Genomic DNA, 57,671 nt, shown 5'->3' on the forward strand with positions numbered 1-57,671 from the left:
TATTAACCGACAGAGGCGTCCACTGTTTATCCCGCAGCATCTGGCGTACCTGACGCCCACTGTCTGCTTCCAGTGTCCCTTTATGCTGTTTACCCTGATGATCCAGGGCAATATATTCAAACGCGGCCATAGTCGTGAGCCTTTTTCGTGCAAGAGAGCCTTCTCTCCAGCGCCAATCAGTCTTTCTGGGTAACCCGAAGCACTTCTTCCAGAGTCGTTACCCCTTCAAGTACTTTTCTGCTTCCATCCTCACGTATGCCGGGGCTGTACTCACGAACATAGTCCGTAATCTCTTGCTCACCCTTGAGAGCATGAATCATCCGCCTGACCTGTTCATCAATAACAACCACTTCATAAATTCCAGTACGACCACGATAACCGCTAAAATTACAGGCTTTACACCCTTCAGCGTGATAAAGCGTCACGCCCTCAGGAGAGCGGATACCCAACTGCTGACACTCTGCATCATCAGGACTGTAGGGAGACTTACACTCACTACACAGCACCCTGACCAGACGCTGAGCAACCACCCCGAGTAGACTGGAAGACATCAGAAAAGGTTCAATGCCCATGTCCTGCAGACGGGTCAGCGCCCCCACTGCTGTATTGGTATGCAGTGTTGAAAGCACCAGATGTCCGGTCAAACTTGCCTGAACCGCAATTTCAGCAGTTTCACGATCCCGGATCTCACCCACCATCACCACATCAGGGTCCTGTCGCAGGATAGCCCTAAGCCCTCGGGCAAAGGTCATATCAACTTTAGTATTGACCTGAGTCTGACCAATACCTTCCATGTGATATTCAATAGGATCTTCAACCGTGAGAATATTGCGGGTCTTGTCATTCAGAAGAGTAAGGCTGGCATAGAGAGAAGTCGTCTTACCGGAACCCGTTGGCCCCGTAACAAGAATAATGCCATAAGGTTTTTTGAGCAGATATTCAATCTGTGAACGGTTTTGCTCCGTCATCCCCAGGTGCTTAAGCTCAAGACGACCGGCTGCCTTGTCGAGCAGCCTTAATACCACCCGCTCACCATTGCTGGAAGGCAATGTGGAAACCCGAACATCCACCTCCTTGCCAGCAACCCTGAGTGAGATACGACCATCCTGAGGTACGCGTTTCTCAGCAATGTCCAGACGTGCCATAACCTTAATACGAGAAACCAATAATGACGCGATCGTTCTCTGGAGGGACAGTATTTCTCTTAAAACCCCATCGATCCGAACTCGAACCACCAGTGTGGACTCAAAGGTTTCAATATGAACATCAGAGGCACCTTCCTTTATTGCCTCCGTCAGCAACGCATTAATGAGGCGAATAACCGGGGCATCATCACTTTGCTCAAGCAGATCTTCGGTAATCGGAACCGCATCAGCCAGACTGGTCAGATCCAGGTGATCACTGATTCCGGCAGCATTCTGCAATGCTTCCGAACTGTCATTGTGATAACAGTGAGCCAGCACCTCCGACAGTTTTTCGACATTGACCTTCTGATAAGCAGGAAATACTCCTGAAAAACGACTGATTTCAGCCAGCAGATCAGCGGGTGGTGTGTTGTGGAAATAAAGAGTGGCAACACCGTTATCATTTTCAATCAGAACTACACCATGCCTTTTGGCAAAGGTAAAAGGCAGTCTTGGTAAAACACTGGCTTCCCCCACAGCTTTATCCTCAGGGTCGTAGTCAGCGGTTAGCAAAGTAGCCAATATCCATAACTCCTTAAATCAAAAGGGAAGCATCTGCCATTTCTGGTTAATTATTTCCTGACAGATCAATAAATATAAACTCGTTTTATTGGCATCACATCCAGAACATCAGAAACAGTCTGGAGCATTATTCCTATTTTACAAACGGGAAAAGCATAATTTTTAACTGATAATCCTAAAAAAATGTAAAGTTTTTTTTGGGAAAACTTATTTCTTTAAAAAACAAGACTCTTATGCTTTTATTTAGACTAAAGAATAGCCTATTAATCCCATTCGTTAACTTCAGAAGAGATGATCATGACATCAGTGGTTCCCACCACATTTCTACAATGGGGGCATAAAAATAATCGGAAGCTCATGATTCTGATAATTTTATTGGCCATGCTCCTGAGCATTGCGACTCAGACATTTAATTTTTATCAGATAATCAATAGAGAAACATTACTAGGCACTGGTATAAACAAAGCCGACAAAAACAAAACAACAGTGTCACAAACATCAACGATCAGGAATGAGGACTTTGATCTACTTTTTGGTTTTAATGACAGTCAGGAAATAACTCAAAACAATAAAGAAATTCCTGTTACAAAGATGAACCTGATTCTTAGAGGCGCACTCTCAGGAATTGAAAACAAAAAGTACGCTAGTGCGATTATTCAGATATCGAATCAGGACAAGCTTTATGAAATTGGTGACGCACTTCCCGGAGGCGCAATTTTGAATCAGGTTTATTCTGATCATATTGTCATTAAACGGGGCAACCAGCTTGAGAAACTATACTTTCCAGAAACAGCCAGAGATTCCAGAACGTTTCAGGAGTTCCGGCCTGTTTCGGAAGAGCTCCCCGAGTCAATGGAACAGCGCCCGGGTAACCATGATTACCCGGATGACATGTCTCTTGAACAGCGAATGCAGGATCTCCGGGAAAAGCTGCAGGAAGCCAGTCAGGAACTGTAACTACAAAAATGACAAACTGCTGAGTTAATGGTCATAACATGAACACCAGAGCGCTATTCTTTTTACCATACCCTCTCTACTTGTTATCGATGAGAGCTATCCCCCTGCTGCTACTGCTGCTGACAGCCACGCAGTTGTTTGCCAACGGAGCTAGAACCGGTTTACAGCCTGCCACCACAGCAAATAATGCTGTACAGCTACCTGACGATAAGCTCTGGACCCTGAACCAGCAAAATTCAGACATTCGTGAATTTATTGTACAGGTTGCCAAAATCACCGGGGAGACGTTTGTCATCGACCCCCGCATTAAAGGTGGCAATACGGTTACTGTTATTTCGAGCAAACCACTAACTCGAGATGAAGTCTACGATGTGTTTCTGGAAGTACTCACTGCCAATGGATATACCATCATTCCAAAGGCTGATGGCCGCATTATTAATGTTGTGCCCACCACCATGGCAAAAACCAGCAGTACCGGTGAAGCTAAAAAGCCTATTGATGGTGTGATGACCACCAAGGTTATCGACCTGCACAGCGTGTCTGCTGTTGAAGTAATCCCGATCATCCGTCCCCTGATCGCCCAATACGGTCATGCCGCTGCTTCTGCATCCAGTAATGCTGTGATTGTCAGCGACCTTGCTGATAATGTTGAACGCATAACCAAACTGGTACGAGAGCTGGATGATGCTGGAAATAACGACTATGAAGTGATTCAGCTTAAACACGCCTGGGTTGGTGATGTATCAAAAATCATCTCCGATACGCTGGTCACCGGTAAAGGGCAGCTACCCAGTGGTCTTCAGGTCATCGCAGATGAGCGTAGTAATCGTCTGGTTGTTAAAGGAAACGCCAGTAAGCGGGCGCGGGTTAGAAAACTGGCAGACACTCTGGACAAAGAAGGCATTCGAAAATCAACCACCAAAGTCATGTTCCTGAGCTTTGCCGACGCTAAGAATATTGCTGAAATTCTTTCTGAAGCATCAGGGATTATCCAGGACAGCCAAGGAAAGAAAGCATCCTCAACCCAATCTTCACCCTCCTCAGGTTCAGCACCACCAACAGCACCATCAAGCCCGTCATCCAGAACATCTGCCACTAAATCAGGTACTAAAAGCAAGTCTGCAGCGACCACTGCATTTGTTAAAGCAGATGAAACGCAGAATGCGCTGGTTATGATTGCCGATCCTGAAACGCTTCAGGAAATGGAAAAAATCGTCAGACAGCTCGATGTCCCAAGGGCCCAGGTTCTGTTGGAAGCGGTAATTGTAGAAGTATCCGGTGGGATTAATGATGCGCTGGGCGTTCAATGGGGCATTGATGGGACAGACACAATCCGCAGTACAGCAACCAGTTCGGATACTGGCAACAGCGTGAAAAGCAGTATCACCGGACATATTCTCGAAAACTCTGGCATTGCCCTCGGTTCACTGGCGCTTCGAGCAGATAACTTTGGTGTTCTTGTCAGTGCTTTAAGCTCAAAATCCAACAATAATATCCTCTCTACCCCTAGTATGCTGACCCTCGATAATGAAGAGGCAGAGCTTATCATCGGAAAAAATATTCCCATAAAAACCGGTTCATATCAGACATCATCCAGTGGTAACAGCAACAACCCTTTCACAACAACAGAACGCAAAGATGTGGGCTTAAAACTCAAGATTACTCCTCATATCAATGAAGGGAACAGTCTGAGGCTAACACTGGAGCAGGAGGTCTCTTCTCTCGATGTTGGTACTACCAAACAGCTCCTTGGCTCTGATAGCGATGACCTGTTGTTCAATACTCGCTCCCTGAAGACGGCTGTACTGGTCGATGATGGACAGACCGTCGTTATTGGCGGGTTGATTGAAGATATCAAGTCTAAAAGCAGGAAAAAAGTTCCACTGCTAGGAGACATTCCCATTTTTGGCAACCTATTCCGTTATAATCAAACCGGCGATGAGAAAAAGAACCTGATGTTGTTTATTAGGCCTACCATCATGCGCAATTCTGAAACATTGGTAAAAGCGACGCAAGACCGATTTACAAAGCTCAAGCTCATCGGCAATGGTAACGCTGGAAAGTCTATTAATCTCCCGGATAGACCCGAAGAGTTGTTCAACACAGAAACTTATGATCTTAGAAATAAAAACTGAATTATTTATCACTACAAAACCAGTAATAAAAACCCCCAATGAATAACTGGGGCTTTTTATTACTGTCTTAAAGGAAAGAAGCTTCACTCCCTCCTTATACAATGCTCACAATACAATAGACAGAATGAAGCCTAAACCAAAAATGATAAAGAACCGCCCCGTGAGCGGGGGTAGCCGAACTATCTCGGCATCGCCTGATTGATTCGAAAGAAGTTTGAGAGGCTGAATAGCAAAAGGCAGGGAAATCAGTAGGTATAGAGGGTTATCCAGCTCCCCCAAATGGTAAAGGACAAAACTGAGTGGAAACACTGCCAGCAACAGAATAGCATACAGCCATTTCGCTTTAATCAACCCTATACGAACGGTCAAAGTTCTAATGTTGTGATTAATATCATCCAGGTAATCACGAATCTCATTTGAGAGGATCAGTGCCGAGGCCAGCAGGCTTACGGGTATGGATATCCAGACAACCTCATTACTCCATACCCCACCCACTGCATAATAAGCTCCACTGACCATTAATACCCCGGTGAACAGGAATACGGCTGGAACTCCCCACCCTCTCTGCTTGTAATTCACGGGTTCACCGGTGTAAAAATACCCCCCAATCACACCAAAGATACCAAGCACAAGCAATTGCCAGCCAATCTCTTTAACCAACCACAACCCCATCAAACATGCTATAAAAGAAAAAACACCAGCAAGCACAAAGTTCAATCTAATCTGTTGAATCACCTGACTGGCAAGCTCTCCGGACTGCTTGCGCCAAAGGGTGATATCCGCATGGTCATTGGCCAGGTTACAGGCAGCCTGAAGCAGTAATCCCGCCAGAATAACCAGCAATGCCCGAAGTCCGTTGCCATTACCTTGCTGATAGGCCAGAACCACACCCAAACCACAGGTCACCAGGGCAACCGAGTAGGAAAAGGGTCTGAGGGCTCTGACAAGTCGATACTTGTCTGGATTCAAATCAAGTGTATCCACCGGCAGGCTCCTGAGCAAAAGCAGGGAGGATATTTAAAATTCATGGTGGTTGCTATAGCAAGAAACCGATTTAGCAAATAAAAAGTAAAAATGATGGAGTGACGACTATGAAGAGGCAAGAGTTTGTCTAGAAAAGTCCACTGTACTCGATCACTTATCTATCTGGTGTTTTTCATGATGCATAACTTTATATTCAAGATATAACGATCTCTGAAAAATCGTCGATAGCACTACTAGTTTAAAAACAACAAAAGTGTTCATACAAAACAACCGATAGAAAAATTTAGCACAGGTTTGAAACATTCATGAAACTACAACAAGGAAAAATGGTAATAGAGGAATATCATGATTTGAAAACCAAATTTCAAGATATGGAGAACAGATTTATTGTAAAAAAAATCAGACAATAAATTTCAAATGTTTAAAAAGTGGTGCAACCGTAAAATTTCAAATGCCGAATATTTAAAACTAGGTGAATCCTGCTTGAAGTCGATGGAGTCAGTTTACAAGGATATGTATCGGACAAACAGCAAGCCTGCAGAGAATATGAATATAAGCAGAGCTGACGAAATCAGAAACTTTATAGAGGATACAGAAAAAAGAATGGCCAACCCCTTCATAGGAAAAGATCCTCAGTCAGAATGATCAGTAGAGCCTAACCTACACTCCATCCCTTTACCATAGTTGCAGGCCAAGCCAAACAGCACCTAAATTAAAGGCCACAAGTGATCTAGGTAAACGAATAATCTAAAATATCTGTGAGTTAAATACTTATCTCAACACCTATCATACGTACCCATAGCAAGCTCCTAGCAACAAAAGGGAAAGGGATTTCTATTTCACACTGATTTCACGAAAATAAACCAGTTTGCTCATCAAAAAAAAAAAATATTCTGTCTAACCTGACAACTAGTTGACGACTAAAAACTATAATAATTAATAGCTTACGAATATGACATATTTTAATAATTTCTAGCTTACTTACTATGCATGAGAATTCATCCTACAAACTAAGATAAAGAATACTGCTATTTTATAAACTAGGATGCGGATAAAGTACAACACCCTCCCTACGACAATTCTTAATTTCGCAATCATAGCCCTATTCATAAACTCAAGTTATGACAGATATGTATTAAAGGACATATAAGAAAAATTAAAGGAACTAAAAATGAAGAGACTCTTATCGAAGATCCCGCTTATATGTCTTTTATTATCAGGATTAATTTTTCAGACAGCAGGTGCTGAAAACCTACCAGACACTTGCACCAATCAAAGTCCGTACACAGGGAATAGTCTTACTGATAATGATGCTGTTTGCCTATCAGGAAAAAACCCACACTACCTAAGCCTATATAACAGTAATGCAAGCAGCATAGCAATCACAACGAATCATGGCAGTGGTAACCTAAGCATTTATGCACGACAAGGCGAATGGCCAAAGCTTGATGGCTCTGATTATTTATCCACTAAAAGCGGCAACTCAGAATGCATAATCATAAACTATCCATCAAAAGGCTGGTTAAACATTACCGTCAATGGGAATTACTCTAACGCCTCACTGGTTGTTGACTTCAATAGCAACCAATGTCGCCAGACTGCTGATAATACCAACACTAATACTAATACCAACACTAATACTAATACTAATACTAATACCAACATGGCAGATCTCGAAATAGAATTCGTTCCTGGCACTGCTTTTGTTGCTTCAATTTCACATATGGATATTGAAACTGAAGAAGTAAAAAAGCATGGACGGTTTGGAGTTAATGGAAAATGGCAAGAAACACTACCTATAGGCACTCAAGTACTTGTTAGAGTTGATGGTTTTTTCCAAAATCATTGTTACTATTTTAATATGAAACAGGCTGGCTCAGGGCGAATTGCATTTTGGGGTGGAGCAAACCATTCGAAGTACTCTATCTCCGGGAATATTGTAGACAAGTCATCTATTATCAGGAAAAGAATAGGCTGGTTCAGCAGTTGCAAGCAGCCTGAAGCAGTCTGTTACAATATTGACAGTGATAGAGTGAGTGGTACAGATATAAGAACTTGCGGTTATCCATTTGAGTCAGCCCATATACTGGTGTATCCCGTCCATTTCGCAGATAAACGTCTGGACTGGCCTGATATCGAAGGTGATCTTAGAAAAGTTAAAGAGTATTACCGCAAACAGTCCTATGGCAGATTTAATGTGACATGGGAAATAAAGCCAGAAACCTATATTAGCGAACGGACAGCTGATATCGACTGGACTAGATGGGGTGAGCTTAATAAAGAAATTGTAAGCAACTCTGGAGTAAGCTATCCACAGCCCGGCGGTAACAAACTCATACTCTTTATAAGACCATTCCTGGGGCCTGGTTTAGGCTGGAACTCTACCGGCGGCGGTAAAGTAATGAGGATTTTTGATGGCCACAAAGGACCTGGTGTCATTGCCCATGAAATGGGGCATGCCATGGGTTTGCGTCATGCTAACTCTATAGAGACTGGAAAGCCCTCAAATCAAAACGCTATCGAAATAGACTCAGGCACCGTTATCGACGATCGTGATCCATGGGCAATTGGTTGTGCAGGCTGGAAAGGCTGCAATGATTACCTGGTGGAGTATGGAAGTCCTGACACCATGATGGGGGGCGGGGCTCACGGGCTGGAAGAGTATAACCTGATTTATAAAAGCTTTTATAAAAATTGGATAGATAAGAATAACGATGTTCCTCTCATTACCCGCTCGGGTACCTATCGCATTTATTCCTTTGACCATGCTGTTAAAGGGCAGGGTCACATTGGACTCCGCCTTAAATCGGGAAATGGTAAATATACCTACTGGCTGGAATATAGAACCCGAGGACGCAATTTTGAAGATAATTCTAAAAGTGGCGTGCTGGTCAATGTGGAAGGGTACTTTGAAAAAGAAAAGGATCCCGAGTTCTGGAAAACCACCACATATATGCTGGACATGACACCAGGGTCTGTATCATACGGCTTGGATACCAGAGATGCAGCTCTGATGATTGGTAAGACTTATAGAGATTACTGGGGTAAGTTCAGGATAACGCCTCTCCGAAAAGGAGGACAGAGTAACTCAGGCTATGCCTGGATAGAAATAAAAGTGGAAATACTGAAGTGAGGAAGTATTTCTTACAGACATTAACCACCCAGACTTAACTCAGAGGTTAGTACAAGAAAAAAACCGGGGTCTCTCCCGGTTTTTTTCTTTGCGACTGACCGCTTGTTTTACCAGCCGGTAATTTCTTTCAATGCTTCGCCAATATCAGCAAGGCTTCGAACCGTTTTAACACCTGCAGCTTCAAGAGCAGCAAACTTCTCATCTGCAGTACCCTTGCCACCAGCAATAATCGCACCAGCGTGGCCCATACGCTTGCCTGGAGGGGCTGTTACACCAGCAATGTAAGATACGACAGGCTTGGGTACATGGTCTTTGATGTAAGCAGCAGCTTCTTCTTCTGCAGAACCACCAATCTCACCAATCATCACAATGGCTTCAGTCTTATCATCATTCTGAAACAGTTCAAGGATATCAATAAAGTTAGAGCCAGGAATTGGGTCACCACCGATACCAACACAGGTAGACTGACCAAAGCCATAGTCTGTGGTTTGCTTAACCGCTTCATAGGTCAGGGTACCGGAGCGGGAAACAATACCCACTTTGCCAGGCAGGTGAATATGGCCAGGCATGATACCGATCTTACACTCACCAGGCGTGATAACACCCGGACAGTTTGGACCAACCAAGCGAACACCCAGCTCATCACACTTAACTTTGCATTCCAGCATATCCAGTGTTGGGATACCTTCGGTAATGCAGACAATCAACTTGATACCAGCGTAGGCTGCTTCAAGAATAGAGTCCTTACAGAAAGGCGCAGGAACATAAATAACGGAAGCCTCGGCACCCGTGTTATCAACCGCTTCAGCAACCGTATTGAATACCGGCAGTCCCAGATGAGTCTGGCCACCTTTACCAGGCGTTACACCACCCACCATTTGAGTGCCATAAGCAATGGCTTGCTCTGAGTGAAAGGTACCCTGAGCACCAGTGAATCCCTGGCAGATAACTTTAGTGTCTTTATTAATTAAAACGCTCATTACTGGTTCCCCGCTGCTTTCACTACCTGTTGAGCAGCCTCGGTCAAACTGTTAGCCGCAATAATATCTAGTCCGCTGTTGGCAAGGGTCTGTGCACCCAGCTCTGCATTATTGCCTTCCAGGCGAACCACTACAGGTACTTCAACGCCCACTTCTTTAACAGCGCCAATAATACCTTCCGCAATAAGGTCACAACGGACAATACCACCAAAGATATTAACCAGAACGGCCTTCACACTGTCGTCAGAAAGAATGATCTTGAATGCTTCAGTCACACGTTCTTTGGTTGCACCACCACCTACATCCAAGAAGTTAGCCGGTGCGCCACCATGAAGCTTAACAATATCCATGGTTCCCATGGCCAATCCAGCACCATTTACCATACAACCAATATTGCCATCCAACGCAACGTAGTTCAGCTCCCACTCAGCAGCATGAGCTTCTCGCGCATCTTCCTGAGACGGATCGTGCATGGCCTTCAGTTGTGGCTGACGATACAACGCGTTGCTGTCAATGTTGATTTTTGCGTCCAGACAGTGGAGATCTCCCTCTTTGGTAATCACCAGAGGGTTGATTTCCAGAAGAGCCAGATCACATTCCTGGAACAGTTTCGCGAGGCCAAGGAAGATCTGGGTAAACTGCTTAATCTGCTTACCTTCAAGACCCAGTTTGAATGCCAGCTCTCTAGCCTGATAAGGCTGGGCACCAGTCATTGGATCAATCGTTGCTTTAAGGATCTTTTCAGGTGTCTCTTCAGCGACCTTCTCAATCTCCACACCACCTTCAGTAGAGGCCATGAAAACAATTTTACGAGAAGCACGGTCAACAACCGCTCCCAGGTAAAGCTCTTTATCAATATCAGTACAGCTTTCAACCAGAATCTTACTGACTGGCTGACCATTTTCATCCGTCTGATAAGTCACCAGATTCTTGCCCAGCCACTGCTCGGCAAAAGCACGGATTTCATCTTTGCTGGTAACGAGCTTTACACCACCGGCTTTACCACGGCCACCGGCATGTACCTGAGCCTTTACAACCCAGGTGTCACCACCGATTTCATCTGCAGCGGCAACAGCCTGTTCTGGAGTATCTGCTGCAATGCCCTGAGACACCGGCAGCCCATATTTGGCAAAAAGTTGTTTGCCCTGATATTCGTGAAGATTCATTCTGACGCGGCCCTCTATTTTTATTTGAGCGTTGTTTTTAAGTTTCTCGTCAATCCATTTCCCTGGATCTATTTATGATGAAGATAGGAGCAGGTCGACCTTGACCGCTCCTTTTCAAAGACGCTTTTAGCGACGCTTACGATTGGCGATGTGGATAGCATGGCCATCAACAGCCAGAACTGCTTCGTGCAAAGCTTCACTGAGTGTTGGGTGAGAGAAAATAGTCAATGCAAGATCTTCAGTGCTGGCAGCAAACTCCATTGCTATAACGCCTTGTTGAACCAACTCAGCAGCACTTGGACCTACGACATGAACACCAAGGATACGGTCAGTAGCCTTATCAGCAATAACCTTGACCATGCCATGAGTTTCATTGGCAGCAAGCGCTCGACCACTGGCAGCAAATGGGAAGGTACCAACTTTGTACTCGTCTCCACTGGCCTTGACCTCTTCTTCACTCTTACCAACCCATGCCACTTCAGGATGAGTATAAATAACTGAAGGAATCAGGTCATAGTTCATCTGTGCTTTCTGGCCTGCAATGATTTCTGCCACCATGATGCCTTCTTCACTGCCCTTATGGGCAAGCATTGGGCCTCGAACGACATCACCAATAGCATAAACGCCAGGAACATCCGTTACACAGTGGTCATCAACGAAAATAAAGCCACGCTCATCAAGGTTTACACCAGAGTCAGTAGCCAGCAGGTTTTCAGTGTAAGGGCGACGGCCAACGGCAACGATCAGTTTATCAAAAGTCAGTTTCTGCTCATCACCATTGGCATCCTGATAAGTAACTTCGACCTCTTGACCTTTCACTTCAGAGCCAGTGACCCGGGCACTCAAACGGATATCAAGCCCCTGCTTTTTGAAGATCTTCTGCGATTCTTTAGCAATCTGCTGATCAGCCAGAGCCAAGAATTTATCCTGAGCTTCAAGAACAACAACTTCCGAGCCGAGACGTCCCCAGACGCTGCCCAGTTCAAGACCGATAACACCGGCACCAATAACACCCAAACGCTTGGGAACTTCACTGAACTCCAAAGCACCGGTAGAGTCAACAATAAGGCCTTCAGTTAATGGGGTTGGAGGAATATCGATCGGGCGCGAGCCAGTTGCGATAACAACATTGGCGGCTTCAATGATTTCAACGGAACCATCAGCTTTGGTTAATTCAACCTGCTTTCCGGCCAGCAGCTTGCCCGCACCTGCCAGCAAGGTAACACCGTTCGCTTTGAACAGGCCGGTAACACCGGTGGTAAGCTGATTTACAATGTTGTCCTTACGGGCAATCATTGCAGGTACATCAATATCAACACCACTGTGCTTGATGCCATGCTTGGCAAAATCTTCCTTGGCTTCGATGTATTTGTGGGAGCTATCCAGAAGCGCCTTTGATGGGATACAGCCAACATTCAGGCAGGTACCGCCCAACTTAGCCTTGCCCTTATCATCGGACCACTTCTCGATGCAGGCAGTTTTCAGCCCCAGCTGGGCTGCGCGAATAGCGCAGACATAGCCAGCCGGGCCTGCACCAATAACTACCACGTCGAACTGATTTGCCATAAGTTTTTTCCAGAACAAACGGTTTATAAAACAGGGTATAACAGGTCAAGACACTAATGGGCAGCACAGCTTAATAGATACAAAATATATCGACTGCCCATAGAATCTGGATTTATACATCCAGAAGCATTCTGGCCGGATCCTCCAGCAGCTCCTTGATTGTCACCAGGAAGGTGACTGCTTCCTTACCATCCAACAACCGATGGTCATAAGACATTGCAAGGTACATCATCGGTAAAATTTCAACCTTGCCATTGACCGCCATCGGACGGTCCTGGATTTTGTGCATACCCAAAATCGCGGACTGAGGCGGATTCAGTATCGGAGTTGACAGCAGAGAACCAAAAACACCGCCGTTAGAAATGGTGAAGGTACCACCTGTCATCTCGTCGATGCCAAGCTTACCATCCATTGCCTTTTTACCATACTCCCGAATTTTCGCCTCAATATCCGCCAGACTCATATTTTCTGTGTCGCGAAGCACGGGGACCACCAGGCCACGGTCACTGGAAACAGCTACACCGATATCCTGATAACCATGGTAGACAATATCATTACCATCAATAGACGCATTAACGACCGGATGACGACGAAGTGCTTCCACACAGGCCTTAACAAAGAAAGACATAAAACCGAGCCGCACACCATGTCGCTTCTCAAAGACATCTTTGTACTGAGCCCGAAGTTCCATAACAGGCTTCATGTTAATTTCATTAAATGTAGTCAGCATGGCCGCATTTTGCTGAGCTTGAACCAACCGTTCAGCAACCCTTGCGCGCAGACGGGTCATGGGTACGCGTTTTTCAACACGCTCGCCAGAAAAGACAGGAGCAGTTGCTTCTACCTTGGGCGCAGAAGCAGCTGGTGCCACAGAGGCCGCAGCGGGAGCAGAAACAACAGGACCACCTTCTTCTACGTGACGAACCACATCTTCCTTAGTAACACGGCCACCTTTTCCTGTTCCCGCGATAGCCGCATGATCAATGCCTTTTTCATCGGCCATACGACGAGCAGCAGGGCTGAGAATTGGCTCTTCAAGTGAGCTGTCTACGCTGGAAGTTGGTTGCGCAGATGCATCAGCGACAGAGGAAGAGGAAGCACCTGCTGATGCACCCTCTTCAAAGATACCGACAACTTCACTACTGAGAACAACGTCACCTTCAGGTTTCAGAATTTCACTCAGAACACCATCTACAGGAGCGAGGACTTCAAGAACCACTTTATCGGTCTCAATATCGACAAGCAGTTCATCTCGATGGCACTGCTCACCAGGCTTTTTATGCCAGGTCGCGACCGTGCCGTCTGCAACGGATTCAGGGAAAGTAGGTGCTTTAATTTCAGTAGCCATTATTGATCCTTTGCGTCTTCGCCCCTTTGAGCGCTAACCGCTCTGGCCAAACCGGAACATGGTGCCGGCAGGCCGTTTAATAAATGTCACCGCTCAAGTTTGAGCGGCGAATATCGCTTTTTACTTAGAAAATACTGCTAAATATACTCATTGCCTTGCTTACAATTTAAAAGCGCAGTATCCCGACTCAAAACTGCTCACACACCAAAAGCATCATTTACCAGTTGCTGCTGCTCCTGGGCATGTGTTGACATGTAGCCACAGGCCGGTGCTGCTGATGCATCTCGCCCTGCATACCTGAGACTTAATGACTTGTTAGGATGCACAGCCACTGAACGACGCATATGGTGCTGACTACAGTACCAGGCCCCCTGATTCATCGGCTCTTCTTGACACCAAACTACATCCTGCAGATTAGGATAACTGCTAATAAGCTCATCCAGGTCATCCTGTGGGAACGGATAAAGTTGCTCAATACGAATAATGATCGTGTCATTAAGCTCCCCCGCTCTCTTCTTCTCAAGCAGGTCATAGTAAACCTTGCCAGAACACATAATCATCCGTGTAATCGCTGAAGCTTCATGAGCATCAACATCAGGGATGATAGTCTGGAATCCACCGTCTGCCAGCTCCTCCAGAGAGGATGTTGCCAGTTTATGACGCAGAAGGCTTTTTGGTGTAAAGGCAACCAGTGGCTTACGCAGTGGCCTGAGCACCTGCCTTCTTAACATATGGAATACCTGAGCAGGCGTCGTCGGTACACAAACCTGGATATTATGCTCAGCACAAAGCTGCAGAAAACGCTCAGGTCTCGCCGAAGAGTGCTCCGGCCCCTGCCCTTCATAACCATGAGGAAGCAACATAGTGAGACCACACAAGCGTCCCCATTTGTGCTCACCACTGGTAATAAACTGGTCAATAACTACTTGAGCGCCATTAGCAAAATCACCAAACTGCGCCTCCCAGATGACCAGGGAATTTGGCTTGGTAGCAGAATAACCATACTCGAAGGCCAGCACAGCCTCCTCTGAGAGGAAAGAATCCCAGAGCTGAAATCTCGGCTGATCTTCAGCAAGTCTGGTCAGGTTAATCAGTGTGGATCCGTCTTTCTGATTATGGAAAACAGCGTGACGATGAGAGAAGGTTCCCCGCCCAACATCCTGTCCGGTAATCCGAACTTCACTGCCTTCCATCAGCAAAGAGGCATAGGCCAGCAGTTCAGCACAACCCCAGTTTATCGGTAAGGCACCAGCTGCCATTTTACGACGGTCTTCAACGATTTTACTGACCTGACGCTGGAGAACAAAACCTTCTGGAATCTCACAAAGCTTTTGACCAAGAGCCTGCAGCGTACCAATCGCTACACGGGTATCATGACGGGCTGTCCACTCATGTCCAAGGTAAGGAGTCCAGTCAACAAACAGCTCTTTATTAGGCTCTTTAACCAGCGCCTTTACAACATGCTCGCCATTATCCAGCGCAGTTCGATAACTCTCTACCAGCGCCAGGTTATCAGCATCAGCAATAACCCCCTGCTGCAGCAATGCCTGCGCATAAAGATCGCGAGTCGTAGTGTGAGTTTTGATTTTACTGTACATCATTGGCTGGGTAGCCGACGGTTCATCAGCTTCGTTATGGCCACGACGGCGGTAGCAGACCAGATCAACCACAATGTCTTTGTGGAATTCCATCCGATAGTCCAGGGCCAGCTTAGTAGCGAACTGGACAGCCTCAGGGTCATCTCCATTCACATGAAGGATTGGTGCCCCCACCATTTTGGCAACATCTGTACAATATTCGGTGGAGCGGGCATCTTCACGGAAACTGGTGGTAAAACCTACCTGGTTATTGATGATGATATGGATGGTACCACCAGTTTTGTAGGCACGGGTCTGAGACATCTGCAGTGTTTCCATTACTACACCCTGACCGGCGAAAGCAGCATCACCATGAAGAGCAATAGGAACCACCTGGTTACCGACTTGATCGTCGCGACGATCCTGACGAGCCCTTACTGAGCCTTCCACAACGGGTGTAACAATTTCCAGATGTGAAGGGTTAAACATCAAAGCAAGATGCACCTCACCACCGGGTGTCATAACATTTGATGAGAAACCCTGATGGTATTTCACGTCACCAGAGCCTCGTTCAACAAGCTTTTTCCCTTCAAACTCATCAAACAGGTCCCCAGGTTTCTTACCCAGAATGTTGACCAGAACATTCAACCGCCCACGATGAGCCATCCCGATGACCAGCTCCTTAGCACCATAGGAACCAGATCGTTGAATAATCTCATCCAGCATAGGAATCAGAGACTCGCCACCCTCAAGGCCAAAGCGCTTGGTTCCCGGAAACTTGGTACCCAGATATTTCTCAAGGCCTTCAGCTGCTGTCAGACGCTCCAGCAAATGAAGTTTGGCTTCAACCCCCACTTCCGGACGACTGCGGACACTCTCCATACGGCTTTGAAACCAGCGACGTTCTTCCGTCTGAGGGATATGCATATACTCAACACCAATGGCTTCACAATAGGTAGCCTTCAATGCGTCATATATTTCCCGGAGCGAGGCATGCTCTTTACCAATAAAGAGGGTTGATGTTTGAAAATCAGTATCCAGATCTGCTTCGCTCAGCCCGTGGTAAGCAAGCGTAAGGTCAGGAAATTCTTCACGCTTCATGACCCCGAGAGGATCGATTACAGCCTGTTGATGACCACGAATACGAAACGCACTGATCAGGCGTAAAACCTGTACCTGCTTGCGCTCATGATCACTGGAAACAGAAGAAGCCTGAATAGGGCGGGTGGTCTGACGCTGACGCGCCATCAGAATAAAGTTTTCCTGAATGGTAGAGTGAGGGACATCTGCACCTCCACCATTAACCGGGGGCAGCTTCTCAAAATAGTCACGCCACTGGACTTCCACGCTGTTGGGATCGCGCAGATAGCGTTCGTACATGTCCTCGACGTATGCAGCATTTCCCCCTGCAATGTGGGATGAACTCCACATCCGCTGCATTACACCTTCTTGCATGATCATTACCCCGTGAGTCTGGGGCTTTATCCCGGGAAACCTGTCTATTTCCCAGACACGTTGCCTGGTTAACAGATGTCACTGATGGTTTTGATAGTCAATCAGTGAACAATCCCCCTCAGATAGGATCGGATGTTTTCCGACCGCCCCTGCTGGTTCAAGCTATTGCAGCTCCAAAATTCCGGATGGCAGCAGCACAATTCATTACAATAACATTCAATAACAGGCTCAATAATATCAGGAGTCGCCTGCACTCTCCTGACATAGCTTAGATAACTTTGCGGCTCTCTGGCTCGGAAGTACCCTCAGGAAAATACTTACCAAGGATACTTCTTATTACCAACAATCACCAACAGGGTGGAATAATCCACAAATATACTATGTTGCACTCTTAAACAGCATCTGCCTGATATGGCCAATAGCCCTGGTTGGATTCAACCCTTTTGGACAGACATTGACACAGTTCATGATACCTCTGCAGCGGAAAACGCTAAATGGATCATCCAGCTCAGCCAGACGTTCTTCAGTAGCGGTATCTCTGCTATCGGCAAGGAATCGATAAGCTTGCAATAGACCCGAAGGACCAACGAATTTGTCAGGATTCCACCAGAAAGAAGGGCATGCTGTTGAGCAACATGCACAGAGAATGCACTCATACAAGCCATCCAACTTCTCCCGATCCTCGGGCGACTGCAGACGCTCAATAGCGGGGGCGGGCGTCTCATTAATCAGATAGGGCTTAATCTTTTCATATTGCTTATAGAAAAGACTCATATCCACTACAAGATCTCTGATCACTGGCAAACCGGGCAACGGTCGGATAACCAGCTTATTACCCCTGGCAGCTTCTGAGAGAGGAGTAATACAGGCCAGACCATTGGTACCACCAATACTCAAACCGTCAGAACCACAGACTCCCTCACGACATGAACGCCGATAAGTCAATGTCGGATCCTGCTCTTTGAGCAGGTTCAAGACATCAAGAACCATCAAGTCTTTGCCTTCCGGGATAGCAACATCAAAGTCCATCATGTAGGGCTTTTTGTCGGTTTCCGGATTATAGCGATAGACACTTACCTTCATAATCCTCTCTCCCTCAGTAGGTTCTTGCCTTGGGAGGGAAAGCCTCCATCGTTGCAGGGGCGAAGTTGACTGCTCGTTTGCTTACCGCTTTATCAACCGGAGAGTAAAGAGAGTGAGCCAGCCAGTTTTCATCATCACGCTCCTGATAGTCATTACGCGCATGAGCCCCACGTGATTCCTTTCTAACCTCAGCAGAGACGGCTGTTGCATAAGCAACCTCATACAGATTCTCAAGCTCAAGCGCTTCGATACGTGCTGTATTAAAGGCATTACTCTTGTCTTCAAGATGCAGGTTACTCAAGCGCTCACCCAATTCATCCAGCAAACTCAAACCTTTCTTCATGCTCTCCCCTTCACGGAAAACACCGAAATAAAGCTGCATGGTGTTTTGGAGATCAGCCCGAACCTTAGCAACACTTTCCCCACTACTGGACTGGTTCAACCGATCCAGTCGAGACAGGGCTGCTTCAACATCACTTTCTGATGCATCGACAGAATCAAAACCTTCTTTCAGGTTTTTCTCAATCTGAATACCTGCAGCACGACCAAAGACCACAAGATCCAGCAGGGAGTTGCCACCCAGGCGGTTAGCACCGTGAACAGATACACAGGCTGCCTCACCACAGGCATAAAGCCCTTCAATAACTTCGTCGTTGCCAGCTGCATCCTGGCGCAGCGCCTGACCACCAACATTGGTGGGAATACCACCCATCATATAGTGACAGGTTGGTACTACAGGAACTGGAACCTTTACTGGATCGGCATGAGCGAAGGTTTTGGAAAGTTCACAGATGCCTGGCAAACGCAGGTTCAGGGTCTCTTCACCCAGATGATCCAGTTTGAGAAGCACATGATCTTTGTCAGGGCCACAACCTCGACCTTCAAGAATCTCAATAACCATGGAGCGAGCCACTACATCACGACCTGCAAGATCCTTGGCATTTGGCGCGTAACGCTCCATAAAGCGCTCACCTTCACTATTGATCAGGTAACCACCTTCGCCACGACAACCTTCCGTTACCAGTACACCCGCACCATGAATACCGGTAGGGTGGAACTGCCACATTTCCATATCCTGCATCGGGAAGCCAGCGCGCAGCGCCATCCCGATACCGTCACCGGTATTAATTAATGCATTTGTCGTGGAAGAATAAATACGACCAGCACCACCGGTTGCCATAACTGTAGCTTTTGACTTGATATAAACGGTTTCGCCACTCTCAATATCAATGGCGATAACACCAGCAACCTGACCTTTCTGATTTTTAACCAGATCAACTGCGTACCACTCATTCAGGAACGTGGTTCCACCTTTCAAGTTAGCTTGATAGAGAGTATGGAGCAGTGCGTGACCGGTTCGATCCGCTGCTGCACAAGTTCTGGCTGCCTGACCACCTTTACCAAAGTCTTTGGATTGACCTCCAAATGGACGCTGATAAATACGCCCTTCTTCAGTACGGGAAAATGGCAGACCCATGTGCTCAAGTTCAAACACAGCCTGAGGACCCACGGAGCACATATACTCAATGGCATCCTGATCACCGATATAATCCGACCCTTTAACAGTATCAAACATATGCCAGCGCCAGTCGTCATTAGGGTCAGAACTGGCTATCGCACAGGTAATACCACCCTGAGCTGATACGGTATGAGAACGAGTAGGAAACACCTTAGTAACACAGGCCGTTGAAACACCAGCCTGAGTGAGCTGAAGCGCAGCACGCATGCCTGCGCCACCACCACCTATAACGATGGCATCATAGGTAAGGGTACGTAGTGCTGACATCTATCAAAGCCCCCAAAGAATTTGCACGCCCCAGATCACATAACTGAACAAGGCAATAAAGCACACTATCTGCACAGGAAAACGAATTAGAACCGACTTACTGCCAAATGCACGATCGTTAAAATAATCAGTAGAGATCGTCCACATCCCTACCCAAGCGTGAGCCAGAATAGAAATCAGTGCCAGCAGAGTAAAAACCCTCATCCAGGTTTCATCAAACAGCTCAGCCCACTGACTAAACTGTAACCCGGGATTCATAATAAGATAACCGAGCAGAAAAACAGAGTAGGCACCAAGAACAATTGCCGTCAGCCTTTGCAGCATCCAGTCATATAGCCCACTGCGGGACAAATTGGTGATATTGGTTACCATACCCAAACCCCCGCAAGGATAATCAGCACACTTGACAGAACCAGAGTCACGATGGCCCCAAACCTTCCAGACTCTTTGCCATCCCCCACATCCACATCCATTAACAGATGCTTCACGCCGGCAATAAAATGATAAATCAGGGCAGACAAAATACCCCAGATCACAAATTTCGCCAGAGGAGCTGACAGCAAGTCTTTGAGAGAATCAAACGACTCCTCAGAAGCAAGCGACAGTTCTAGTCCATACAAAAGAAAACCCAGACCAATAAACAGGATGACACCCGATATGCGGTGCAATATCGAAGTGTATGCAGGCAGGGGTAATTTAATTGTTGTAATATCGAGATTGACAGGTCTTTTGCTATTCACTCTATTTGCCCCAACGCTCGGTGGCGTACACAGCAGAATCAGCAAGAACATCCAGGTTCTCTGGACCCTACGACAAGCAGGCAGGAACCGCCAATTTGCTAGTAAAAACGACTCCCCCTCAAATGAAGCCGAGGATTAAAACCCAGCTCTTACGGCTTCGGGGTCGGAGTATATACACTCTCACATGTAATTACAATTGCTCACTTTATTAAGCACTTACACCTAAAACACCATTCTGTAAATCGCATACCTATTACGGATTACATGATACATTTAGTTCGTTTGACAAAAAAATATATCTCTCTATAGTGGTCGAACCGTAAACGGGGGCCAATAACACTTAATTCGAATACTTTTTAAACAGGCCCTGGCTTTTCTGCGACCATCTTTTATAAAACCGCTTTTATAAAAAGCTCGAAAAGCAACCATATTAAGTAACTATAACGAGACCAAACGGCATGACAGGAGGCCATAAATGGCTGACAAGAAAGCTCTACTCTCCATTGACGGCACGGACCAGACTCTGGAGTTACCGATTTACTCAGGCACGCTTGGGCCTGATGTTGTTGATGTAAGGGGCCTGACTTCCGGCGGTCTGTTCACTTACGATCCCGGGTTTGTTTCTACTGCATCCTGTGAGTCAAAAATCACTTACATTGATGGTGACAAAGGGATTCTTCTGCATCGCGGATACCCTATTGAGCAGCTGGCTGAGCAATCCGACTACCTCGAAAGTTGTTATCTGCTTCTTTACGGAGACCTTCCCAGCCGTCAGGAAAAGGAAAAGTTTGAAAACACCATCATGCGTCACACCATGATCCATGAGCAGATGAGTGACCTGTTCTCCGGATTCCGTCGTGATGCTCACCCGATGGCGGTTATGTGCGGTGTTGTTGGTGCTCTTTCTGCGTTTTACCACGACTCTCTGGATATCACCAATGAGGTGCACCGTGAGGTTTGTGCCTACCGCTTGATTTCCAAGATGCCTACCCTTGCAGCCATGGCCTACAAATATTCCATTGGCCAGCCGTTTGTCTATCCTCGAAACGACCTTAGCTATGGTGGCAACTTTCTGCACATGATGTTTGCAACACCCTGCGAAGAGTACGAAGTCAAACCAGTACTGGCGAAAGCCATGGATCGTATCTTCCTGCTGCACGCTGACCATGAGCAGAATGCCTCTACCTCAACGGTACGACTGGCAGGCTCTTCCGGAGCGAACCCTTTTGCCTGTATTGCAGCCGGTATTGCAGCTCTATGGGGGCCGGCCCACGGTGGTGCAAACGAAGCGGTTCTGGTCATGCTGAACGAGATTGGCGATGAAGCAAATATTGATGAATACATTGCCAAAGCTAAAGATAAGGATGATCCTTTCCGCCTGATGGGCTTTGGTCACCGTGTTTACAAGAACTTTGACCCTCGCGCCAAAGTCATGAAACAAACCTGTGATGAAGTGCTGACTGAGCTTGGCCTGGAAGATGACCCTCTCTTCAAAATCGCCAAGCGTCTGGAGAAAATCGCCCTGGAAGATGAATACTTCATCAAGAAGAAGCTCTACCCTAATGTGGACTTCTACTCAGGCATTATCCTCAAGGCACTGGGCATCCCTACCGAGATGTTTACTGTAATCTTTGCTACCGGCCGCACTCCGGGTTGGATAGCTCACTGGCATGAGATGATCAGTGGCGAGTACCGTATTGGCCGTCCTCGTCAGCTTTATACCGGTGAACCTAAGCGCGACTATGTGCCTGTAAACGAACGCAAGTAAATACCTCTCTTCATACCCCGGATTCATCACGGTGATTCCGGGGTACATATACATCCCTTCTCCCTCCCTTTGGCCACCAGCCTGCTACCGCCTCTTAGTCTAAGCTAAAGTAAAATACCCTTTCAGACCGATGGAAACAGGCAATGGATCTGCTATTTTCTCCTGAATCACTGATCGCCCTGCTCACCCTGACATCCCTTGAAATTGTCTTGGGAATCGACAACATCATCTTTCTTACCATTCTTGTGGATAGACTTCCCGAACATCAACGGGCTTATGCACGGAACATTGGTTTGGGCCTGGCCATGATTACCCGCCTTGGCCTGTTATTCTCACTAAGCTGGATTATGGGGCTGACCGAAACGTTATTTACTGTCATGGAACAGGGGATATCAGGACGGGATATCATTCTGCTAACCGGCGGTCTTTTTCTGATTTGGAAATCGACTCATGAGATCCATCAGTCCATGGGAGACAACGACGGCACCCAATCGGAGGAATCCAAAAGCAATAATACAAATGGATATTTCTTTTTCATCCTTGGGCAAATAGCGATCATTGACATTGTCTTCTCCCTTGACAGTGTTATTACGGCCGTTGGTCTGGTTGATCAGCTATGGGTTATGGCCACTGCTGTGATTCTTGCGGTCATGGTTATGATGTTTGCTGCAGGTCCCATTGGCCGATTTGTCAGCAACCACCCCACACTGAAGGTTCTCGCACTGAGCTTTCTGATTCTTATCGGTGTTTCGCTGATGGCAGATGGCCTGGACTTTCATATCCCTAAAGGCTACATCTACTTCGCCATGGCATTCTCACTAATAGTGGAAATGTTTAACTCACGACTAAGAAAACAACCTGAACCATGAAAACCGTATTAATCTTTGATATGGATGGCGTCATTGCCGACTCCTGGGAAGCTTGCTACCCATGCTGCAAAAACTTTATGGTTTCATTAAACCAACCTCAACTGTGCAGTCAGGAAGCGATTCTCAGGCTCTTTGAAGATAACTTCATGACCAGCCTGACTCGCATCATTGATCCCACCGATATCCAGTCAGAATCTTTCTTGCAGCTGGCCAGAGAACTGAATGAGGCCATGACCCTTGCGCCCTGCTTTTCAGGGATAAAATCTGTACTTAAAACACTCAGCAAAGACCATTCACTGTACCTTGTGACCGCCAATTTCACTCTGGCAGCCCAGACATTTCTGAACAATCATCAGTTGGACTGCTTTATTGAAGTCATGGGTGCAGACCAATCCTTCAGCAAGGTTGAGAAAATTCGCTCTATTGCAAAACAACACACAGACCGTTCTGTTTACTATATTGGTGATACCCTTGGCGACATGATTGAAGGCAGGGCAGCAGGAGTTCAAACGGTGGCCGCAGGATGGGGATGGCATGATGCCCCAACGCTATCCAAAGGCAGTCCAGATTATTTTATTGAACAGCCTGAAGAATTACTGACGTTTATGAAATATTGAGTATTCCCCGGGAGTGCTCTCAACTCAGCTCTGGTTTTAACACAGGAGAAAGTACAAATGACAACCTCTGTTTCCAGTAAGCTGACACTGATTACTGAACAACAATACTCTGTTGAAATTGATATGGCCTATACCACCAATAATAATTTCACTGGCAGGCCGGTTTATACAAGTGCTGACTGTTATTTACATCCAGCAGCCGCGCAAGGACTTAAACGTGCAATAGCACTATTAAAACCGTTGAATATGAAATTAAAGGTCTGGGATACCTTTCGTCCAAGAGAAGCTCAGGCTGAGCTATTCAGATTTATGCCTGACCCCAATTACGTTTCGGACCCCGAAACCGGAGTTTGCACCCATTGCCGGGGAGTAGCGATTGACCTGACAATTATTGACCATTATGGCCGGGAGCTTGATATGGGCACTGAGTTTGATGACTTTCGGCCACTGGCACACCACGGAAATGAGCAGGTTTCTGAAGAGGCTCAGCGTAATCGCTTACTTCTGGCCGGTGTGATGAATATTGCTGGTTTTGACACCATTGATACTGAATGGTGGCACTATCAACTTCCTGACGCAATGAACTACCCAATCATTAGACCGAATGAGATGCCATAAGAGCCAGACCAAAGTCCAATCCATTGATAATAATCACATATTGTCACACACGCATTCATTAGTACGATTCCTCAAAAATTCCCCTTAAGCCTCACCCTCCTTTTATTCCTATAATTTTCATATGAGGTTAATTTCTTTGAAAGAAACCACCCACAACCTCTTTAATTCCACATTCAAGGATGACATGTGCCAGACGGACCTATTCGAATTACAACACCAGTTGTTTTACTGACAGAACAACCTGGAGAACAGAAAAACAATATAACTGACAACCAGTTAGCTCACTGGGGTTCCCATCTGACATCTTTTGCCGAATGGCGCAAGGAAGTTAGCTGCCAGCTTCCTGAAGGCTGTGTTTTTATTAGTCATCCACAAACGCCTCTAAACTCCCGGGAAATAAGCCTGGTTCAAGAGCCAACCCGTCATCTTCAATCATTCAGCACTAAAGACTCAGAACTTATCATCCAACAACCCTCTACAAGCCATAAGAAATGGAAAGCCAGAACCATCTCATTTATAAACTGGCAACGCTCTACACCAAAAGAAATTAGTAAGGATCTCCTTTTTTCAAGCCAGTCCAAGGCCCTTTCAGCCAGAAGAGCCAGGCCTACGTTTACAGCTGAAACATTTTCCTCACAGCAGCCCCTGAAGCCACACCAATTTAACAAAATCGAGTTACTGGGCTCCGGTAATTTTGGAAATGTATACAAAGTGCAGGATGAGAGCGGACACACCTTTGCCCAGAAAAGAATCCGTAAAGATGACCCGGCCATCAGGGCAGAAGTCGAAACTATGGAGGCTCTCAAACAGACAGGCCCCCATAAGAACCTGATCAATCTGGAATGCACCTACCGCGATGAGTCTGGGGACCATATGGTTATGGAGCTTGGGGGAAAGAGTCTCGACTCCAGATTGAAATCAGGCAAGCGATTTACGGGAAACGCACTTCGCCGCCTGATGCACCAAATAGCCAATGGCGCGTCAGCAATGGCCAAAAGCGGTTATCAGCATAATGATATCAAGCCGGACAATATATTGATTGATGAAAATAAGCAGCTGAAGCTGTGTGATTTTGGGGTAGCAACCCTGAAGGGAAGATGGCCTTTGAAATTCCCCAGACAATATATGCCTCCAGAGGTCATGTCAGGCAGCTCAGGCGATCTTTCCAAAATTGACAGCTGGTCAATCGGTTGTGTTTTTGCAGAAATGATTACTGGCCATCCCTTGTTTCCCTCATCACTCTGGGAGCGCCCAAAACATGATCGACATTTGAAGATGTTAGAATGTATTGACCACGCATCTAAACAGATCAACCTTCAGGAAGGCGCTTCAGCTCTTCGTCTTTTTAATAGTCTGATGGAACTCAAGCCTGAGTACCGGATTAGCCCTGAACATATTCTGAATAAGTCCTATTTCAACCAACATTAACCTTTTTCGGTGACTCCCCCCATAAGCTTCTATGCATAAAGCGGGAAACCTTCGAATTTCTGACTATGCTTGCCCTTTGCCCCTTGGATGGAGACTGAATGATGACAATAAATACGGTTGGCAATCTGGTCCTGCTTAGTGAAAAGAACCACCCGATTACAATTGATCTTGCCTATGCTGGCACTAATAACTTTACCGGTAAGTCGATTTATAAAAACGACCTCTGCTATTTGCATATCGATGCTATGGAATGCCTGTTGAAAGCCATTGAAATTCTCAAGCCTCTGAATCTAAGACTTAAAATCTGGGATGCATTTCGCCCATTGGCAGCACAGGCAATTTTATTCAAACATATGCCTAACCCTGACTACGTGGGTGATCCTGAGTCAGGCCTATGCCCCCACTGCCGAGGAGTTGCAATAGACGTTACCATTACGGACCGCTTCGGACGCGAGCTGGAAATGGGCACCATTTTCGATGACTTTCGTCCATTGGCCCACCATGGTAATGATCTCATTTCTGAAGAAGCGCAACGTAACCGACTTATGCTGGCAGGCGTAATGAATGTCGCAGGCTTTAAGCCACTTGAAACTGAATGGTGGCACTACCAGCTACCCAACGTAAGTAGTTACCCCATGATCCAGAAAGATAAAATGCCTGAAGGAATTGTATGAAGAAAAAATCATTTAACAAATCAATCAAATAATACATAGTGGATTTATTTAAGCCTTAAAGTGTACCCCCTGTGAAATCCATACCTCCAGGCCCAGCAAAACACCTAAAGAGGTGATAAATCACTTCAACACTCTTCGGGACAACAAATAACCGCCCAAAACTTACAAAAAAAATACAGTTTACTTAAGAAAAATTGACACCACCATTATTTGTTCTAGTGTTCCTACATACAGTTTGATTCTATCAAACTGTATTTATCCAATTATTATTAATTGGACGTTTATTACTATTTTTCCGTATCAGACAACAAAGATTTTTGTTTATCCTTTTCCGAATAACCTCCTTCAACATTCGAGGTAGATTAAAAAATGAAAGCTATAGTCTATGCATGCTTAGGCTCGTTCCTATCATTGGTAAACTTTAATCCTGCCTATAGTGCAGAATCTCAGCCAGTAGAGGTGACTTGGAGGATGAACCGTTGTGGTATCATACTGGAAAACCGTTGCCCGCAAATCAGCATGCATATGAGTTCTCTATCCTACGAAGCTCTAGGCAGCCCAAAACACGGTGTATATCACTACCAGTTAATTAGTGCATACTCCACTAGCGATAGAATGGATGTTGCTCCATTTGTATATGACCAACAAAAAGATGAATATTATCTCGTAAGATCAGGGGCGGATACCAGCACTGGATTCCAATATAGTTTGAATAAGGTTTGTCTGCGAAAGGAAGACAGCAGTGAATCCGATAATTGTGAAGATGCGGCTCTTGATGCAAGAAGTTATGAGGATCCAACACTGCATCAAACCATTTACTTTAATCCTTTTCAGTAAATAGATATCTTTTAAAATAGAAAATAAGCCAATTTAATTATTACACCATTTCTTCGGGCGAGTATTCCAGCGCTCGCCTTTCTATCTATTTAATCGTGAGTCCAATTAAAATACATCACATTTTTAGCATCAAAACGTAAAACCCCATTAGTTTATTAAAAATAAAACAATGCGAACTATAACAATTTTATTTTCAAAAAATAAAACAGTCGATCCAAACACTGTTTAGCGAGTTAAACTTGAAGTCAGAAATTCTGAAGCTTCTCTAATCTTACTATATAAAAGAGTAGATTTGCTATTCAAGACAGTCTACACCCTGGTGAATTTAGTTCTCAAGATGACTTGTCTACGTTTTGTAAAAAAGCAGGCTGAGCGATAATTTGCTATAAATCCTGTCTACTTTTTTTACAGGTTTTATTCACGCATATTACCCACCAAAACTTGTTTTTTAACAGCCACGAGCTTGTTACAACATTCCTGAAGAGAGCGATAAATGACTCATAAACTTAAACAGCATCAATATTTGATTCTCTAACGGGTGGACTTCCATGCTTCTGAAAGAATAATCCCTGATGAGTCAAAATATGCATCAACGGCAACTACTTACTGAGCTAAACATACTGCGTTTTTCTGTTCTACTTGAACTATTTTTTGGTATCACAGGTGTGTTGGTGGCCTTATACAGTGGATCTCAGGCTGTTCTTCTTGACGGCAGTTATTCTCTAATCTGCACACTCACCATGATGGCAAATGTACGGGTATCCCAGCTGGTCAAACAACCACCGTCTATTGAAAATCCTTATGGTCATCCCACTCTTGAGCCAATGATGCTGATTCTCGAAGGACTCATCTTACTGGGACTTTGCATTACATTAATGGCCGCTTCAACCTACAAACTCTTTACGGGGGGATACACCCCTGAATTTGACCTTGCCCTGGGTTACGAGATTTTTTCAACCATCATCGGTGGAGCAGCAGCTACTGCTTTTTTTCTGCTTAATCGCTCAAGACCATCGCCATTAATATACTTCGAGTTTCAGGAATGGCTGGTAGATACTGCTGTCAGCGCTGCAGCTGCAGCTGCATTTTCAATTGCGTATCTACTAGGGAGTGATCATCCTGTAACCCCTTACATTGACTCCTCCCTGACATTATCACTTGTCCTGATTTTAACCCTTCTTCCTCTGAAAACAGTACTCAAAAACATCAAACAATTACTTTTACAAGACTCTGCTTCACCCAAGCTTATTGAAAAAGTAATAGATGCTATATCAAAACAGAATGGAATAATTCCCAGACAAAATATTCATATAAGTATGATATGGCTAGGCAGGTGGTTATGGGTCAATATCGACATAGAGGTATACAATAATACCCATCTTGACAGGGAAGAGTTAAAGTCCATCAGTAACATCACAGAAAGCATCGTTAGCTCAGTATGCAAATTTTACCGTCTAAAGCTGAGCTTCAATTTTCCCGAAAAATGAAAATATCGACAAAAAACGTCATCACTCTGTAAAGGGTCTACTTTATATAGACCCTCAAGAAACAGAAGTCCGATAGCAATAATGTCTTCGCAGCGACTCCCATTGAAGCATACAGACGAGCACTGCTTTTTGCAGGAGACTCAACCAGCTCAAACAACTGATGATCACTTTATTCAAAGAGATGGTAAAATCTTTGCTGGTTATCACCTGCTAGTTGATCTATGGCAGGCTCACTCACTGAATAATCTGGCATTGATGAGATCAACTCTGAAAGAGTGTGTTGAAATCTGTAATGCCACACTGCTGCATATCCATCTCCATCATTTTGAGCCCAATGGAGGCATCTCCGGAGTAGCCGTTCTGGCAGAGTCTCATATCAGTGTTCATACATGGCCTGAACGCTCATTTGCCGCATTTGATATTTTTATGTGTGGAAAAGCGACTCCACAGAATGCCATTGCCATTTTGCAACGCACCTTTGCCCCACAGAATGTAGATATACGTCAGGAACTGCGTGGCGTGATAGAACAATCGATATCCCCCCTTCAGGAGCATGGTTTGTCATATGAACATGTATAGCGAAAGCCTGGTTGAGGGATATGGGCAGACCTTTTCAATCGATAATATTTTATTCGAGCATAAAACGTCCCATCAGCATCTTGTGATATTTGAAAATAAATGGTTTGGTAGAGTCATGGCACTGGACGGCATTATCCAGACCACGGAAAAAGATGAATTTATATACCATGAGATGCTGACCCACGTACCAGTTTTAGCTCATGGTAACGTTAAAAACGTATTGATTATTGGGGGAGGAGACGGTGGAACGCTCAGGGAGCTGACCAAACATCAATCCATTGAGAGAATAACCCTGGTAGAAATAGACCGGTCGGTCATAGAGACCTGTCGAAAACTCCTGCCAAAGCACAGTGATGGCGCATTTGATGATCACCGGCTTAAACTGGTGATTGACGATGGTATGAATTTTATCCGTAACACTGGGCAGAACTTCGATCTTATCATTTCTGATTGCACAGACCCAACGGGCCCAGGGAAAGTGTTATTCAGCACAGCCTTTTATCAGGCCTGTAAAGAACGCCTTGAGGCAAGTGGCGTATTTGTCGCACAAAATGGTGTCCCCTTTTTCCAGCCAGAAGAGCTGGTCACATCCTCCAGAAAATTACGAGCACTCTATACCGACAGCTCCTTTTATGGCGTAGCAGTGCCGACCTATGTCGGAGGTTTGATGACTCTCGCCTGGGCCACTGAAAACCCTGCACTCAGGAAAGTTCCCATGGAAGAACTGACAAAAAGGTATCAGTCCTCCGCTATCGAGACCCACTACTATTCACCCGAAGCACATCGCTCAGCATTTAGCCTCCCGGGTTATATTAACAACCTCATCGAATACTGAGTTGAAAAGTGGTCTGTCCTGCTACGATCCTCACTACGGGGTTATCTGAACGGACCCTACTTTCCAAACATTCCAAACAGCCTGTTAAGCGACGTATTTGTGAGCAATTGGGTCAGTAATCACCACCGTATCACCACGAAGCATAAAGTTTCCGCCGTGAAGATCCATTGAGCCCAATGTTGATAGCTGAGTTAATACATCAAAGAGTGTTTCCAGAAACTCTTCATGGGATTCAATGATATTGTCATCAACGACATCTAAGATATCGTTGTCCGTTCTTTTCACCAGATGAGAACTTGATACTTTTATCTTCTCAACAAACACTTCCAGTGTTTTGACTTCTTCAGGAAACTCGCTGTTATCCATACCAAAAGACTGCATAACCGCCTTGAAAGAACCCCATAAAAGGCCAAAGTCATAGTCATGAAAATGCTGGGGCTGTGTTGCCCGGGATCCATCATCCGTAAAGTCTGAAAGGCGTTCAACCACGTAAACTCGAACCACCATGCCGCAGGGTAATGTAATGACATCTTCACGATGAATAATGGGCAGGTGCGGATTGCTCTGGTTTTCCGGTGTCATGCACCATCTGGCAAAAATGTAATAGCCATCTTTCTTGTCAGGGCACACCTTAACCACCTTATCCGGTTCATCGGGAAGGTTATAAACCGTGGCATAAACCCCCTCTGCAACAGGATCAAGCCCTGAACAGCGGTCTAGATATTGCTCGATATCCTGCTTGTCTTTGATTTCATTCTGTTCGACAAGCTCTTTTATTTCCTGAATTGTTTCCAAGTAAATATTCATTTTAGTAGTATCCCCATGCCCATTCAGGCGTAGGAATGTCCGTTTTTTAATCTGTTTTTATATTTTGCTCAATAATGAGCCTAGCCTTTTCTTTTACAATAAATAAAAAAGGCTTTATCAACCAGATTGAAAAGTGTGCATTTAATGGTTATTACGTGCTAGATCAATTTTCTCAAATACCCACCAAAAGTCTCTAATCAAAATGACCATAATTAATTGTTTCTATTTAATAAATACAATTAACGACCACTGATCAGATAATTTCAAACTTGGTATTCATAGATAAACTATCAGGCATTTTATCGTTATCAACAAATCACTAATGCCTGATTCGGGTAACACTCTAACATCTATGAAAGGCTTTTGTCAGCCCCGCTTGATTAACCCTCTGATTTCAGGAATACAGGAACCACAGTTTGTTCCAGCCTTCAAATGGCTGCCTACCTGAACAGGATCGGTAAACCCATACTCAGCAATGGCCCGGCAGATCGTCTTCTCTCCAACCCCAAAGCACGCACACACCTGCCTGCCAGCATCTTCACCCTGGGGAGGATTGCCAGCGAGAACCCACCAGGCCTCCTCAATGGAAGCACTCTGACAAAACCAGGACTGTAGCCACTGCCGGTCGCAGGCAGGCACCGTCTGACCTGTTATCCAAAGCACCTGAAGCTCTGCATCGCTGAACCAGGCCACACGCCGTTCACCCGCTGCATTGTCCGTATATTCCACCTTCTGATATGGTTTGAAACGTGAAAACAGTGACAGCTGATCCAGGTTTCTACCGGCCATTTCATAGCGAAAGCCATTTTCAATACGTACCTCGGTCATATAACCAATGTCCCCAATAGCCAGTCTCTCCCTGGTTAACAGGACGCCATACTGCTCAGTCTGATAAGGCTCAACAGCCACCGGTGTAAACTTCAAATCCGGTTGTTTGGACACAGGATCAAGCACCGGATTCACCAGTACCCCGGAAAAACCCGACTCACTGTGCTGACGTGTCCAGTGCATGGGCATAAACACTTCACCACTGCGTTGGGCATCAGAAACCTGAACCCGCACCACCGCCTTGCCGAACTCTGATGAAATCTGACACAGCGCCTGATCACTCAGCCGGTAACGTTCTGCATCGTCTGGGTGCATGGCCAGAAACGGCTCATCGGTATGTTGATTCAAACGGGCTGAAAACCCGGTTCGCGTCATCGTATGCCAGTGATCACGCACACGGCCGGTATTCAACAGTAATGGATAAGACTTACCGGGCTTGTTTAAAGGGCTTTGAACAGGAGTGGCGATAAAGTTCGCTCGACCATTCTGGGTGAAGAAGCCACCCTTCTTAAAAAAACGGGCCTTGCTTTCCGTGTTTGACATGACCGGTTTCGTGACGGAGAGCGATCTGGAACCATCAATATCACCTTCAACCGCATCCTCTGATAATGGCCATTGAAACGGTTCCAAAGCGTCATATTCCGAATCAGTGGCTCGGGCCAGAGGGGCTATATTGAAATCTCGAATTTTTCCCTTAGGGTTATTTTCATAACCGGAAAGCGCCGCATGCTCACGGAAAATATCGGCACTGCCAGAGTAGTTAAATGCCTCAGCAAACCCCAGCCGACCTGCCACTTCACTGATAATCCACCAATCCGGTCTGGCTTCTCCTGCCAGGGGAAACAGTGCCCGCTGCCTGGAGATTCGGCGTTCAGAGTTGGTGACCGTGCCATCCTTTTCACTCCAGGGGGCAGCAGGCAATAAAATATCGGCAAATTCAGCGGTATCGGTGTGTTCAATGCAGTCCGACACGACCACTGTCTGACACTTTTTCAGCGCCTTTATAACTCGGTTACTGTCAGGCAGACTGACAACCGGGTTTGTCCCCATAATCCAGACAAAACGCACCTCTCCCCGGTCAATCGACTTGAACAGATCAACCGCCGTCTTTCCGGAAAACTTTGCCATATTCGGTGCCTGCCAGAAGCGCCCAACTCTGGCGACATCTTCAGGCGTAAACTCCATATGCGCAGCCAGCTGATTTGCCAGCCCACCCACTTCCCTGCCACCCATGGCATTGGGCTGCCCGGTCAGTGACAACGGACCACTGCCGGGCGTTCCAATACGGCCGGTCGCCAGATGGCAGTTGATCATGGCATTCACTTTATCAGTGCCGGCCGCTGACTGGTTTACTCCCTGCGACCAGGCCGTGACAGTTTTTTCTGTCTTACAAAACCAGTGATAAAACTGGACAAGTGCTTGTTCCTCTACACCACAGACATCCGCCAGTTGTTGCATATCGCTAAAGCTGGTTCTGGCAGCCTCCAGTGCCTGATCAAAGCCCTGGCAGTATTTATCTATATAGGTCTGATCCAGAGCATCCTGATCAGTAAGCCACGAAAGCAGACCATTAAACAGCAGCACATCAGAGCCCGGCTTTATGGCCAGATGCAGATCAGCAATATCACAGGTTTCCGTGCGTCTTGGATCAACCACCACCACTTTCATGTCCGGCCGCTGCTCTTTCATCGCCCGGATACGCTGGAACAACACCGGGTGGCACCAGGCGGTATTGGAACCCACCAGCACCAGCAGGTTAGCCAGCTCCAGATCCTGATACGTATTCGGTACGGTATCGGAGCCGAACGCACGTTTCTGGCCTGCCACAGTGGAAGCCATGCAAAGCCGCGAGTTGGTATCCATATTGGCACTGCCAATAAACCCTTTCATCAGTTTATTGGCCACATAGTAGTCTTCGGTCAGCAGCTGACCTGACCCATAAACAGCCACAGAGTCTGGCCCATAGTGCTCTATGGTTTCCTGCAGCCGAGAGACCAGTTCATCCAGCGCTTCAGACCAGACGACCTGACGACCATGAACCTTTGGATACAGAAGACGCCCATCCAGTGATACCGTTTCTCCCAGGGCGCTTCCTTTGGAACAGAGGCGACCATAATTGGCAGGATGGTCTTCCCGGCCCTTGATCTCAACCAGGTGCAACTCAGGATCAACGACCTTTGCGGAAATACCGCAACCCACCCCACAGTAGGCACATGTCGTATTGATGTCCTTTGTCAGTTGATTTACTGCCATGATACTTCCCTGAACCTTTTACAGAACCGTCATACAGCCAGAAAACGCTGCCCGAAAATAAGTTGTTGCCGGATGGCTGAAATGTCAGTGCCCGACTCCATCAACTCCTGGTACCACAAGCCATCGGATACATCGCCGTACAGGAGTACACCTTTGATCCGATTATTCTGAAGCACCAGCTTGCGATAGATGCCTGCATCTGAAGCATCAAGCGTAATCACTTCGTCCCTGCTTATTTCGTCACTCTTTTCATCAGAGCTGGAAGGGTTGAATTCACCACTGGAAAACAGGTTGATGCCATCCACTTTTAAATTGGTCGGTATGGGGACTGGGGTAAACGTCTGGCTCTGATCACCCAGCAGGGACGCTGCAACGATTTCAGCATGACGATAAACCGGAGCGACCAGACCAAACAGCAATGACTGCCTTTCCTTCTCTGAAGTCAGCTGCATCTGCGCACATTCACCCACGGTAAAAATATCCGGGTCAGAGGTCTGCAGCCGGTCATTGACCAACACCCCACGGTCGCATTTCAAGCCAGCTTCCTGCATCAGCTGAATGTTCGGCCTGACACCAGCAGTCACCACCACCAGAGAGGCAGGTAGATATTCACCGTCAATCTGTACACCACAAACCCGACCATCAACGCCCTCGTAGGATTTCAGTGTTGCACTGCTGCGAAAGGCGATGCCTCTTCGTTCGAGCTCCTTGCGCAATAAATGCCCGGCATGTTGGTCCAGCTGACGAGCCATGGGAATGGGCATGTTATCCACGATGGTCACCGACATGCCCCGCTTTGCCAGACCACTGCCACACTCCAGCCCCAGCAAACCGCCGCCTATCACCACAGCCTGCCCCTGACCCGCTTCAAGCATCAAGTCGACATCGGCAAGACTGCGAAACGCGAGAATCCCCTGAAGGTCAGCACCCGGCACAGGTATCTGATTGGGCAGTGACCCGGTGGCAAGAACAAGACGGTCATAGTCGAATGTCTCACCACCTTGAGTGACCACCCGCTTTAATGAGCGATCAATCTGAATAGCCCGGTAGTCCTCTCCCATCAGCAGTTTTATACCCTGCTGCTGATACCAGTCGGCCCTTTTCAGATGAATCCCTTCCAGATCGACACTGCCTGCCAGCAGCTTGGACAGCTGAATCCGGTTATAACCCGGACAATCTTCTTCAGAGAGCACGGTCACTTGAAAAGGACACTGACCACTGGCAAACAGCTGTTCAAGAAACCGGACCGAGCCCATGCCATTGCCAATGACCACCAGTTGTTGCCGGCCATCCGGCTTTTGATAATGGCTCATCAGGCAACCTGTTCAGCAACGTGTCCGACCAGCGGGGTGGGCATCACCTGTACGACACCCTCATATAAACGAACCGGGAACACCTTCAAGCTGGCCGCATCATCTTCAAGGCACTGTCCACTGGCTAAATCAAAGTGCTGTTTATAGATGGGCGATGCCACGACCAGGCGGCCCTTAAGGTCACCCACAAGTCCCCGGGACATCACATTGGCATTACTGAATGGGTCAAAATTTTCCAGGGCAAACACCTGATCCTTCACCCGGAATACCGCCACCTGATGGCCGTCCACCAGGGCGCAGATGCCAAGGTTTGAAGAAAGCTGTTCATCCTGACAGATCGTCGTCCACTGGCTCATTACATCACCTCCTTCAGCTGAATCTTTTCCTGTTCCGTTGCGGGCCGTATCTGGTCCCGTTCATCCACAAAGACAACATTGCTGTCCAGCTGGTTGCTGTTGATAAAGTGGCTGAAACGCTTGAGTTTCTCAGGGTTCTCCAGCGTCGTTTTCCATTCACACTGATATGTTCCGACCAGATGGGTCATTTCATCTTCCAGCTCCTGATTAATGCCAAGACTGTCGTCCATGATGACGGACTTGAGATAATCCAGGCCACCTTCAAGGTTATCCAGCCAGACCGAAGTCCTCTGGAGACGGTCAGCGGTTCGAATATAAAACATCAGGAAACGATCGACGTATTTCACCAGCGTTTCATCATCAAGCTCGGTGGCAAACAGGTCCGCATGCCGAGGTTTCATCCCCCCATTACCACCCACATAGAGGTTCCAACCCTTCTCAGTAGCAATTACGCCAACATCCTTACTCTGGGCTTCGGCGCACTCCCGGGTACACCCCGAAACGGCCATCTTGATTTTGTGGGGTGAGCGCACTCCCCGATAACGGTGCTCAATGGCAATGGCCATGCTGGTACTGTCCAGAACACCATAGCGACACCAGGTGCTGCCCACACAGGATTTAACCGTTCTCAGGGACTTTCCATAGGCATGCCCGGTTTCAAACCCAGCATCCACCAACCGTTTCCAGATGGCGGGCAACTCATTGACCTGGGCACCAAACAGATCGATACGCTGGCCGCCGGTGATTTTGGTGTAGAGATTAAAGTCTTTAGCCACCTCGCCAATGACAATCAACTTCTCCGGGGTAATTTCACCACCGGGAACCCGCGGCACAATCGAGTAAGTACCGTCCTTCTGCATATTCCCCAGGAAGTAATCATTGGTATCCTGAAGTGGAGCATGATCATTCTTCAGAATGTAGTCGTTCCAGCAGGAAGCCAGTATGGAGCCAATGGTAGGCTTACAGATATCGCAGCCCATGCCGCGACCATGCTTTTCGATCACCTGGGAGAACGTGTTCAGCTCGCCGACCCTGACCAGGTGATACAGCTCCTGCCTTGAATGCGGAAAGTGTTCACAGATATCTTTTTTGACTTCAACGCCCAGTTGAGTCAGCTCGTGGTCAAGCACCTGCTTTACCAGCTGGGCACAACCACCGCAGCCGGTTCCGGCATTGGTTTCTGCTTTGAGAGCCGCAATATCCTGGCAACCACCAGCCACCGCACCGACCAGATCCCCCTTACTCACATTGAAGCAGGAACAGATCTGGGCCGTTTCCGGCAGTGCAGCCACCCCCATTCCAGTACTGGCAGAGCCATCACTCTGAGGCAAAATCAACTCAGCAGGATTAGCCGGAGGCACAATGCCATTCAACATCATTTGCAGTAACGTTCCATAGTCGTCTGCATCCCCGACCAGAACGGCACCCAGAACTCTCTTTTTGGTTTTGGATACGACCAGCTTTTTATAAACCTGTTTTTCCTGGTCAATGAACTGGTAACTCAGTGAGCCTTTTGTATTGCCATGAGCATCACCAATACTGGCCACATCAACGCCCATCAGTTTTAGCTTGGTACTCATATCTGCGCCGGTAAACTGGCTATTACCATTACCGGTTAAATGATCAACCGCTACCTGGGCCATTTGATAACCGGGAGCCACCAGTCCAAAAATCCGGTTTTCCCACAGCGCACACTCCCCAATGGCATATATAGATTCATCAGAGGTCAGACAGTCATTATTGATAACAATGCCACCTCGCTCCCCCATGGCCAGATCTGCCTGTTTTGCCAGTTCATCCCGTGGACGAATACCCGCAGAGAACAGCACAATATCGGTATTCAGCACCTCACCATCAGCGAACTGCATTTGATGGACTGCGCCCTCACCATCAGTGATCAGCTGGGTATTCTTGCCGGTATGGATTTGCACGCCAAGCGCTTCAATCTTCTGTCGAAGCATGGCACCACCGCCATCATCCACCTGAACAGCCATCAAACGGGGTGCAAATTCAACCACATGGGTTTCAAGGCCAAGATCTTTTAACGCTTTGGCGGCTTCCAGCCCCAACAGCCCGCCACCGACAACGGCGCCAACCCTGCTGCTGCCAGCCGCTTTGGCAATGGCTTCCAGGTCTTCAATGGTACGGTACACAAAACAGTTGTCCCGCTCATGACCGGGTACTGGTGGCACAAAAGGATAGGAGCCGGTGGCCAGAACCAGCTTGTCGTAATGAATACTTCTCTCTTTATTGGTGGTTAATTCCCGGGCATCTCGGTCAATGGCAACAACCGCTTCATCAAGAATCAGATCAATGCCGTTCTCCTGATAGAAACCTTCCGGCACCATGGACAGGTCTTCGGCACTTCGACCACTGAAAAATTCGGAAAGGTGAACACGATCGTATGCAGGGCGGGACTCTTCACCAAAAACAACCACCTGGTATTGCTCTAATCCACCAGCAGCCACCAGCTTTTCCATAAAGCTGTGACCGACCATGCCATTACCGACGACTACCAGGGTTTGTTTCCCGCTCATTTCGGCTCATCCTTAATTACTGTAGATATTCAATTCGCATGTTCCAATCATCAGCCCTTGTTAAGCACTTGTTATGCCAATTCAGTTCTTCCCTCTCTTTCAGGAGGCTGTCCGAGAATAGACTGCCCTACTGTGGTGACAGCAAATTGGTCTAAAAAATCCTTTTTTCTCGGCAAATAGAACCACTATTCACCTCACAAAAAGGATTTTTTATCATCAATTTTCTGCCATCCTCGCTACGGGCGCTATTCTCGGACAGCCTCCCAGCACCAGACAATTCAAATAAAAGAAAAAAGTGAATCCCCATTTCGTTCCTGCACCATAACAACACACAGCAAAAACACAGCTGTCATGTTTTGGTGCGCTTATTCAAACGAATAATCATTGTTTAACAGCACAGTGATATCAAAACGAATCGGGTTCCCACAGTCCTGAGGTTGTCGTAAAACTCTCCGAACTCGTTCCCATGGTTCTCCGTGGGAATGCATACCGTGCTCGCCACAAACGAATACCTCGTTTGTAACTCATACAGGTTCAGGGTTGTTAAGGTTTCCCGCATGTGGCTAGCTCCATATGCATTCCCACGCAGAGCATGGGAACGAGAAAGCCAACTATTTAAAGCAATGAAAAAGCACCATGAATGGGAATAGCCCATCTGGCCTGAACATTGCTTGACCACAGAAAAATCCCATAAGTTGGACAATAAACCGTTATGAACAACCCGGATCGTTTTAATCTGTTTTCTTTTGAAGGCAAAACAAAAATTCTGCACCTTTCATGGATGGCCTTCTTTATTACCTTTGTCGTGTGGTTTAACCATGCACCACTTGCATTAATGATTGCAGAATCACTGGATTTAACCCGTGAACAATTAAAAACCATGCTGATTCTTAATGTGGCCCTGACCATTCCTGCGAGAGTATTGATTGGCATGCTGACCGATCGATTTGGCCCGCGCAAAACGTATTCAGCGCTGCTGGCCGTCTGCAGTATCCCCTGCTTTATGTACGCACTGGCTGATAGCTTCACCCAGGCGGCCATTGCCCGTTTCCTGCTGGGTACCATCGGTGCTGGCTTTGTCATCGGAATCCGCATGGTTTCCGAGTGGTTTCCAGCCCGACAGCTGGGAACGGCAGAAGGGATTTACGGAGGCTGGGGTAACTTCGGTTCTGCAGCTGCAGCCATGAGCCTTCCTGGCCTGGCGCTATTCTTCGGCGGTGACGATGGCTGGCGTTATGCGGTTGGCCTTACCGGTGTTCTCTCTCTCGGCTTCAGTGTTATTTACTACCTGAACGTGACCGATACGCCAAAAGGCTCGACCTACTTCCGTCCTAAAAATATTGGCGGTATGGAAGTTACGTCCAAAGGCGACTTTTTCCTGTTGCTGCTGATGAAAGTCCCCATGTATGCGGCACTGGCTCTGCTGAACTGGAAACTGTCGCCTAATGGAGTCAGCATGTTGACCGCCGATGTTGCGCTTGCCATTTATGTGGCCCTGTTTGCCCTTTACCTGTTAGACGCCTGGAAAGCCTGGCAGATCAACAAAGACCTCTTTACGACACCGGTTCCGACCATTCACCAGTATCAGTTCAAACAGGTAGCGGTGCTCAACGTGCTGTACTTTGCGACGTTCGGTTCAGAGCTGGCCGTAGTCTCCATGCTTCCCCTGTTCTTTGCCGACACCTTTGCACTTGATCCGGTACTGGCCGGTCTGGTTGCCTCCGCCTACGCCTTTATGAACCTGATGTCCCGCCCTGGCGGAGGTCTGATCAGTGATCGCTTCGGTCGCAAAATCACACTGCTGATCATGACCGCTGGCCTGGCTGCAGGTTATCTGATGATGAGCATCATCGACTCCAGCTGGCCTCTGGCACTGGCTGTGGTTGCGGCTATGACCTGCTCCTTCTTCGTTCAGGCAGGTGAAGGTGCAGTATTCGCCGTGGTACCATTAATCAAGCGTCGTCTGACTGGACAGATTGCCGGTATGACGGGCGCTTACGGAAATGTGGGTGCGGTTTTCTACCTGACGGTACTCTCTCTGGTCAGCTACCAGACGTTTTTCCTCGTCATTGCCGCTACCGCAGGACTCGGGTTTCTGGTGCTGCTGTTTATGGATGAGCCAAAAGGTCAAATGGCCGAAGTCATGCCGGATGGCAGCGTGACCATGATTGATGTGGCATAAGAGCAATCACATGCAGATACCCAGGCTGGAAACCGCTGCCCACTCAGTAGCAGGCATAAAACCTGAAAACCAGGATGCCTGGGTATCAGAAATCCCGCAAAGTACATCGCGACGCCTGCAGAAAGGAGACCTCCTGGCCATTGCCGATGGCGTCAGTGCCTGCAGTGAAGCCAGAAAAGCCAGTCACACCGCAGTTTCCAGCTTTGCTTCCGACTACTACAGCACACCGGACTCATGGACGATCCGGCACTCAGCAGCCAGAGTGCTCAATGCCCTTAATCGCTGGCTTTACCAGCAGGGTCATCATGATCCAAGGGAGATGGGCAGCTGGTGCACCACCTTCACCGCCATCATCATTAAATCCACAACCGCTCATATTATTCACACCGGAGACTCACGGGCCTGGCGCTGGCGCAACGGTCAACTGGAATGCCTGACCCGGGATCATGTGGCCAGTGTGGGTGGCCGGCAGTTCCTGGGGCGCGCCCTCGGGATGAGCCCTTCCATTGAAATTGACTATCGAATAGAACCGCTCGAAGAAGGAGACATTCTCTTTCTGACCACCGATGGCATCCATGACCATCTGTCTGAAGAGACAATCGGTGAGATTCTGCACAACAACCAAGAGATCAACACGGCAGGCCGAGTGATGATCGACAGGGCTCTGTCGCTGGGCAGTGATGATAACCTGAGCTGCGTACTCTGTCGTGCAGTCAGCCTGCCTGCAGGACAGCGGGAGGAGAAATTACAACGGCTGGCAGAGCTTCAGTTTCCGCCAGAGCTATACCCCGGTCAGAAGCTTGACGGCTACCGGATACTGGAATCACTGCATGCCAGCAGGCGTAGCCAGCTCTATCTTGCAGAAGATATGGACACGGGGCAGCAGGTTGTTCTGAAAACACCGTCCATCAATTTTGAAGACGACCCGGAGTATCTGGAAGGCTTTATCCGGGAAGAGTGGATTGGCCGTCGTATCCGGCACCCTTCCATCATGAAAGTTCTGGCACCCAAACCGGATCGCCGGTTTCTGTACCACGCCTGTGAGTACATTCGAGGCCAGACACTGCGGACCTGGATGCAGGATCATCCGTCGCCGCAACTGGTTGAGGTCCGTGAAATGGCACGCCAGATCATCAACGCCGTGCGGGGGCTGCACCGACTGCAGGTGTTACACCAGGACCTGAAGCCGGAAAACCTGATGCTGGATACTGATGGCCGGATAAAGCTGATTGATTTTGGTACCGCACGAGTAGCCGGGGAGATCAATGACTTCCATCTACACCAACAAAATCCGTTTCCTCAGGGAACCAAAAACTACACCGCACCGGAATACTTTCTGAACGGCCCCATTGATGAACGGGCTGACCAGTTTGCCATCGGCATCATCATCTATGAAATGCTGACGGGTCAACTCCCCTACCCGGAGCAATCCGGTGACAGCATTCGTGTACGTCACTATCAGCATATGCAATACCAGCCTGCCACAAGGCTGCCCCGATGGATTGACAGCACTCTGGCCAAGGCAACCGCTCCCGACCCTGCCAAACGATACGCCTCCCTCTCAGAGTTTTTCCACGACCTGAGCCATCCGAACCCCGCTTTTAACAAGCCGGCCTTTCAACCCCTGATTGAGAAAAAGCCACTGCTCACCTGGCAGCTGATCGGTTTTATTTTGCTATGTTTGAATTTGTGGCAAATTTTTGGCTGAACTACTTATTGGCAAACCGCTTAATATTTCTACAATAACTCCCCTTTTTTTTCTGAAGCATTTTGCTGGCTTCATCTTCTTTCAACGCTTTAAACGACAGGTACCTATGGACTATCACTTCCAGCGCAACTTTTCCGGTCGACCCGAAGCTCAGTTCTCCATGGACCATGAAGCCATGGGCATCTGGCTGACAGAAGAGCTGGGCAGCAACAGGCAGCAGCTGGAGCACCTGTTACAGGTAGTGGATAGTCTGGAGAAAGGTCAGCGCTGGGAGTATTTTGACGATGGCAATGACTATCGCCTACATCTGACACGCGATCATGCCGAAGTGCGGGCAGCCCTTCTGGATACCGAAATGGGCTGTGATGAAATGGAAGAGCTGGACTATTACGACAATGAGTCCATCAGCCACTGTGGGCTGGATGATTTTAAAACACTGCTGGTCTGCTGGCAGGACTTTCTGAATATTTAGGAGGCCACCTGAGCATAGACAACCTCCTGGAATGAACTCCGTTCAGAGTTCATCGCCAATCTTAAACTGCAAAGCCTGAAAAACATCGGTCAGTTCGGCTGCACAGTTTTTCAACTCCACACGCAGGGTACTGAACTCCCGACGCTCGGGATAATCCTTACGGAGCCGATCAAACGTCAATCGACGCTGAGGCTCCTCAGCCCCCATCAGCCCTTTTCGCATCACCGCATCATCACGACGGATGTCGTAAACCGAACGAATCGCTTTTGAACAGGTGGTTGAAAACGACGTACCCTCACTGAACTTCATCTGTTTCAGCACAGGCAGTGGCGTAATGGCCGGCAGTCGAACCCTGGCCGGAAGACCAAAGTGCTGGCACAGCGCCTTGTAGATCATCTCCGTACCGCGAATCTTTCCATCCAGGCTATAGCCAGCAATATGGGGGGTCGCAATATCGACCTGAGCCATCAATTCCGGGTCAGCATCGGGTTCGTGCTCCCAGACATCCAGTACCACGGTCAGATCATCACGCTCACTCAAACACTGCTTCAGCGCGGCATTATCAATCACCGGGCCGCGTCCGGCATTAATCAACACCGTTCCGGGTTTCATCGCCCGGAGTTGCTGCTCACCGATCAGATAATGGGTTGGATAAGGGCCATCCATCGTCAGCGGGGTATGCAGGCAAATAATGTCCGAACACTCAATCAGCTGATCAACACTGACATAGCGGGCATCATCACGGCTGTCTTCGTTTGATTCCAGTAATGGGTCACAGGCACAGACATCAACCCCAAGACGTTCCATCATGCGGTACAGACGACCGCCCACCTGCCCCTTGCCAATGATGCCAACCCGTCGATCACGCAGCTCAAAACCATCACGCTCTGCCAGAATATCCAGGGCGGCCAGCACATACTCCACCACGGCAGTGGCATTGCACCCCGGTGCATGACTGAAAGCAATGCCCTGGCTGGCCAGATAGTCCCGATCGATATGATCAAACCCTGCGGTGGCCGTCCCTACAAACTTCAGTGAACTGTTTTCCACCAGCTGCCGGCTGACCTTCGTTACCGAGCGTACCAGCAAAGCATCCGCATCCTGCACATCCTCCGGTGAAATGCTACGGCCAGGCAGTGCCACCACTTCCCCCATCGCCCCAAAGCACTCCATCAACAAAGGAATATTTTCATCTGCCACTATTTTCATAAAAGAGGGTTCATCACCTTGTTTTCATTAACGCGCTGAGTCATTCAACAGCTAAAAAATATTGGTTATGTTATACCAATATGAAAGGTTCGATAACAGTATGACTGCCTAGGGTTATGTCCAAATAGTACTGGGTAACACGGTGGTAAAGGCACACCCTTTATGTACAACAATTAATGGTTGTCAGTGGTAACAGGCACTCTTTTCGACACCTGATAGCTTATTTTACGGCCAATGACTGTCCATCCTAGAGTGAATAAATGGACTTGATTATAGAGGGGTTTTCCAGATAGGAAGGAACTGGAGGGAAAGGTCATCATTACAGTATGCTTTGTAATCAGAAACCAGTTCGTTTGATACTCATCTTCTTAAAATAGATCATCACATGCCGATAGTGGTACTGCCCACCCCTCCAGACTAAAAATCTATAAAATCAAACTTATTTCCAAAAAGCGGCAAACACTTTCTAAATTCACTTTGCACTAAATCCATGGTTTGCGTATTGAGGTTGGGGTGAAATTGTACAAACTCACTTTCACCAACGGACTTACGCAATATTAATTTGACTACATTCTCATGATCGTTAAACAGACCAAAAGGTGATACTGAGCCAGGTGAGAGCCCCAGAATCGTTCTTAAATTCTCTTCATTGGCAAATTTTAAATTTTCTTTCAGCATGAAACCCAATGCTTTTAGATTAACAGCCAGGTTCGCTGGAGCAACCAACAGGTAAAACCTTCTTGATTTTTGGTCTTTCAAGAATAGGTTTTTTACTTCGATGCCTTTCGCACCAATATTCTCTGCTTTGCCTTCATCACAGGTAAAAACAGCGTTATGCTCAAATAATTCGAAATTGATGCCATTCTGTATCAGGTAACTTTTGACATCTAAGGTTTGAAGCTTATCTGAGCCCATAGGGACCCTCACTTTGGTTATAACCATGACAAAGTGTCGAGCACTTGTAGAAAGTTCGGAGTAGGCTTCTTCAAATGAATTAAACGGTTACTCAGAAAACCGGTTTAACTGTATTGCGGATGGCTACTTTATGGAACTCATCAGTATAAGCAGGATTAGTTTTAAGCAGTTACTTATTTTTCAATCTTAGTGATTTTTGATCCTTCCAGAGTGAGGTTATACATCAATCCTTTACTATCCAGAATAAAGCCTATGACCGGATGCATTAACGTTTCCGATTTAATAGAGCCACCAGCACCAAACTCAGCAATCGCAACTCCACCATCAACCCCCACTTCCCAGCCCCAGCTATTCTGGAAGTTAACCAGTGCAGAACTTGTCATAAACATGATGATCTCGGTTCGAGCCTGAAAACCCAACTGAAAACCATAAGATGCAGACACAGTGCGATAGTAATCACGGGTATTACCGTCAATCAGCAATGCACCTTCACCATACCCTCCTCCAATTGCTCCGAGCCCCCCCTTCTTGACAGATGGAAAGACCAGGATGCCTTCTGCCTGTTCACCCAACTCCTTGGCCGCAGGTCGTTCTTTATAAAGTTTTTCTAATGCTTCGTTGACGGTTGCATCCAATTCCTTTTTGGATGCCGCTTCTACAGGCATCACTGGAAACATCATTATCGTTGTCAACAGTGCAGACAATAAAAACCGAACCTGAACATTCATAATGCACTTACCTGCTGAAATATGCCTTGAAGGATAGCAGTAATATCAGCAGATAAGCGGACGACAATTCAAAAATAGCAAGCTACTATAATAGAGTCCTGATGGCATAAAGCATAAAGGACACCCATAAATTACTTGTGAGCGCCTACTGTTCGGCCAATAATTGGCCATCCTAGTGAACAGTGAATAATTTATTGATTATAGGTGCGGGAGGAACTGGAGTAGAGGGTCATCATCCCGACTATGCTATACCCGCCATTCACGTTGGATTTCAATGACCACTAAAATGGGGGAAGTACATCCCTTTGATTTACTTGTTACATTCCGGTTGCATGAAACCTTTTTATTCTGTGTCCATTTTGTGGAAAATATACGATCTCTTTAGAATCTGTATCGTAACCAGCACAATTGCGAGATCCACAATATAGATGGGCAATAGTTGTCGTTTTGGTATTGCCAAAAGTTACTTTACTGAACTCATTTTTCTCAATCGAGTTAAGTGTTTTTTGTGCAGCATCCTTACCCTGATTTTCAAAACTAACCATTTGATAAAGAAACCCAAAAGAAAGTAAAACGGCAGCCAGTGAATATTTTATGCTTTTCTGAAACTTTCTTTCGATATGGCTTGCTTTTCTGGTTCTCAATAATAGGTTTTTTTTATAGACACTATGCGTCTTCCATTCTTGAAAGTCTTCTGAATCAATTTACTTAGAGTACTTTTCAAGAATATATGTGCGAAAAAATATGCAGCTATGACTAACGGCCCATACATCAGATATATTAGATTCAAAAGCATTCCTTGATATAAAGACTGATGAAAGTTCCGGTCTAAGACATCACTATCTAGGAAAAGTGCATTAAGATAGCCGTGCGTGTATGCGCTGCTTGAACAGAATAGAAATGCAGTTATACCTGCCAGAACAATTGCACTATCTGTAAACTTAATAATGAACTCTCCTTAGGAATGTAACGCAAATTAAGGTGTGAATAACTCTGCCCCTATCTAAACCGTTTTACCATATACACTAAACTTACTTGAACTGAGGGCACCAAGCATTGTGAGTCACTCTTAAATGTCTTGTTATATTTTTATCAGCAGTGAAGCCAAACCCCACCCTATCTTTTTCTTTTTGGCCACTCTAGATCCCAACTAAACGATGGTGGGTATGAGGCTAGCTTTTTGAATTTTTCATCAAACCTCATGACTGTCATCCGAGCTAATGGCGTGTAAATGACAAACGGAACACACTCAGTTTCATACAAACATTCGATGTACTCAATTAACCTAAAATGAAACTTCTCATAGTCTTCGGGTATATCAAATAGATGTCCCCCTCGATGGATTTTTTCATACTTTAGTTGCTCGTCCATGCGCATCAATGATCTGTAAAATTTAGGAAATAGATCAGCATGGATCACTAATTTCAGCTCTTCGAATAGCGATAAAAACAACTCATGGGACGCATAGAAGTACCCCCTTAGCTTATCGGAATCGAGGATATTGGAATACTCACGTAGATACTGCAACTCAGTGGCAGTACTCTTATTAAGGGGATAGTAATCCATCAGCTCAATTAAAACTCTCGCTTTATTTTCACTCATTGAATCTTCGACGACTAATTTATGACTAAGCTCAGAGCTTCTAAAGCCTAATATTCTGTACTGAGCATCTTTTAGTTCAACTATCCGCCTTAGCAATGTCTGAATTCTCAAAGCTTCAAACTGGATTCTCTTACGTTTTGGGTAGCTAACGTTAATCAGGTAAAAACAGCAAGAAACCAAGAAACTAGTGATTATTGCCATCCAATAATTACTTAGTTTCGATTCATTAACAAAAGTTAAAAGCACTCCAGGAATCAACACCAATAAAGCACTAGCGATTAGAGGAGATATGATCCGTAACTGTGCTTTTAGTACAGGCAGCTTAATTTGAGTATTTGTTTTCCATATAAGCAACTTTGTCTTAAGTCGACTAGGTTCAACCCATATACCTTTGCCTTCACTAACCTTCTTACATTTAGCGTACGGTGATGGACGACGAGTTAGCATTTCAACCATACCACTTTTGCAGTCGCCGCCAATCTGCTCAAAACTTTCATCAGGGTATGCGAACGACTTAACCCGTGGCCCATTCATTTTTAGGAACTCCAACTGAAAAATATAACGCCAAATTCAGGGGCGCCGTAGGCGTGATCTTGATCTTCCCCTGGATTTTTTTGTTGATGTGACTCCCGCTGTCAAGCAAGCATAAAGGACACCCATAAATTACTTGACCATACCTACAACTAATTTAACTTTACTCTCAAGACTATAAATAATACCGAAGTCAAAATAACTAAAGAAAAAGGTATTTATTAAGTACAGAGAGCAAACACGCAAGAGAATCGCGTCTATTCCCAGATGCTCAACACATGACGAAACATCACCTCATACAGCCAGGCTCGAATACTATCTTGTCAAAGGATTATCTTCGGTGAGAAAAGGTGAATGATGGATCTTGTCAAACGTCTCAGGTCAAAGTCGACCTAAATGGAGAGATTCGGAAGACATTCCCTTATTGCTATTGCAGAAACATAGACTGACTGCAGCACATACCATGAAGCCACCGTTTGCCACTCTGTTTTGCATAGGCTTTCAAAGCCCCCAGCCTGCCCACTGCACGACGGAACCGGTTATTCCAACTCATGGTTTTCAGCCATTCATTTGGATCGATTTTCAATCTGTCGAGAATAGGTGGGAGGATATCTGGAATAGAACCTCTCTTGTCCTGCCGAATGATACGCCCCGTCCAGTCCACCAACTCCAGATAACTGCTCAGGGCAAAAGGAATAGCGGTTTCTGGGTTTTGCCCTTGTGAACGCAAGGTTTTGAGATGAGCATGCTGTTTTCTGAACCGACCACCACTGACTTTTGTAGCCCGCTCTTTAACTGAAGTATAATCTGAAGTTTCCGGCGTCCTGGCCATTTTTGCCCTGATTGGATTAAGGTCAACATATGCCATACAGGTCAGCAATGCCGCTTCATCCAGTAGAGCCTGGCTTTTGCAACGACCTTCCCAGAATCGCCCTTTGCAACCATCTTCTTTAATTCGCTTCCCTTGCCAGATGCTCGTTAAGGCAACGCATAAACCAGCTAATGTCCAGTAAACGAGAGCGGTACTCTTCAGCAAACTCCTCTACCCGCATCAACTCCGCTTTATCCAGTGATACCCCGGAAAGAAAACGCTGTACCAGCAGCGGCCCGGTAAACAGCCTTGTCCATCGTTGTAACACGGCCTTGGTATCCCAGCTCTCCCCGGACTCACGATTGATGAAGACAACCACATGGTAATGATTCGACATCACGGCATAGGCGCAGACTTCAATAGCAAATACCCCGGACAACTCTTTCAACCGGTCAACAACCCACTCTCTGCGATGTTCATAGTTTTTGCCACTAAATGCATCTTTACCACAGAGAAAAGCCCGGCGAACGCAACGAGCCATACAGTGGTAGTACCGTGTATTGGCTGTATCGATCAGGCTTTTACGGGCGGTAGTCATTGTTACTCCGGTTTAATTTATGATTTCCGGAATAAAGATAGATCAGTTGTCTGATTGGTCAAATAATCTATGGGTGTCCTTTATATTTCCTCTCTTTTTATATTTCCTCTCTTTTTATATTTCCTCTCTTTTTATATTTTCTCTTTATATTTCCTCTTTATATTTCCATTATATTTCCTTTATATTTGGTTAGGTGCGGTGGCACTTAGTGAGTTCATTATGCGTCAGTCGTTCTTTGAAGTAAGAATAAATTTGTTCACTGAGCATATTATATTTTCTAAGAGTATCCACTGGATTACTACCATCTCGCTCACAAGTGTTAAGACGCAGCCCATTCTCTGTAGTTATATCGAATATTCTAAGTGTTCTATTGGTTGCTTCTTTTTCATCAAAATATCCATTGTTCTCTATAGGATTAAACATATTGGCTATTGATGAATTTTTTCTCATATAATTTGTTAACTCCTGCCCTCTATATTTTAATATTTTTAATGATATTTGATCAGAGAATAATATTGGTAATCTGCTAAATGAAAGCTCCCCGTAAAATGGATTTTTAATTATATGAGGAGGATTGGTGTAAAATGCAACAGCATGCAATATATGGCCATTTACTAAATTATAAATAACATGTACGTGATATAAAATGGTAAAAACAACCAAACCAATTAAAGCTCTTTTCATTAAATAGATCTCATATTTTTGAAAATCTTAGAAAAATTGCACTAAGTGTTTAATTTGAGCACCTAACATTGTATTAAAACTCAAATGAGTAATATTGGATATTGCACTCACTTGAGATATAACACCCCATATAAAGCAATAACATCTCACATGAGATATATCACTCTTTTGAAAAACAATCTAACCAACTGAAATACATCAATTTAATGCACACACCTTCAATAAATCTCAGGTGAGTTATTTGTTATATTCCCAATAACAACAATAATGCTGTACAAAAAAACAGCGTTGGAAACTGAGCAGCTAATCACCAGGCACGCTACCGCCAGTCCACTTGTACTTCTGCCTTTTACTGACATCCGGGAGCGAATATATGAAACAGCTCAGGAACAACTTTTGTGATAAGAGAAATACGTGATGTGTGCACCATAGCCGACTAAAACCGAACTAAAGTATCAGATAAAAACGGTCAATTGAAGAATGCCCTTTATTATTAATCCATCGTCTTATACTTATCGAGATTTACACTGATGATGGGAGCCTCAGGCTGCCCTTTCATACGGTGAGTCAACCTCTGTTTGGCCTATCAATAGAGGTTTGAGTCTGCCGGTTATTTCATGGTCAGCCGGGGAATTTCATCTTACTTCAGAATATACTGGGGTACACGGATATAAAGTTAACAACCAAGTGCACAGCATTTGACCCTGAACATGCTAAAGATGCCATACGTCTGAACCCGTTTTCCCTGCTTGAACGACAGTGATTGCATAAAAAAAGAGCCGAATACTTTATGAATAGACTTCCGTTCTTGCTTGCCCTTCACCCCTTCAAGGCAATTCATGCCATATCCGGACTAGTCAGCAAGATAGCAGTAGAGCGGCATCCAACCCTGTTCTTACTTGCGATTTTCCTGCTCTCCGGCTGCTCTGACCGCTCCTCACCGGACTATTTTCTTGACGAATACACCACTCGCCTGAGCCGGGTTACGGGTATTGATATCCCTGCCCCCGATATCGCCCTGCCAGTATTGCCGCCATTAAGGCAGCGTGCTTACCCGACTCCAGACATGCGTATGAAAGCACTGGACGCACTGGGTTTGCTTAAATGCCCTGCACTCAGTCAGGCAGTGGCTTATCGAAACAGCAGCCTGGGCAAGCAGATGCTGCCCTCTCAGCATTATTTTTATGAGAAAAACCTGTTATTACTGATCCCCCAATGCATTCGTTTTTTAGAACAAGCGGATGGGAATCAGGAGACCACTGCCAAGCTTCAAACCGTGTTCACCGAAAAGCAGGCATCGTTTCCTGCCATTGAATGGAATCTTATCTTTGCCAATACCGAGTTCAGCCGGCAGTTGGAGAGTCAGGGACGGTTTCTACCCGCTGATGGTCAGACGGGATTTCAGGGCACTCGTGAAGCACTGAACTACCTGATCAAGCTTCTGCCCGATCAAACACTGGAAGCCCCCTATACCCTGACCAGCCTGGAGAATCATCTGCAACAGGTTTATGCCTCCCGTTACCTGGGAGAGTTGATCTACTCAGCCACGGCGTTAAGTCAGACGCTCAATCACGCGGCCAATATTCTCGAGCGCCGTCTGCAGAAAGGGCTCATTTGTCCAGCGGTCAACCCGGCAGAAGAAGAGAGGCTGCACAATGTCTTCCGATTGTTTTACCGGGAAAAGATTCAACCCTTTCTTGCCAGGGTTCATCAGGAAGGGAGCATTATCCGGAATGACATTAAACGCCTGCTCTCCTTCCTGCCTGCAGCACCAGACGAGGAAACCCAACGCTATCTCAGTATGATCACTCAAGAGTCCAACCTGAACAGTCCCTGGTATCAGCTGGAGCAAAGCATCAAACACCACACCACTGTCTGGGGAACATTTCTGAAGCAGTGTGGCAAAACCCCGGCGACTTCCGGTCAAAGACAGTAAATACAGTTATGCCATAATAGTGAGTTTTCTAAAGAGTCATGCTTATGGAGTGCTTTTACCCATATACCGCCTCCTTACCGATGATAGCGGGAGAAGCAGAACCAACTCAGGTCCAGTGTACTGATAGTTGTGGAATCAAAAGCACTGCCCAGCAGAGGATTTCGAAAACGGATAATCCACAGCATGAAGGCAAGCCACTGATGAATACTGCTATCAGTGTTATGCCTTATTCAGAAGTTAACCCTTATTTAACAGAGTCTGAAACCGGCATTGAATCCTCTCCCTTTCCGTCCCCTGAGGATGTAGCCTCTGTGCTTATGCAGGGAACGAGCTTTTTACAGGGAATTGTCGATCTTGAGCAACTGCGTACCCAAGACTCAATGGAAAGAAATAGAGTCTGGAATATCGGTAACCACTCAGAATCCGATAGCGGATATACAACCAGCCCTCTAACCCAGCTCCTTTCAAAGGCAAGCCCCGAACGAAGCCTTGTTCTTGATGCTCTTTTGATCGACAGCCAAAACTTTGACAGGACTTATATCGTTCCTGAATGTATTGATGCTTTAGAAGAACTGGAGCATGTTCAATATTCTGTTCTCACTCACCATGAACAGGAGATGCCTCAAACCCATCCCAGCCAATCAACCACTACTTTCAGTTCCAGGAAGTTCCATAGAAACACACCCCATCATGAAGTGCGCGCAGCCATAAAGCAGAAAACCATTGAGCTTGTCGCGTTTGCCCGTCAGCACCCTGCAGGCAATAGGTCAGAACCCGCCGATCAAGGAGCAGTCAGGCCCGAAAGCGCCATCTCGTTTCCGGCCATTATCCACCAGATAACTGGAGTAATGGTCAGTTCAATGGCTCATAAACATATTGCCTTTATGATTATTCCTACAAGAGAAAGCTATATTCTGATAGGAAACCTTTTTGCCCCATCAGGAACACACAAAAGACCTTTAAATCCCCCCGCTCGTGTTCTCATGAATTTTCACCCATCCATTCCTATGAAGAAAGTACATAAAGCCTATAAAGAGCTGGCAAGATCCCTCAAAGATATTCACGCAGGTTTTTACTCAATTCATTTTGAAAACTTAGACCAATTATTCTCCAGCTTTTCATTCAGAAAAAAATTTAATGACTTAACAGAAAAATCGATCACTGATCACAGATGCAAGATTGTTAATATTCAAACAAAACATCCCAGTTAATCAGTAATAGATGAATACATAGAGGTTTTCGCCTCCCATTACCTGGGAACGTTGATCTATTCATCCGTGGTATTAAGACAGACTCTGAATCACACTGCCAGTATTCTGGAGCGTCGCCTATAGAAAGGACCTTTTCACCCAGCTACCGCCCCTGCGAAAGAGGAAAAGATATACAATGCCTTCCGGCTGTTTTACCTTCAGCACCTCAGCCTGAGAGGTTAAGCCAAACACACTCAATCGTTTTAGTAATTAGGATTTACACTGCTCATGTGTATCAAACCAATCGACCCGTGAAACAGCATACACAAGTTTGGCCGCGTATTTTCGCTCCATGCACTGTCATAGAACATTACATATTTGGACAGTTTAATCTGAAAAGTACTCTATAAAAAGACATTGTAACCAGACGATATTCACCTATTATCATTAGGCATCATGGGAAACCCCATACAAGCAAAGTTTTTTACTATTATACATCAACATAATTTATTGTTTCTGGAAGACCTATGGAATCTGCTCTACTTATAAAATCAACAATATCTCCGCCTGATAATGAAAAAGTTTTGAAACCAACAAAACCCCAGGAAGCAATAAAGCAATTTAACAGTTCTTTTGTAAAGGCCTCTGAGGTTGGAGAAGGCATCATTCCAAAAGAAGAATCAAGAGAAAATCATAGTATATTCTCCCCCCCGGATTTTAATTCCAGAACAGTACAGTACGCCCATTGTAGTCCGGCCTCATCCAGATCTTTATGTCACGAAAATCCTGACTTAGAATTTGACCCACATTCCTCAGGCAATCAATTATTCGATAGATTGATTAACCTGGAAAGAGGATTACTCGATAAAATTCTCGATATAGCCAATGCCAGAAATGATGAAAAAATAAAGAGGGTTATGGAATCCCAAGAAGAAGACCTTCATGAGTATCAAAGAGAGACTCTTAAATTTGACCCAGCTGAATTCAGAATATTATTTACTCCAGGTCCATGGAGGGACGTTTTGCTGGAGTCACTGAAAATAATTCCGCAACGGGTTGATCATACTTATACACTATCAGAATCATCCCCAGCTCTCGAAGCATTAAATCACCTGGTATATTTTGGTATGAACTCACGCAGAGAAGGAGTCGATCAACGTATAATGGAGTTGGAAAAATCCTCCCTGGTTGAAACCAATACTGAACAAATGACGCCGTTTCAGGTCATGAAATTGATGAAAAATCAAGCCGTCCAAAATTTTCAATCTTTATTACAGCCTGCATCAGTTGCTGAACAAGACACCATTCCAGTGGTCGTGCAACAACTAGAAGGTTTAATGGATCCGAATGGGTTTGAGACAGCAATGACTGTTATGGTTGTTCCAGATAAAGAAAGCTACTTATTAATTGCTAACATAACAGATTCCTGGGAAAGTGATGGTAAACACATCTATGTCCCTGATTTAAGACTGCGACTATTACCCACTCCTTCCCCCTCATTAAAAGAGTTACAGGAGCTTCTCCCCAAATTGCGTAACGTAATCGAAAAATTACCAGTTGAGTTTTATGCGATTAGTTTTAGTGACATAGATACATTGTACAGCAGTAAAGTGATGGCAAGACAGTTCGAACATTTTACAGACAAAAAAGTGACTAAAATGAGCAGCAAAACTCTGTATCTGTCTGAATTGAGTAATGAGAATACATTGGACCAATCTGAAACCCATTTAACACGAAGGTATTCCAGCGAGCCAGAAAGTGATATTCCTGACAGCCCCGAAGTTGAACAGAGTCAGCCACACCAGAAATCACCACCGCCCACAAACCTGACTCAAGCTTTATCAACAACTCTCTAGCTTTTTATCGCCTGCCAGCCTTCCAATGCTCTTTCCCGGGAGAATTTCAGGTCCACAACCGGTTCAGGGTAATGATCCCCCAGAACGACTCCCGATTGCTCCAACACATGTGCCGGCGCATACCAGGGTGAAAACAGATACTTATTTGGTAAACCAGAAAGCTCAGGCACATATCGCCGTATATATTCCCCATCGGGATCAAACTTCTGCCCCTGGGTAACGGGATTAAAAATTCGGAAATAGGGTGCAGCATCAGCCCCCGAACCGGCCACCCACTGCCAGCTTGCCGAATTGCTGGCCAGGTCAGCATCCACAAGGCAGTCCCAGAACCAGGCTTCCCCTTGCCGCCATTGTTGCAGCAGGTTTTTGACCAGAAAGGAACCGACGATCATTCTCACCCGGTTGTGCATAAACCCGGTCTGCCAGAGTTCGCGCATACCGGCATCCACAATGGGAATACCAGTCAGTCCTTTCTGCCATCGTTTGAGTATTTTTGGATCATCCTGCCACGGAAAGCGGTCAAACTTGGGCTGAAAGTTTTGCTCAGGCAATGTTGGGAAGTGGTAGAGCAGATAGTAAGAAAACTCACGCCAGCCAAGCTCCGAGTGAAAGCAATCCAGGTCTGTCTCTGCATTGTTTTCTGTCGCCGCCGCAGCCGATGCATGCCAAACCTGATTGGGGGATACCTCCCCAAAATGAAGATGGGCTGATAGCTGGGAAACACTGTGTCTGGCAGGATAATCACGACCTTCTTTATAGCCATTCAGCCCTTTGTTGATAAAATCCCGGAGTTTGTTTTTTGCCGCTGTCTCACCAACACCTCTGCCCTGCTCACACCAATGGGTATACAGATTATGATCCCATCGTACCTGTTTTGACGGATCGGCAGGCTCATGATTCTGCTCCGGCACAAGACCTTTTGAAGGCAGTAAACCGAGTGTATTGATGTTTTTTTTTGCTATCTTCGCCACACATTGGATCTTTTTGGGTACTGGCAATGGTTCCCGGGGCGGTTCAGATATCAGGCACCCTTTTCGATAATAGGGCGTAAACACTTTGTAGGGCGTGCCATCCTTTTTCAGCACAGTCCATGGTTCCCAGAGCAGTGAACCATGAAAGCTTTTGACTTCCAGACCGTCATCACGAAGTGACTTCTTGATGCGCTGGTCCCGCTGGATCCGCCAAGGTTCATAACAACGGTTCCAATAGACGGCATCCACCTTATATTCTTTTATCAGGTCACGGAGCACTTTTTCCGCATCCCCCTGACGAACCAGCAGCCGACCATTAAGCGATTCGTTCAGTGCTTCCAGTGAGTGGTGCAGCCACCAGCGACTGGCCCTGCCGGAAGCCCATTGGCCCGCAGAGTGATCATCCAGAATAAAGACAGGAAGCACCTGGCCATTTCCAGCCGCCTCGAACAGAGAGGGGTTATCAGACAATCTGAGATCCTGACGAAACCAGTGAATAATAACCATCTCATCTCCTTAGAATGTGTTGACGGTAGCAGAACCATATCATCAACATCAGCAAAAAGATCACCAGAAATACAGCCGGCATATAACCAGCAAATGATACATAGTGATGACTGATTAAGGCCAGCCCGGCAGCAATCAGCAGGTAGTAGCTGAGTCCAAACAGAGCCCCCGCAGTCCCAAGCTCATCCTTATATTCCGACAGTGCAGAACTGAGCAAGTTGGGAACAATAAGACCAAAAGCAATGACCATCAGAACCATGGGAGCAACAACCAGCAACAGCGCCACAAACGGCACGGATGGCAGAAAAAGCGTAATAATCAACTGCAATAGCGCGCCCGATACCCCAAGCCAGCATCCCCGAAGAATCAACTGACCACCAGAATGCCGTGTCAGCAACTGCCGGTTAAACATGGCCCCCAGGGCACTGCCCAAGGCGATCAGCACACCGGTTACACCAAATACCGAAGCAGAAAAGCCAATCTGCTTAATCAGAAAAGGCCCAAGGGTAAAATAGCCAAACAGCACCAAATTGGCTCCAGCCACCATAATACTGTATACCCGAATTTTCCGATCCCGGATCATTCTGACCAGCAAAGAGCCTTTACTACTCTTCACTGACTCATGACCTGGATGAGTCTCAGGTAAGCTTAACCCCACCCATAAGGTCATTAATAACGCAGTACCGCCAAGCATCATAAACACGGTCTGGTAGCCCCCTGCGATCGCTCCGATACTGCCCAGCACAGGCCCGATAGCAAGAGAGAGGGAGATCACAGCTCCCACGGTTGAGAACAGTTTCCCTAACGCCTTACCACTGTAGCAATCCCTGATCACGGTCTGGGTAACCACCGATCCAACACTGATTCCAAAGGCCAGTAGAAAACGGGCACCGAGCAGGAGCATGAATTCTGAGCTGAATAGGGCGCCAGCCGCTCCCATGCCATAGCACAGCAGTCCAGCCAGCATGGCTCTTCGTCGCCCCCAACGGTCAGCCAGCCAACCCCAGGTCAGCACCCCCAGCGCAAACCCGACAAAATAGATACTCATCGTGAGCTGGGCCATGGACTCAGAAACACCAAACCCTTGCGCAATCGCCGGCAAAACCGGGGTATAAATCGTTTCACTGAGTTGAGGCAGAGCCAGCAGTGTAGCCAGAAGGCCGATACCGGGTCTCGATCGATTTAACACACTGTCCATCATGAATTACTCCATTCACATCATGGATGGCAGTTTGCCAAACCCTCCGATGTCGGGTTATAAACATTAAGACAGAAAACTGTTTCAAAAGGACAAACCACAGAGCCTACATGCCCCAATATGACACTGACCAGGTAGAAGACCCGGATCA

The 57,671-nt window shown here is 46.4% G+C and carries 47 protein-coding genes (2 of these 47 running past the window's edge); 20 read left to right on the forward strand and 27 right to left on the reverse strand.

Annotation, left to right across the window (positions count from 1 at the left end; translation table 11 throughout):
- Together gspF and gspE are read right to left on the reverse strand one after the other, a co-directional pair.
- Positions 1-130 carry the 5' portion of a type II secretion system inner membrane protein GspF gene (gene gspF, locus GV64_RS16660; protein WP_020583804.1) on the reverse strand. Its footprint begins 1,091 nt before the window's first position, so only the first 130 of its 1,221 coding nucleotides appear in the window; the start codon lies at positions 128-130; its stop codon lies off the left edge, out of view.
- A gap of 46 nt (positions 131-176) precedes the next feature.
- The gene (gene gspE / locus GV64_RS16665; RefSeq protein WP_020583803.1) at positions 177-1,706 is read right to left on the reverse strand and encodes a type II secretion system ATPase GspE; all 1,530 of its coding nucleotides are present in this window, start codon (positions 1,704-1,706) and stop codon (positions 177-179) included.
- Between the two features lie 297 nt (positions 1,707-2,003).
- Here gspE and GV64_RS16670 point away from each other — a divergent pair, with 297 nt between their 5' ends.
- Complete coding sequence (locus GV64_RS16670; RefSeq protein ID WP_020583802.1) at positions 2,004-2,663, forward strand: type II secretion system protein N; 660 nt, start codon at positions 2,004-2,006, stop codon at positions 2,661-2,663.
- 38 nt (positions 2,664-2,701) lie between these two features.
- A complete protein-coding gene (gspD, locus tag GV64_RS16675) occupies positions 2,702-4,798 on the forward strand; it encodes a type II secretion system secretin GspD (RefSeq protein ID WP_020583801.1) in 2,097 nt (698 codons plus the stop codon).
- Between the two features lie 105 nt (positions 4,799-4,903).
- Here gspD and GV64_RS16680 read toward each other — a convergent pair whose 3' ends face one another.
- Complete coding sequence (locus tag GV64_RS16680; protein WP_020583800.1) at positions 4,904-5,782, reverse strand: prenyltransferase; 879 nt, start codon at positions 5,780-5,782, stop codon at positions 4,904-4,906.
- A 1,171-nt stretch (positions 5,783-6,953) separates the two neighbouring features.
- On the opposite strand from GV64_RS16680, the gene GV64_RS23935 reads away from it, so the two are divergent.
- Complete coding sequence (locus tag GV64_RS23935) at positions 6,954-8,915, forward strand: PPC domain-containing protein (RefSeq protein WP_020583797.1); 1,962 nt, start codon at positions 6,954-6,956, stop codon at positions 8,913-8,915.
- 107 nt (positions 8,916-9,022) lie between these two features.
- Here the strand turns inward: GV64_RS23935 and sucD are convergent, their stop codons facing one another.
- The 9 genes from sucD to sdhC all read right to left on the reverse strand — a co-directional run bounded on the left by sucD (position 9,023) and on the right by sdhC (position 20,616).
- Positions 9,023-9,895: a succinate--CoA ligase subunit alpha gene (sucD, locus tag GV64_RS16695; protein WP_020583796.1), complete on the reverse strand. Its 873-nt coding sequence runs from the start codon at positions 9,893-9,895 to the stop codon at positions 9,023-9,025.
- Complete coding sequence (gene sucC, locus GV64_RS16700) at positions 9,895-11,061, reverse strand: ADP-forming succinate--CoA ligase subunit beta (protein WP_020583795.1); 1,167 nt, start codon at positions 11,059-11,061, stop codon at positions 9,895-9,897. The genes sucD and sucC overlap by 1 nt, the downstream gene beginning before the upstream one ends.
- Before the next feature lie 126 nt (positions 11,062-11,187).
- Positions 11,188-12,627, reverse strand: coding sequence for a dihydrolipoyl dehydrogenase (gene lpdA / locus GV64_RS16705; RefSeq protein ID WP_020583794.1), 1,440 nt, complete (start codon positions 12,625-12,627; stop codon positions 11,188-11,190).
- A gap of 112 nt (positions 12,628-12,739) precedes the next feature.
- Positions 12,740-13,975 (reverse strand): 2-oxoglutarate dehydrogenase complex dihydrolipoyllysine-residue succinyltransferase, encoded by a 1,236-nt coding sequence (gene odhB / locus GV64_RS16710; RefSeq protein WP_020583793.1) that lies wholly within the window; start codon positions 13,973-13,975, stop codon positions 12,740-12,742.
- Between the two features lie 197 nt (positions 13,976-14,172).
- Positions 14,173-17,007: a 2-oxoglutarate dehydrogenase E1 component gene (locus tag GV64_RS16715; protein ID WP_026258434.1), complete on the reverse strand. Its 2,835-nt coding sequence runs from the start codon at positions 17,005-17,007 to the stop codon at positions 14,173-14,175.
- 378 nt (positions 17,008-17,385) lie between these two features.
- Complete coding sequence (locus GV64_RS16720) at positions 17,386-18,090, reverse strand: succinate dehydrogenase iron-sulfur subunit (RefSeq protein WP_020583791.1); 705 nt, start codon at positions 18,088-18,090, stop codon at positions 17,386-17,388.
- 13 nt (positions 18,091-18,103) lie between these two features.
- Positions 18,104-19,876 carry a succinate dehydrogenase flavoprotein subunit gene (gene sdhA, locus GV64_RS16725; RefSeq protein ID WP_020583790.1) on the reverse strand — a complete coding sequence of 591 codons (1,773 nt, stop codon included), beginning with the start codon at positions 19,874-19,876 and terminating at the stop codon, positions 18,104-18,106.
- A 3-nt stretch (positions 19,877-19,879) separates the two neighbouring features.
- Positions 19,880-20,248 carry a succinate dehydrogenase, hydrophobic membrane anchor protein gene (sdhD, locus tag GV64_RS16730; RefSeq protein ID WP_020583789.1) on the reverse strand — a complete coding sequence of 123 codons (369 nt, stop codon included), beginning with the start codon at positions 20,246-20,248 and terminating at the stop codon, positions 19,880-19,882.
- The gene (gene sdhC, locus GV64_RS16735) at positions 20,242-20,616 is read right to left on the reverse strand and encodes a succinate dehydrogenase, cytochrome b556 subunit (RefSeq protein WP_026258433.1); all 375 of its coding nucleotides are present in this window, start codon (positions 20,614-20,616) and stop codon (positions 20,242-20,244) included. Before sdhC ends, sdhD begins: the two co-directional genes overlap by 7 nt.
- Positions 20,617-21,091: 475 nt before the next feature.
- Here sdhC and gltA point away from each other — a divergent pair, with 475 nt between their 5' ends.
- The 10 genes from gltA (at position 21,092) to speE (ending at position 30,328) form a co-directional block, all read left to right on the forward strand.
- On the forward strand, positions 21,092-22,384 hold the full coding sequence (gene gltA / locus GV64_RS16740) for a citrate synthase (RefSeq protein ID WP_020583787.1): 1,293 nt from the start codon (positions 21,092-21,094) through the stop codon (positions 22,382-22,384).
- A gap of 143 nt (positions 22,385-22,527) precedes the next feature.
- Positions 22,528-23,253 (forward strand): TerC family protein, encoded by a 726-nt coding sequence (locus GV64_RS16745; protein WP_020583786.1) that lies wholly within the window; start codon positions 22,528-22,530, stop codon positions 23,251-23,253.
- Positions 23,250-23,870, forward strand: a complete 621-nt coding sequence (locus GV64_RS16750) for an HAD family hydrolase (protein ID WP_020583785.1) — start codon at positions 23,250-23,252, stop codon at positions 23,868-23,870. The genes GV64_RS16745 and GV64_RS16750 overlap by 4 nt, the downstream gene beginning before the upstream one ends.
- A gap of 57 nt (positions 23,871-23,927) precedes the next feature.
- Entirely contained in the window at positions 23,928-24,488 is a 561-nt protein-coding gene (gene ddpX, locus GV64_RS16755) for a D-alanyl-D-alanine dipeptidase (RefSeq protein ID WP_020583784.1), read from the forward strand.
- Positions 24,489-24,674: 186 nt separating this feature from the next.
- A complete protein-coding gene (locus GV64_RS16760; protein ID WP_020583783.1) occupies positions 24,675-25,916 on the forward strand; it encodes a serine/threonine-protein kinase in 1,242 nt (413 codons plus the stop codon).
- Positions 25,917-26,014: 98 nt separating this feature from the next.
- On the forward strand, positions 26,015-26,590 hold the full coding sequence (ddpX, locus tag GV64_RS16765; RefSeq protein WP_020583782.1) for a D-alanyl-D-alanine dipeptidase: 576 nt from the start codon (positions 26,015-26,017) through the stop codon (positions 26,588-26,590).
- A 369-nt stretch (positions 26,591-26,959) separates the two neighbouring features.
- Positions 26,960-27,427 carry a hypothetical protein gene (locus tag GV64_RS16770; protein WP_152554100.1) on the forward strand — a complete coding sequence of 156 codons (468 nt, stop codon included), beginning with the start codon at positions 26,960-26,962 and terminating at the stop codon, positions 27,425-27,427.
- A 584-nt stretch (positions 27,428-28,011) separates the two neighbouring features.
- A complete protein-coding gene (locus GV64_RS16775) occupies positions 28,012-28,914 on the forward strand; it encodes a cation transporter (protein ID WP_236633004.1) in 903 nt (300 codons plus the stop codon).
- 81 nt (positions 28,915-28,995) lie between these two features.
- Positions 28,996-29,493, forward strand: coding sequence for an adenosylmethionine decarboxylase (speD, locus tag GV64_RS16780; RefSeq protein ID WP_020583779.1), 498 nt, complete (start codon positions 28,996-28,998; stop codon positions 29,491-29,493).
- On the forward strand, positions 29,480-30,328 hold the full coding sequence (gene speE / locus GV64_RS16785) for a polyamine aminopropyltransferase (protein ID WP_026258432.1): 849 nt from the start codon (positions 29,480-29,482) through the stop codon (positions 30,326-30,328). Before speD ends, speE begins: the two co-directional genes overlap by 14 nt.
- Before the next feature lie 84 nt (positions 30,329-30,412).
- Here speE and GV64_RS16790 read toward each other — a convergent pair whose 3' ends face one another.
- The 5 genes from GV64_RS16790 to nirB all read right to left on the reverse strand — a co-directional run bounded on the left by GV64_RS16790 (position 30,413) and on the right by nirB (position 38,422).
- The gene (locus tag GV64_RS16790) at positions 30,413-31,135 is read right to left on the reverse strand and encodes a hypothetical protein (protein WP_020583777.1); all 723 of its coding nucleotides are present in this window, start codon (positions 31,133-31,135) and stop codon (positions 30,413-30,415) included.
- A gap of 366 nt (positions 31,136-31,501) precedes the next feature.
- Complete coding sequence (locus tag GV64_RS16795; RefSeq protein WP_020583776.1) at positions 31,502-34,216, reverse strand: nitrate reductase; 2,715 nt, start codon at positions 34,214-34,216, stop codon at positions 31,502-31,504.
- Between the two features lie 29 nt (positions 34,217-34,245).
- Entirely contained in the window at positions 34,246-35,529 is a 1,284-nt protein-coding gene (locus GV64_RS16800) for an NAD(P)/FAD-dependent oxidoreductase (RefSeq protein WP_020583775.1), read from the reverse strand.
- Positions 35,529-35,885 (reverse strand): nitrite reductase small subunit NirD, encoded by a 357-nt coding sequence (gene nirD, locus GV64_RS16805; protein WP_020583774.1) that lies wholly within the window; start codon positions 35,883-35,885, stop codon positions 35,529-35,531. The genes GV64_RS16800 and nirD overlap by 1 nt, the downstream gene beginning before the upstream one ends.
- On the reverse strand, positions 35,885-38,422 hold the full coding sequence (nirB, locus tag GV64_RS16810) for a nitrite reductase large subunit NirB (RefSeq protein ID WP_020583773.1): 2,538 nt from the start codon (positions 38,420-38,422) through the stop codon (positions 35,885-35,887). The genes nirD and nirB overlap by 1 nt, the downstream gene beginning before the upstream one ends.
- Before the next feature lie 712 nt (positions 38,423-39,134).
- Between nirB and GV64_RS16815 the strand changes: the two genes are divergently transcribed.
- Genes GV64_RS16815 through GV64_RS16825 form a run of 3 tightly spaced genes read left to right on the forward strand, consistent with a single transcriptional unit; the run spans position 39,135 to position 42,784 of the window.
- Positions 39,135-40,604 (forward strand): NarK family nitrate/nitrite MFS transporter, encoded by a 1,470-nt coding sequence (locus GV64_RS16815; RefSeq protein ID WP_020583771.1) that lies wholly within the window; start codon positions 39,135-39,137, stop codon positions 40,602-40,604.
- Between the two features lie 10 nt (positions 40,605-40,614).
- Positions 40,615-42,312: a bifunctional protein-serine/threonine kinase/phosphatase gene (locus GV64_RS16820; RefSeq protein WP_026258431.1), complete on the forward strand. Its 1,698-nt coding sequence runs from the start codon at positions 40,615-40,617 to the stop codon at positions 42,310-42,312.
- Positions 42,305-42,784 carry a YacL family protein gene (locus GV64_RS16825; RefSeq protein ID WP_020583769.1) on the forward strand — a complete coding sequence of 160 codons (480 nt, stop codon included), beginning with the start codon at positions 42,305-42,307 and terminating at the stop codon, positions 42,782-42,784. Before GV64_RS16820 ends, GV64_RS16825 begins: the two co-directional genes overlap by 8 nt.
- Positions 42,785-42,826: 42 nt before the next feature.
- On the opposite strand, the gene pdxB is transcribed toward GV64_RS16825, so the two are convergent.
- From pdxB to GV64_RS16860, 8 genes are all read right to left on the reverse strand, one after another.
- On the reverse strand, positions 42,827-43,993 hold the full coding sequence (pdxB, locus tag GV64_RS16830) for a 4-phosphoerythronate dehydrogenase PdxB (RefSeq protein ID WP_020583768.1): 1,167 nt from the start codon (positions 43,991-43,993) through the stop codon (positions 42,827-42,829).
- Positions 43,994-44,410: 417 nt separating this feature from the next.
- Positions 44,411-44,908: a YbaK/EbsC family protein gene (locus GV64_RS16835; RefSeq protein ID WP_020583767.1), complete on the reverse strand. Its 498-nt coding sequence runs from the start codon at positions 44,906-44,908 to the stop codon at positions 44,411-44,413.
- Between the two features lie 173 nt (positions 44,909-45,081).
- The gene (locus GV64_RS16840) at positions 45,082-45,636 is read right to left on the reverse strand and encodes a lipid-binding SYLF domain-containing protein (protein WP_020583766.1); all 555 of its coding nucleotides are present in this window, start codon (positions 45,634-45,636) and stop codon (positions 45,082-45,084) included.
- Positions 45,637-45,953: 317 nt separating this feature from the next.
- Positions 45,954-46,280, reverse strand: coding sequence for a hypothetical protein (locus GV64_RS16845; protein WP_020583765.1), 327 nt, complete (start codon positions 46,278-46,280; stop codon positions 45,954-45,956).
- 472 nt (positions 46,281-46,752) lie between these two features.
- Complete coding sequence (locus tag GV64_RS16850) at positions 46,753-47,772, reverse strand: hypothetical protein (RefSeq protein WP_020583764.1); 1,020 nt, start codon at positions 47,770-47,772, stop codon at positions 46,753-46,755.
- 424 nt (positions 47,773-48,196) lie between these two features.
- On the reverse strand, positions 48,197-48,805 hold the full coding sequence (locus GV64_RS26200; RefSeq protein WP_330218053.1) for a hypothetical protein: 609 nt from the start codon (positions 48,803-48,805) through the stop codon (positions 48,197-48,199).
- Positions 48,720-49,178: a hypothetical protein gene (locus GV64_RS26205; protein WP_020583762.1), complete on the reverse strand. Its 459-nt coding sequence runs from the start codon at positions 49,176-49,178 to the stop codon at positions 48,720-48,722. The genes GV64_RS26200 and GV64_RS26205 overlap by 86 nt, the downstream gene beginning before the upstream one ends.
- Before the next feature lie 189 nt (positions 49,179-49,367).
- The gene (locus GV64_RS16860; RefSeq protein ID WP_020583761.1) at positions 49,368-49,862 is read right to left on the reverse strand and encodes a hypothetical protein; all 495 of its coding nucleotides are present in this window, start codon (positions 49,860-49,862) and stop codon (positions 49,368-49,370) included.
- Positions 49,863-50,652: 790 nt separating this feature from the next.
- Here GV64_RS16860 and GV64_RS16865 point away from each other — a divergent pair.
- The 3 genes from GV64_RS16865 (at position 50,653) to GV64_RS16875 (ending at position 54,844) form a co-directional block, all read left to right on the forward strand.
- A complete protein-coding gene (locus GV64_RS16865) occupies positions 50,653-51,798 on the forward strand; it encodes a DUF3080 family protein (protein WP_020583759.1) in 1,146 nt (381 codons plus the stop codon).
- Between the two features lie 506 nt (positions 51,799-52,304).
- The gene (locus GV64_RS24845; RefSeq protein WP_152554101.1) at positions 52,305-53,009 is read left to right on the forward strand and encodes a hypothetical protein; all 705 of its coding nucleotides are present in this window, start codon (positions 52,305-52,307) and stop codon (positions 53,007-53,009) included.
- A 506-nt stretch (positions 53,010-53,515) separates the two neighbouring features.
- Positions 53,516-54,844: a hypothetical protein gene (locus tag GV64_RS16875; protein WP_020583757.1), complete on the forward strand. Its 1,329-nt coding sequence runs from the start codon at positions 53,516-53,518 to the stop codon at positions 54,842-54,844.
- On the opposite strand, the gene GV64_RS16880 is transcribed toward GV64_RS16875, so the two are convergent.
- Together GV64_RS16880 and GV64_RS16885 are read right to left on the reverse strand one after the other, a co-directional pair.
- On the reverse strand, positions 54,841-56,322 hold the full coding sequence (locus GV64_RS16880; protein WP_020583756.1) for a cryptochrome/photolyase family protein: 1,482 nt from the start codon (positions 56,320-56,322) through the stop codon (positions 54,841-54,843). The genes GV64_RS16875 and GV64_RS16880 overlap by 4 nt on opposite strands.
- A 1-nt stretch (position 56,323) precedes the next feature.
- On the reverse strand, positions 56,324-57,523 hold the full coding sequence (locus GV64_RS16885) for a multidrug effflux MFS transporter (RefSeq protein ID WP_020583755.1): 1,200 nt from the start codon (positions 57,521-57,523) through the stop codon (positions 56,324-56,326).
- Between the two features lie 107 nt (positions 57,524-57,630).
- Between GV64_RS16885 and GV64_RS16890 the strand changes: the two genes are divergently transcribed.
- Positions 57,631-57,671: the start of an AraC family transcriptional regulator gene (locus tag GV64_RS16890; RefSeq protein ID WP_020583754.1), read on the forward strand. The gene runs 730 nt beyond the window's last position; the window shows 41 of its 771 coding nt (coding positions 1-41); the start codon lies at positions 57,631-57,633; its stop codon lies beyond the right edge, outside the window.

The organism is Endozoicomonas elysicola, from assembly GCF_000710775.1.
Lineage (GTDB): Bacteria > Pseudomonadota > Gammaproteobacteria > Pseudomonadales > Endozoicomonadaceae > Endozoicomonas > Endozoicomonas elysicola.

Coding starts and splice junctions, on each gene's coding strand:
- GV64_RS16775 (WP_236633004.1), top strand. CDS start 28,012: ATGCATCAACGGCAACTACTTACTGAGCTAAACATACTGCGTTTTTCT.
- pdxB (WP_020583768.1), bottom strand. CDS start 43,993: ATGAAAATAGTGGCAGATGAAAATATTCCTTTGTTGATGGAGTGCTTT.
- ddpX (WP_020583782.1), top strand. CDS start 26,015: ATGATGACAATAAATACGGTTGGCAATCTGGTCCTGCTTAGTGAAAAG.
- GV64_RS16800 (WP_020583775.1), bottom strand. CDS start 35,529: ATGAGCCATTATCAAAAGCCGGATGGCCGGCAACAACTGGTGGTCATT.
- sucD (WP_020583796.1), bottom strand. CDS start 9,895: ATGAGCGTTTTAATTAATAAAGACACTAAAGTTATCTGCCAGGGATTC.
- lpdA (WP_020583794.1), bottom strand. CDS start 12,627: ATGGCAAATCAGTTCGACGTGGTAGTTATTGGTGCAGGCCCGGCTGGC.
- GV64_RS16885 (WP_020583755.1), bottom strand. CDS start 57,523: ATGATGGACAGTGTGTTAAATCGATCGAGACCCGGTATCGGCCTTCTG.
- GV64_RS16815 (WP_020583771.1), top strand. CDS start 39,135: ATGAACAACCCGGATCGTTTTAATCTGTTTTCTTTTGAAGGCAAAACA.
- GV64_RS16840 (WP_020583766.1), bottom strand. CDS start 45,636: ATGAATGTTCAGGTTCGGTTTTTATTGTCTGCACTGTTGACAACGATA.
- GV64_RS16880 (WP_020583756.1), bottom strand. CDS start 56,322: ATGGTTATTATTCACTGGTTTCGTCAGGATCTCAGATTGTCTGATAAC.
- GV64_RS16670 (WP_020583802.1), top strand. CDS start 2,004: ATGACATCAGTGGTTCCCACCACATTTCTACAATGGGGGCATAAAAAT.
- GV64_RS16875 (WP_020583757.1), top strand. CDS start 53,516: ATGGAATCTGCTCTACTTATAAAATCAACAATATCTCCGCCTGATAAT.
- speD (WP_020583779.1), top strand. CDS start 28,996: ATGTCTTCGCAGCGACTCCCATTGAAGCATACAGACGAGCACTGCTTT.
- odhB (WP_020583793.1), bottom strand. CDS start 13,975: ATGGCTACTGAAATTAAAGCACCTACTTTCCCTGAATCCGTTGCAGAC.
- GV64_RS16790 (WP_020583777.1), bottom strand. CDS start 31,135: ATGAATATTTACTTGGAAACAATTCAGGAAATAAAAGAGCTTGTCGAA.
- GV64_RS16860 (WP_020583761.1), bottom strand. CDS start 49,862: ATGAAAAGAGCTTTAATTGGTTTGGTTGTTTTTACCATTTTATATCAC.
- GV64_RS16865 (WP_020583759.1), top strand. CDS start 50,653: ATGAATAGACTTCCGTTCTTGCTTGCCCTTCACCCCTTCAAGGCAATT.
- GV64_RS16850 (WP_020583764.1), bottom strand. CDS start 47,772: ATGAATGGGCCACGGGTTAAGTCGTTCGCATACCCTGATGAAAGTTTT.
- nirB (WP_020583773.1), bottom strand. CDS start 38,422: ATGAGCGGGAAACAAACCCTGGTAGTCGTCGGTAATGGCATGGTCGGT.
- ddpX (WP_020583784.1), top strand. CDS start 23,928: ATGACAACCTCTGTTTCCAGTAAGCTGACACTGATTACTGAACAACAA.
- GV64_RS16835 (WP_020583767.1), bottom strand. CDS start 44,908: ATGGGCTCAGATAAGCTTCAAACCTTAGATGTCAAAAGTTACCTGATA.
- GV64_RS16795 (WP_020583776.1), bottom strand. CDS start 34,216: ATGGCAGTAAATCAACTGACAAAGGACATCAATACGACATGTGCCTAC.
- gltA (WP_020583787.1), top strand. CDS start 21,092: ATGGCTGACAAGAAAGCTCTACTCTCCATTGACGGCACGGACCAGACT.
- sucC (WP_020583795.1), bottom strand. CDS start 11,061: ATGAATCTTCACGAATATCAGGGCAAACAACTTTTTGCCAAATATGGG.
- gspD (WP_020583801.1), top strand. CDS start 2,702: ATGAACACCAGAGCGCTATTCTTTTTACCATACCCTCTCTACTTGTTA.
- GV64_RS16715 (WP_026258434.1), bottom strand. CDS start 17,007: ATGCAAGAAGGTGTAATGCAGCGGATGTGGAGTTCATCCCACATTGCA.
- sdhA (WP_020583790.1), bottom strand. CDS start 19,876: ATGTCAGCACTACGTACCCTTACCTATGATGCCATCGTTATAGGTGGT.
- GV64_RS16720 (WP_020583791.1), bottom strand. CDS start 18,090: ATGAAGGTAAGTGTCTATCGCTATAATCCGGAAACCGACAAAAAGCCC.
- nirD (WP_020583774.1), bottom strand. CDS start 35,885: ATGAGCCAGTGGACGACGATCTGTCAGGATGAACAGCTTTCTTCAAAC.
- speE (WP_026258432.1), top strand. CDS start 29,480: ATGAACATGTATAGCGAAAGCCTGGTTGAGGGATATGGGCAGACCTTT.
- GV64_RS16770 (WP_152554100.1), top strand. CDS start 26,960: ATGAAAGCTATAGTCTATGCATGCTTAGGCTCGTTCCTATCATTGGTA.
- GV64_RS16750 (WP_020583785.1), top strand. CDS start 23,250: ATGAAAACCGTATTAATCTTTGATATGGATGGCGTCATTGCCGACTCC.
- sdhD (WP_020583789.1), bottom strand. CDS start 20,248: ATGGTAACCAATATCACCAATTTGTCCCGCAGTGGGCTATATGACTGG.
- GV64_RS26205 (WP_020583762.1), bottom strand. CDS start 49,178: ATGACTACCGCCCGTAAAAGCCTGATCGATACAGCCAATACACGGTAC.
- GV64_RS23935 (WP_020583797.1), top strand. CDS start 6,954: ATGAAGAGACTCTTATCGAAGATCCCGCTTATATGTCTTTTATTATCA.
- GV64_RS16820 (WP_026258431.1), top strand. CDS start 40,615: ATGCAGATACCCAGGCTGGAAACCGCTGCCCACTCAGTAGCAGGCATA.
- GV64_RS16745 (WP_020583786.1), top strand. CDS start 22,528: ATGGATCTGCTATTTTCTCCTGAATCACTGATCGCCCTGCTCACCCTG.